This window comes from Coprobacillus sp. (assembly GCF_984815275.1).
Window position 1 is genome coordinate 1 of the sequence record NZ_CFJNYH010000003.1, and the last position, 57,671, is coordinate 57,671.

The following is a 57,671-nucleotide window of genomic DNA, read 5'->3' on the forward strand; positions in this document are numbered from 1 at the left end:
TTATCTAAAAAAAGATATGATGTTGTTATATTTGATATTCAAGATGAAAAAGCAGATGCTGTTATTGAATTATGTAAGGAATTTAAAGGAAATGTAGTTTACAAACATTGTGATTTATTTAAATCTAATGAAATAAAAGAAGGTTTTGATTTTATCCAAGAAAAATTTGGACGTTTAGATTGTGCTTTTAATAATGCAGGATTTGGAATTTTATCTAAACCATTTGGTGAGGTTACAGAAAAAGAAATTGATATGGAATTAGGTATTTTAGTTAAGGCACATATGATGTGTATGATACATGAGTTAAGAATGATGAAAGAAAATGGTTATGGTAGAATCGTGAATACAACTTCTGGAGCAGGTTTAGTCTCTAGTCAAGGAATGGCATTATACTCAGCTTGTAAACACGCTATTAGTGGTCTTACAAAAGGGGTGGCATTAGATTATGCTACACAAAATATTACTGTTAATGCTATTGCACCAGGAACAATTGAAACAGAATTGATCTTGCCATATAAGGAAACAAAGCCAGATGAATATGCAATGTGGGCAAAAGCTAATCCAAGTGAAAGATTTGGACAACCGTATGATATTGCTAGAGTGGTTGTTTTCTTATTTGAGGAAGATTCAGATTTTATTAATGGTACTATTATACCAGTAGATAGTGGTTGTGTCGCTGGAACAAGACAATAATTATAACTAAAATTGATGAAATGATTTTTAAATACGTGTAAAAATGTCATTGTATAAAGGAATATATGTTAAATATGAGTCTAATTCATTGATAAATGAAAATAGTTGAGGAAGAATTGTAACCATAAGCTGAGTTAGAACTTGTAATCATTATTCCTTTTTTATGTTTTTCATTCTTTTTTGACATAAAATTTCTATGAGATAAATATATAGCATGATAACAAAGAGCAAGAAATTATTTCTTGATAAAAAGCATTTTAATCAGATATATAATTTTATAGTTTCCCTCTCAGATAAAACACTGAGAGGTTTTCTTTTGCAAAAGATTAGAAGTCCTCCGTTTCGTAAGTTTAATAACAAAATTTACAGAAACGGAGAGATGAGAGTGAAAAATGATTATAGTAAAAATTATTTTTGGAAAATTAGAAATTCTAAAACTCAACAATATAAATTTTATTTAAGACCACATGGAAAACTTGTAGAAGTTGATGAAGATGTATTTAAAGTTTGTTATAACAGCTATAAAAAAATAATAAGAGATAATGTCAAAGATAATCAAGCTAGACTTATAAGTTTAGATGCCAATATACGTAATGATGTTACATATTTAGATGTTGTTTCGGATGATAAAAGTATGAATATAGAGAATCAGTATAAAGTTTCAATGGTACTTAATGAAATTGATAAGTTAAGCCCTGATGATAAAGAACTCATTACCAATCTTCTTGTACAGGAGAAGACAGAAAGAGAACTAGCAAAACAGTTACATGTATCTCAAAGTACTATTCATAAAAGAAAAAATAATATTTTAAAGAAATTAAGAAAAAAATTGAATGATTAGGGTGTCAAAGTTAAAAATAATGTCCCGTTTAATAGTGAAAGGGAAGTTTAGTCAGCTTGAATTTCATAAAGAACTTTGACAATTAAATAAGTAGAATGAAGATACGTTGGTGTAGATGGAGCAGTACGCCGAGACCTTTAGCTAATGGATATCATTATAATCATAAATTTGATCTATTAGAACAACTAAGCAGCGATTGATGATAGATGTGATATCTAACATTTGATGAATTGCCATGAAGTCTACATGTATGATACTTCGTCTCAGACTCAGTCGAGCAGATGACAACTGTCACAGCTGTGAGATGGCGTCCCTTTGATTGGAGGAGGGAAGGTAGTGACCTATGGACTCTTTATTGGAGCGTCTTCATTCTATAACGAAAACTTTAGTATTGTGAATACGAAACGGAATATAACTTATTAGTAGATATAGTGGCACTTAGGGAATCCTTTCCCCTAATTTCCTAGGTGCCATCAATGTGCTAATAAAAAATAGTACAGGGAAGAAGGAAGAATATGAGTAAAAGCACATTAATTTTAACATCTGAAACTGAAACCATATTAAATGGTGAAAGTGAAGAAAAATATATGAAGTATGCAAAAGAGCATAACTTGGATATCGGTGGAGAAATGCATTATCCACTAATTATGTCATTTATAGCTCCTGAACAGATCGTTGATGCAGTTATGAAAGTTCATCCAGAGATTGTTATAGCTGATGATGTGGATTTCATTGTTGCAAATGCTTATCATGATGGTCGATTCATAAAAATGTTTGAAGATAAAGGAATAAGTGTTGTTAATTCTAAAATGCCTATAAGTCTTTCAGATCTTAATAGAATGATAGATGATGATATGTTGGAAGAATTGAAAGAAGCTGTTTATTATGTTATTGAAGAAACATTCAAAGAAAGAAAAGACAGGATTGCGATTATAACGAATGATTCATCAAGAGATGAATTTATGGATTTTGTAAAGAGGTTATCTGAGGAAAGTGAAAAGGTTTGTATCATTGAGATGCCTGCATTTGATTCAAGTATGAGCAAACATGTTGATTTCTGCATAAAAGATTCAGATGTTAATAAAGTCATTGTTTATGATGATGAACTTAAGATCAAGTCTATGGAACAATATTTATTTAAACTTCAAACAAAGGATCATATAGAAATCAGCTTTATGGAAGATTATGATATGGCTAATAATCAACCATTAAAACTTCAAGAGATGGTACTTAATTAGATCATTGTAAAAATTGTTAATTATTTAATAGATAAAAGAGAATTTATGTGGTAGTGTTGGTTGCTGAAAAGAGCATAATAAATATTAAAAGGATTGGAGGTAATGAAAAGTGGATAGTTTACAAATGCTTACACAAGCTCAATTAATGAAATTGCTTAATTGTTCAGAAAGCCATGTGACTTTTCTAAGGGAGATGGGAATTATTCCTGCAATTCGCACTGGAAGAAATTATATGTTTTCTCCTAGGGCAGTCAGTAATTTTTATATGGATTATGAGGGATTGGATGTAAGCAGTAGAATCAAGGCTATTCAAAGCAAGCAAATTGTTAATGCTCGAAAGAAAATTTGAATAGAAAGAGGATTTTGAATATGGCAATATCAAAAATACAAAATAAAAAATATGGAAACACTTTTCAAGTAGATATTAGATACAAGAATACACTTGGCATATCAAAAAGACATATTAAAAGTGGGTTTAAAACTTTTAATGAAGCTAAAAAATATGAAAGAGATTTTAAAGAACAACTAGAAGTTTTAATAGAGCAGGGAAAAAGTACGAATAAAACATTTAATGATATTTATTATGAGTATATGGAAATAGAGGGAGAGGTCAAATATGCAAGATCAACAAAAGTATACTATAATGTAACTCATGAAATGTATGTGAAAGATACGATTGGAAATGAAAATATGGGTTCGTTAAAATACATGAATCTACAACAATTTTTTAATAAAATGTCGGAGAAATATAATCCACCAACACTTAAGAATATAAAAAAGTTGTTTGCAGTGACATTTAAGTATGCTTTACGAGTAGGATATATTAGAGAGAATCCAATACCATATATTCAAATTCCAAAGTTACAGAATGAAAGAAGAGTTAAGGTGGAAATCATAAGTGATGAGAATTTGTCAAAGATTATTGATGCTTTACAGACTGTTAAAAGAACAAATCCGTATTCATCAGGAAAGAATGCTGAATTTACCTTTAAGTCATATGCTATGGCTTTGATTATAGGGAGATATACAGGGTTAAGAATCAGTGAAACCCTAGCACTTAAAAGGCAAGACTTTGATCTTGAAAATTGCTGTATGACAGTGAGAAGAAAGATTGAATATTCTGGTTTAAAAGCTAAAGATATACATACAACTCATCAGTTAAAATCAGCAAAAAGCAAAGGAACAGTAGAAATAAGCAAACTGTTATGTAGCTATCTTAAAAAATGGTTTGAAATAAATCCATTTGAATTTGTGATATGTGATGGGAAAGGTAATTTTATCAAACCAGAAACCTTAAATCATAGATTACGTGAGGTCTGTAAAGAACTTAATATTAATTTTCATTATCATATGTTAAGACATACTTATGCAACAGAATTAGTCATGTCAGGAGTTAATCCTGTTGTTGTAAAAGATTTAATGAGGCATAGTGATATCAGTACAACTTGGAGCATATATACACATCCTCAAAATGAGGATCAAAGAAAGGCATTAGATAATCTTTATATGGAGATGAAATGATGCTTTTTTATTTTTTTATGGTGGTAAAAGCTGATACACAGATGGAGGTAATATATGTCTATTAGAAAATTAAAAAGCAAAAAGTATGGATATATATATCAAGTAGATATGAGATATAAAGATCCATATGGAGTTACACAGCGTCATACAAAAAGTGGATTTAGAACGAAAAAAGAAGCTAGAAATTATGAAGCGAGTATTATTGAAAAATCAAATGCAAAGGTATTAATTCCTGAATCAAGGAAAAGGACATTAAATGATGTCTTTGATGAATATGTAGAAATTGAAGGTAAAATCAAATGGGCTCCAGCTACATTATATTATTATATTAAAACACATCAAACGTATGTAAAAGGCAATTTTGGGAATGTGCCAATTGAGTCAGTGAGTTATGTTTCACTTCAGGCACATATTAATGAATTATCACAAAGATACAACTATCCAACAGTCAAGAACATAAAAAAGGTTTATTCAGTCATATTTAAGCATGGAGTTAGAGCAGGGTATATATCAATAAATCCCGTTCCAAACATTCTTCTTCCTAATAAGCCAGAAAAGAAAGAGGGTGTAGAGATTATAAGTGATGATGATTTGAAACGGTTAATAGAAGAAATTATAAAAGCAAGTCCTAATCGATGCTTTGCGAAAAAAGCTCAATATAAATATAAATCATATGGTATTGCTTTGCTAATTGGTAGGTATACTGGTTTAAGGATAAGTGAAGTTATGGCACTAAAGAAGGAAGATTTTGATTTAGAAAGAAACCAACTAACAATACGCAGAAGAATAGAACATGCTGGATTAAAAAGAAAAGAAATATATCTAACAGAAAGATTGAAAACAAAAAGCAGTAAAGCTAGAGTAGAAATTTGTTCAATATTAAGTGAGTATTTAAAAAGCTGGTTTGTGGAAAATCCATATGATTTCGTTATTTGTGATGAACATGGAGATTTCATTTCGCCAGTAAATTTTCAAGAAAGGATAAGAGATACAGCAAAAAAGTTAGATATTAAATTTCATTATCATATGCTTAGGCATACTTATGCTACTGAGTTGATGGTGGCAGGAGTTAATCCAATAGTTGTAAGAGATTTATTAAGACATAGTACAGTAAATACAACATGGAATGTATATACACATCCTAGCCGTGATGATCAGAGAAAAGTATTGGATGATTTATATGATGATAATGTTGAGTTTATGGATAATGACATGAAAATTAGGTTTTGACATGTTTTGAAGAACATAAGCAGGAAAAATAAGAGATCGTTCTGTAATTTATCACTAAAATTGAGTAAGAGACTTATACTCCATTCTATGAAATTAATGGAATAACAAAGCTCTATTAAAATACAAACTATTTCTTTTTATTATATAAAATGATAAAATATCATATATAGACTAAAATAACATTGGTGAGGAGAATTTTATGGTCAATTTTAGAAATATAATGAATGAAAATCAATTAGAGAAAAAAATAAATCCTATTGAAGTATATGAAACGTTAGATAGAAAAAGTATTGCGGGTCCACTTAGAGTAGCTCAGGAATATATATTGAAGAAATGGTTTGAAAGCTATAAGGACAATAAGGATGTAATAATCAAATTACATACAGGGGGAGGGGAAAACATTAATAGGCTTGCTGATATTACAATCAAAAATTAATATGGGCAAAGGACCATGTCTATATGTTTGCCCAAACAAATATTTAGTCAATCAAGTTCATAGAGAGGCTGAAAAATTCGGAATACAACATGAAGTATTACTAGATGAAAGAGAGTTGCCTTCTTCTTTTCAATCAAGTGAAAAAATTTTAATAACTCATGCTCATAAAGTGTTTAATGGTAAATCTATTTTTGGAATAGGAAATCGATCATGTAAAGTTGGAACTATTATTTTGGATGATGCACATACATGCATAGATGTGATAAAAGATTCTTTTACAATTAAAATTTCAAGAAAAACTTATAATAAGCTATTTGATGATATTATTAATTTATTTGAAGAGGATTTGAGAGAGCAAGGAAAAGGAAGCTTTTTGGATTTGAAGGAGGAAGATTATAGTACTTTAATGGTGGTTCCTTATTGGGCATGGTATGATAAAAAATCAGAAGTATTATCTATTTTATCACAATATAAAGATGATTCGTGTATAAAATATAGCTGGGATTTAATTAAAGATTCTTTAGAAAAATATATTTGTTTTATAACTGGAAACAGAATAGAAATATCTCCATATAGTATTGATACAAAAAAGTTTGGATTATTTACTAATTCTAGCCATAGAATATTAATGTCAGCAACAACACAAGATGATGCCTTTTTTATTAAAGGATTAGATTTTAGTGTTGATGCAGTGAAAAATCCATTAATCAATAATAATCAAATTTGGTCAGGAGAAAAAATGTTGATTTTACCACAATTGGTTGATGATTCCTTAGATCAGAAGTTAGTGGTTACTAGGTTAATGAGAGCAAAACATGATGGATTTGGGATTGTTTCAATTGTTCCAAATACAAAAAAAGCAGATTATTATAGTAAACAAGGAGGTATTATTACTAATTCAAATAATATTTTTAAAGAAATTGATAAATTAAAAAAAGGAGAATTTAATAAAATATTAGTTGTAAATAATAGATATGATGGAATAGATCTTCCAGATGAAACTTGTAGAATCTTAATAATAGATTCTAAACCCTATTTTGAAAACTTATGTGATCGATATGAAGAATTATGTAGACCAGATAGTGATATTATTAATAAAAAAATTGCACAGCAAATAGAACAAGGATTAGGAAGAGGGGTGAGAGGCGAGAAAGATTTTTGTGTTATTCTTATTATTGGAAATGATATAGTTAAATTTATGAGGAGCATAGAAACAAGAAAATATTTCTCAGAGCAGACTAGGAAACAAATTGATATCGGATTGGATATTTCTGAATTAGCAAAGGATGATGTTAAAAATGGCGAAGAACCATTTAAGTCACTTGTTGGGCTAATCAATCAATGCTTAGGTAGAGTTGATGATTGGAAAATGTTTTATACAAGTAAAATGAATGGACTAAGTAAAAATGAACAATCATTAATAGATTATACAGTATTAGAAAAAGAAAGAAATATTGAGAAGTATTTTTTACAAGAGGAGTATGAAAAAGCATATGCTCTAACACAAGAATTTATTGATGAGAATACTGAAATGAATGATTGTGATAAAGGATGGTATTTACAACAGTTAGCTCGCTATTCTTATTATATTGATAAATCAAAATTTAATGATTTACAAAAAGCTGCATTTAAATTGAATAACGAATTATTGAAACCAAAGGTTGGTATATCTTATTCAAAAGTTTCTTATATAAACATTAATAGGACAACGAAGATTAAAGAATTTCTTAATGGCTTTAAGAGTTATGGTGAACTAGTTCTAACAATAAATGAGTTATTGGATAATTTATCTTTTGGTGTAAATAGTGATAAATTTGAAGCTTCATTACAGAAGATAGGTGAATTTATTGGCTTTATAAGCGAGAGACCAGATAAACAGATAAAAAAAGGTCCTGATAATTTATGGTGTTGTTCAAATAACGAATATATGATTTTTGAGTGTAAAAATGAGATTGAAGATAAAAGGTCTTCAATTAAAAAAAGTGAAGCAAGTCAAATGAATAGCCATTGTGGATGGTTTGATTCAGTTTACGGAAAAGATGTGAATGTATATAGGTTTATGATTATTCCAACAAAAAACCTTGAATATGCTGGTGATTTTACTCATAAAGTTAGAATAATTAGAAAAGGTAAGCTAAAAAAATTTAAGGGAGCAATTAAGGAATTTTTAAAGGAATTATCGCCATTTGAATTACATAATATAACTGATGAAAAAATACAAGAGCTAATAGATAATAATCAATTATATCCCCAAAATATTGAACAACTTTATTCTGATGATGTGTATCAAGAAATTAAATAAAAATGGATTAAAAATATAAAAATTGTATCTTTGAAAATATATTTGAATTTAGAGATGATTCATTTATAGATGCTAGATGACTTATCCTATTTTTTGAGGTATGTAAAACTGTTTCTATAGCCTTATATAAAATTCATTTAGTTAGTATATAACATTATATAAATATCGTATATTCTTCCGTGAAAACATAGCTATATGTATTTATAATTTGAAAAAAAATACCATAAAATCAAAGTGTTTTAAATTGATAGGTAATTAATTACTCACACCTCACATGAAGAATAAATAAAAACGTTGGTTTAATTATTGATTTTTTATAAAGTATTATTTATGTAAAGAAGGATATCGCATGGATATCCTTCTTGTGATTTAAAAGTTAATTTTCATGAATAATAGTTTAATTATATAACCAATTTTTTTCTAAAATCAGATGCACTATATAGAACCCTTACAATATTTACTACATCATTATCAATGATAAATATAACAACATATTTGTCAACTTGTAATGCCCTAAATCCTAAACTATGTTCAGGCTCAGAATCCAAAATTTTAATACGTGTTGGATAAACATCTAGTTTCTCTATTGCACCAGCAATTCTATTGTATTGCTGTAAAGCATTTTCAGGTGAACCGAGATTATTAGAAATATATTTATAAATCTCAGTCATATCATCAAAAGCTCGATCTGTTATTTTAATTTGATACTTCTTCATATTATAAAGATTCTCTAAATTTTGCAAATGCTTCTGAAGCGTCTTGGACTTTCCCAGCGTTAATATCATCTAAACCTTCTTGTAGTAATGCTCGAATTTCTTTTGCAGTCATTTCATCTGTATTCATAGATTTTGGTGCATTAGGAATTGCTATTGTAAATGGAATTCCTTGATTTAATGATATTTGTCTTAAATAAATATCAATCGCTGTTGACATAGACATTCCTAATTGAGAAAGAACTTCCTCAGCATTTTTCTTAACTTCAGGATTCACCCTTAAATTTAATGTCATTGTTTTTTCCATAATTATCATCTCCTTTAAGTAATTATAACGCATATGTCGTTACATTGCAATTGTATTCAAGCGACATTTATACTATACATGAATTACTTTATCAAACTGCATTCTCAAATAAGTATAGCCTTAATTAAATACAATAATTCCAATTTATATTATTCTGATGAATTTCATTCCCTTATATACTCTTATAGAATTACCTCTTTCGATCTGATTATGCTTTTGCCAATTCAAATAATGAATACTTTTATTAATAGATGAACTTGTTTCATCTATTTTTTCTAATAATCTAAGATATGCAATCTTTTTATTTTGCAACTGACTTCTTTGATCCATAGATACAGTAACAAGTCCTGTTGGAACATGAATGGCTCTTATAGCTGTAGATACCTTATTGACATTTTGTCCACCTTTTCCTGAACTTCTAAACACCTCATATCTGATATCATTAGTATTGTCAATTTTGATATCTTCTTTGATTATTGACACATCAATAAACCAGTTCTTTCTTTTATGATGAGGTCGATATGGACTTTGACATATCCATTGAACTGTTCCTTCTAAAAAAGATAAATCTTCTTCTGTATAGAAGATTGCACTCTTTAAACATTCTTCATTACTGTAATGGGTAGATACAACCTCTAATGATGAAAACTCCTTTAATAACTCTTTATACAACAAACAACAGACATATTCACACTCTTTAATTCCTTTGCCATGACCAGATGATATTTGTATTAACATTTATAAGTCACCAATGGCTTTAATCTTGCAACCAATTCAATTGTTTTATATTCTAAGAGTGTGTCAATGACATCTTCAATATCTTTATATGCTTCAGTTGCCTCTTCATAAAGAAGCTGATTATCACAGATAACCTGACTTTTTAGTTTTGTTGTTTTGAGTTCATCTTTTTTATATTTTGTTTCTAACCGTCCCTTACAGAGATTTCTAGCCCATTTACGCCCTGATCCATGCGAGATACTGAATAGTGTTTCTTGGGTTGGTATGCACTTCACAACGTAAGAATAAGAACCTCTTGATCCTGCTATAACAGCGTATTCACTTCTTGCACTAATTGATCCCTTATGATGATAAAAATATCCATCATCAAAGCCTAAATAATTATGCATACAATCAATAATCAGCTGATTATCATATTTAACTTCTATTTTGTCCATTAAAGCATTTGCAACACCAATTCTATTTTCTCTAGCATATTCCACTGCTTTTTGATGTAAAAAAAGATATTTTTTAAATTCTCTACTGCCTACAGTTAAACCCTCTAAAGAAGCATATTCTCGATAGATATTATCAGCTAATTTCCTTGATCCTGAATGTACCAACATAAAAAGATGATTTTGATTAAGATTAATCTTCTTAGCTTCTTCTTCTTTGTTGAATATCTTTTCAATTTTTTGATACTCTGCAAAATGATTACCCCCACCTATTGAGTACTTTCCAATGAGTTTAGTGTTAGATAATTTTTTCACATATTTCTCTGTATTAAACTTTTTAAGTTTAATGTTTGTATCAAACAGAGACATACCACAGCCTATATCATTACCAATTAAAAACGGATATATTACATCCTTTGATTTTACAGTCATACCAACAGGTACTTTGCTTTCATGCAAGTCTGGAAGTCCAACAACGTCTTCAACGCCATCAAAATGAGCTATCTTTTCAAGGTGTAGTATAGCTTCTTCTTCCATCCATAACTTGTTATTTCTTATTATTTTTATTCCCATTTTTCCTCCTGTGTCAATGATCACAAGAGTATAAGAAAACACAGTAGCTATTTACTGTGCCTATATTTAATCTTTACACTTGTGATTGACTACTTTTAATTTATTTATTCTGTTTTTATGATTATTGATTCTTTCCATAGCAATCACACCCTTTCTTGATGATTATACATTATCATATTTTATTTTTATCTACAAGATATATTTTTTCTTTCATATATCTATTGATAATATTGATATTATATAATTTAATATATAATGTCAATGATGGGTGGGTATAAGTAAAATATATTGTGTATTTTAATTTTTTAGTTAACATCAATCTTTTTAGGCTAACATTCTAGAAAAAGTACTAGGGAGTTATGTGCATAAAATATGCAATTATAAATATAATAAAATTATATTAACTACAACTTGATTATAGTGAAATGAACTGCTAAATATGATATAACATTAATAGAAAATGATCTTGAAAGAAGTGTCTTTGTATGAGTGAAGAAACGAGTAAAATCATAGATGAAGTCAATGCGACAATGCGCCTTGAGGGGATGCCTTTGACGGCTGATGACATGGAAATGCTTAGAAGGAGAATCAACTTTTGATTTTGAAAGACAACGTATTTTAAGGAGATTACTCTTTTAAATGGATAAATATATATATAGCTATGAGTACAGTTCTAATTATTGCTATCCAGGTTCTGATGTCTTAATTAATAAATTAAATATTAGAGATGAAATCTTGCTTAATAAGTATAAAAAGGAATTGTTTGCGATTCGTCAAGCTGAAATTACTATTAGCCCAATTAAAGGCGATTTAGATTGATAACATTTAAGAAGTATTCATAAATATTTTACATCAATTTCATGAGGGAATAGTCAATCACAAAGGCAGTTTTATTTGAAAAGAATATTCATAAAGTAGATTCTAGCAAGCAAAAAGATTATAATCATAAGTATGTAAAATATAGAATATAAAAAAACAACTTTTGACACTAGCTTCAAAGTTATAGATTGATTTGATGTCCTAAAGAACACCAGTAATAGTGACATTAAAAATGGGTAAGTATATTATCAACAAAAAAAATGAAAGAAGCACAATTAGTAGTTTACTTTTAGAATTTATGTCAATTTCAATTGTGGGTTGATTGTAAATATAGTAACATAGGGTAAGGATGTTGATTTCTTAAAGAATCATGAAGAGGGGCTATTATGGATGAACAGAAAATAGATTTTGAATATGATGTATCTGATGAGGTATGGAATGTTTATAAAAAAGTCTATACTAAAGAGAAATGGGATTTTTGGGGAAAGGTAGATCTTTATCATCCAAAATATGCAAAGAAGAGACGTTATGCTTATATAGATACTACGATAAATGATTATATTGAGTTTAATGAACATAGAACTTTTTCAATGAGTGGTGAAACTGATTTTAATTTTCATGAAAATGCAAATGGTCAAGCACAATATAATATATATCTAAAATACTTAATAAGAGACTTTAAAGATAAAGAACTTCTTAAATATACTCATGCTTTAAATAGATGCAAAAACAATCACCATTCTATTCAGAATTGTTCACTCATACCCTCTAAAGGAAATCTGCAAGGTGTCAAAGGCTCTATAGGCAAAGACAGATTAGATACATTTGTATATATATTAAGTTTATATTATAGTAAGGAAAAAATAGAAATTGTACTTAATAAATCAACTTATGAGAATTGTGAATCTTTAAGGCTCTATCTCAATCAATTTAAAAGTATTTATGATTATTGTAATAAAATCTATTTAATCTCAGAATCATTAACTCATAAATTAATAGAAAATGGTAAAAAAGCTATTACTTCTGGTAAAGATGTTGTAACGTATATGGAACTGGCAAATCAATTTTGGCAGGAAAAAGCAGAGTATTATGAAAATATGGGAGTCAATATAGATGTGATTGATATATATGAGAGGGAGAGATAAAATGATAAAGCAAGCTGAATTGAAACAATTAGAATTAGTTAAGTTTATAACTCTAAAGACAATAATAGATATTTATCCTCATTATTACCCTAAAGGTGCAGTTGACTTTTTTATTGAACATCATAATGAGAGTCATATATCTAAAGATATTGAATCTGGTCAAGTCTATATAGTTTTTGATGAACAAGATGATGCAGTTGGTACAGTAACAATTCATAAAAATGAAATCTGTCGCTTATTTGTCTTACCACAATATCAAAAGAGAGGGTTTGGGAGCCAACTGTTAAATTTCTCTGAAAATATGATATTGAAACAATATAATACGATTGTATTAGATGCATCATTACCAGCAAAAAGTATTTATTTAAAAAGACGATACACCATAGTTGAAACTTATTCTATTCGTACTTATAATAATGATTATTTATGTTATGATGTTATGATTAAAGAAATTGATAAATAAATTATTTAGGTGAAGTATCTTGGATAAAAGTCTTAATTTAAAACAATTGAAAGTTAAAAGCAGTCTTAACAAACATATGAAAACTTTCTTCAATTCATTGAGGTTTCCTTTAATGCTAAGTATATCCAAACAACATTTTAGGCATGTGATTTGTTATGATGCACTATTTATTCTTTTACATGCTGAAAGTTGATGTATGGTGAGAAAGTCAAAAAGAAGCACAATGACCTGATAGTATTATTAAGCAATTGACATGATCAGTAGAAAATATGAATTCAAATACTATATTTCCAACTTAGATAAAGAAGAATCAATTTAAAGATATCAAAAAACCGTGCAAACAAATATATAACTGAACTTGAATTAGAGATTATAAAAAATTCAACACGTCTTCTTTCTTTTAGTAAGCCTGTATATGTAAATGATAGAATTTTATGTTTTCTATCATCTAAAGACATGTAAAAAACTTTTGACATGTGAATAAGATGGGAATGTCAAAGACCTTTGATAGCAGGAAACCCTCTCATAGTTTAGAATAAAGTCAGGAGGAATACCATTATGAAAATTAGCAGCCAAATAAAAAAATACAGACTTGAGTCAAGTTTATCACAAGAAGAATTAGCTGATAAAATATTTGTGACAAGACAAACAATATCAAATTGGGAAAATGGAAAAAACTATCCTGACATTAATAGTATTGTTTTGTTGAGTACATTGTTTGGTATTTCTCTAGATATTCTAGTCAAAGGAGATTTAGAGGAAATGAAAGAACACATTAGAAATGAAGACATTCAAAGGTTTCATAAAGATGGCATTATTTTTACAATATTGCTCATTGTTACAATACTATCTGTTGTACCATTATTTTTCATGGTTAATAGTTATATTGGTATTGTATTATGGGTTATACTCTTTGCTGTAGCGATGTATTATGCATTGCGTGTTGAAAAGCAAAAGAAAGTATATGATATCCAAACTTATAAAGAAATTGTTGCTTTTGCAGATGGAAAACGTCTTGATGAAATCGAAAGAAATCGTGAATATGGCAAAAGACCATATCAGAAAGTGTTGTATGTTATAGCATCAGGTGTTATAGGATTTGTTATGACAATTGTATTGTTAATATTATTTGGCTATCTTTAATTCAAAAGGGCATTTCAAAATATGACTCTTGATTGATAATGAGTAAATGATTGAGCTATAAAAAATGAAGATAAAAATAAAGTTCCTAAATGTGTGGGAGATTTACATCTTCTTTTTTTATTATTTATACTTGTACACTCAACTGGATGATATCCTACTGATATTAGCCATTTTCACAAAGAATTCTATATTCCATTTGACTTGTTTTCTAGTTGTTGTATGTTTGTGTATCATGCAATTTCTTAATTGTTGCCTTGTATAACAATACAGCGATTGTTATTTTCTTACTTTCAATGATTGTTTATATTGTCTTTAAAGTGACAACTGGAGGAACATTTATTGAATGGATTTATTCAGCATTACAAGTTCCATTACAAGGTTTATCAGATTCATTACCAGGAGCTATTGGAACCGCATTGTTTATCTCACTTTTATGGTGGTTTGGTGTGCATGGACAAAGTGTTGTCAATGGGGTTGTGACATCTTTATTGACTGCGAATGCTCTTGCTAATAGTGAATTACTTCGTTCTTCAGGAGAACTTGTTGTTGGTCAGGGTGCACATATTGTCACACAACAATTTTTAGACAGTTTCTTGATTTTGTCAGGCTCAGGAATTACATTTGGTATTGTGGCAGCCATGTTATTTACAGCTAAGTCACAACAATATAAATCACTTGGAAAAGTTTCAATATTTCCAGCATTGTTCAATATTAATGAACCTGTTGTCTTTGGATTTCCAATAGTTATGAATCCAATTATGTTTATCCCATTTATTGTTGTCCCTGTTTTGGCAGCACTTATTGTCTATGGAGCAATTGCTATTGGATTCTTACAACCATTCTCAGGTGTTTTACTGCCATGGAGTACACCAATGGTTATTTCGGGATTACTTGTTGGAGGATGGCAAGGCGCAGTCGTTCAAATCGTTATCCTTGCAGTATCAGTTGCTGTATACTATCCATTTTTTAAGAAACAAGATAGTATGGCTTACCAAAAAGAACAAGCTGTTATTGAATAGATTGTTGTAAAGAACTAAGAGGCGCTCTTAGTTCTTTACTGTTTTAAAATAAAAGAGATATTTGTTTCATTTTGTGATGTATTCAGATAAAACGAAAGTGCTTTTTATTGTAAATGAAAGTCTTATGTGCTATTCTAATAGAAGAAAAGAGTGATAAAATGAATAAAAGACATTCAAAAATATTAGAATTATTAACAGAACATAAGAAAATGGAAGTCACAAAATTATCTGAATTGCTAGATGTTTCGCAGGTTACGATTAGGAAAGATTTGGTCTCATTAGAAAATAGTGGCATTATTATTAGAGAACATGGCTATGCGACATTAAATGATAGTGATGATATCAATAATCGTTTGGCATATCATTATGATAGTAAGCAAAGAATTGCACAAAAAGCAGTAGAAAGCATTCAAAATGGTGAAACTGTGATGATTGAATCTGGATCATGCTGCGCACTGGTGGCTTTAGAAATTGCGCAAACAAAAAAAGACGTCACTTTAATTACCAATTCTGCATTTATTGCTGATTATATTAGAAAGATAGGGACAGTTAAGATTATTTTACTTGGTGGGGAATACCAAAATGAATCACAAGTCATGGTTGGACCCATTACAAGAAAATGTGCTGAAGCGTTCTATGTTGATAAACTCTTTATAGGAACTGATGGATTTACGAAGGAAACTGGCTTTACAGGAAATGATTATATGAGAAGTGAAGCTGTCAGAGATATGGCAAAACAGGCTGATAAGGTTATTATTGTGACTGATTCAGTGAAATTCCATCAAAAAGGTGTTGTCAATTTATTAAGAACAGAAGATGTTGACTGTATTTATACAGATTCAGATGTTCCTAGTGAAGTTGAAGAATACCTCCTTGGAAAGAATATTGAAGTTTGTAAGGTGAATTCATGAGTTGTTTGTTCTGTGAAAGAAAAGAATTTGTTTTAGAAAATGATGCTGGCTATGCGATTTACGATGAAAATCCTGTAAGTCTTGGACATATGCTGATTATTCCAAAAAAACATGTGACTCATTTCTTTGAAGCAGATGAAAATTTGCGTATAAAATTATTTGAATTGGTTGACATTGCAAAACGTATGCTAGATAACCAATATCATCCTGATGGCTATAACATTGGAATGAACTGTGGTGAAATGGCTGGTCAATCTATCATGCATTTACATATTCATTTGATTCCAAGATATCAGGGGGATACAACTGATCCTAAAGGTGGTATTCGTGGTGTCATTCCAGAAAAAATGCACTATTAAAAAAGGAGCACTGCTCCTAGAAAAAACAATCAAGACCTTGTTCAAGAAAGATATTCTGGTAGTCTTGTAAGTCCTCCTTATGGAGGGCTTTTTTATTTTTAAGATGATAATCACGATTTAATAACTCATATTTCTTTTCACCAAATTGATGGAAAGGTAAAAGCTGAACACGTTTAGCACCAACAGACTGCAATAATTTGGCAAGTCCTTTGGCATCTTCTAATGAAGCATTGAAATCAGGAATGACAGGAATTCTTGGTAAAACTTCAATACCTTGATCAATTGCCCATTGAAGATTTTGTATAATTAATTCATTGTGCACGGCAGTACCTAAGAAATGCTGCTCACTATCATAGTGTTTGACATCAAATAATAAAAGATCAAAGAGCAAAGCTAAGTCCTGAAAGATTTGTGGTTGAATATATCCTGTTGTTTCAATTGCAACATGAATATCTTCATCCTTGAGCTTATTGACAAGGGCTTTGACAAAATCTGGCTGACTCATTCCTTCACCACCAGAAATTGTTACACCTCCATCTGATTCTTCATAAAAATCTTTATCTTGTAAACATGTTTTTACAATCTCATCAATTTCCTTATATTCGCCTTCATGTGTGAGAGCATCCTGAGGACAGGCATGGACACATGTTAAACAACCAACACATTTTTTAGCATCAACGAGAATACGATTATTTTGATGAGTGAGGGCACCATGTGGACAGACATGAACACATTGCTGACAATGAATACATTTGTCATAATCATATAAAATTTGAATATGGTCTAATTGTGATTCGGGGTTGGAACACCATTGACATTTTAATGGGCAGCCCTTTAAAAAAACAGTTGTCCTAATGCCAGGACCATCATGAATGCTAAACTTTTGTATATTGAAAATCATTCCTTTGTTCATAATTATAGCTCCTTTACCATAGTTATCATACCATTTTCATTTCATATTGTAAATAATATATTTCAAATGAAACTAAAATATAATTTCATTGAAATATATATTGACTTTAAAGTGAAAAGTGTTATGATATATGTGTAAATGAAATTAACGAAAGTTTCAAATGAAATAATGGAGGAAAAAGCTATGAAAAACGTAGAACATTTTGGTGATTTGACACCAAGGATGAATGAGTTTAGAGAGAAGGTCTTAGAAAAGAAGCCATATATTTGTGCTGAAAGAGCTTTATTAGTTACTGAAACTTATAAAGAACATCAAAATCAACCTGCTGTCATGAAACGTGCATTGATGTTAAAGAATATCTTAGAAAAGATGTCTATCTATATTGAGGATGAAACATTAATTGTAGGGAATCAAGCAGCTTCTAACAAAGATGCTCCAATCTTTCCTGAATATACATTGGAATTCGTTATCAATGAATTGGATTTGTTTGAAAAACGTGATGGAGATGTTTTCTATATCACTGAAAAAACAAAAGAAGATCTTCGTTCTATTGCTCCATTTTGGGAAAATAATAATTTAAGATCAAGAGGGGATGCCTTACTTCCTGATGAAGTCAAGGACATCATGTCTACTGGATTACTGGGAATGGAAGGAAAGCTCAATTCTGGAGATGCCCATTTGGCAGTTGATTACCAAACAGTATTACAGATTGGTTTGAAAGGGTATGAAGAAAGAGTTTTAAAACTAAAATCTGAATTAGATTTATGTAAACCTGAAAATATTGATAAATATGTTTTTTATAAAGCTGTCTTAATTGTTATTGAAGCAGTGAAAACATATGCTCATAGATTTAGCGTATTGGCAAAAGAATTGGCTGACAAGGCAGAAGGAACGAGAAAAGATGAATTGTTAGAGATTTCTAGAATCTGTGATAAGGTCCCTTATGAACCAGCTGAAACATTCTATGAAGCGATTCAATCGACTTGGTTTATTCAATTGATTTTACAAATTGAATCTAATGGTCATTCCTTATCATATGGTCGTTTTGATCAATATGTTTACCCATTTTTACAACATGATTTAGATAAAGGAATAATTACAGAAGATCAAGCAGTTGAATTATTAACAAACCTTTGGATTAAAACACTAACAATTAATAAAGTCCGTTCACAAGCTCATACATTCAGTAGTGCAGGAAGCCCAATGTATCAGAATGTCACAATTGGTGGACAGACATCTGATAAAAAATGTGCAGTGAATAAGTTATCATATCTGGTTTTGAGATCAGTTGCACAGACAAGACTTCCTCAACCAAACTTAACAGTCAGATATTATAATGGAATGCCTCAGGAATTCTTAGATGAAGCAGTTGAAGTCATGAAACTTGGAACAGGAATGCCGGCATTCAATAACGATGAAATTATTATTCCTTCATTTATTGATTTAGGTGTTAAAGAAGAAGATGCTTATAATTACTCTGCTATTGGATGCGTAGAAACAGCCGTTCCTGGGAAATGGGGATATCGTTGTACAGGTATGTCATACTTGAACTTTCCAAGAATCTTATTATGTGTGATGAATGATGGTATTGACTTAACAACAGGAAAGCGATTTGTTGAAGGTAGTGGACATTTTAAAGATATGAAATCTTTTGAAGAATTACAGGCAGCCTGGGATAAAGCAATTAAGGAATTAACAAGAGTTTCTGTGATTGTTGAGAATGCTGTTGACTTGGCAGGTGAAAGAGAAATTCCAGATATCTTATGTTCAGCTTTAACACAGGATTGTATTGGACGAGGAAAGACTATCAAAGAAGGTGGAGCAATCTACGATTTCATTTCTGGTTTACAGATTGGAATTGCCAATATGGCAGACAGTCTAGCAGCTATTAAGAAATTGGTTTATGAAGAAAAGAAAATAACACCTGAACAGTTATGGAATGCTATGCAAGATGATTTTGAAGGTGAAGACAATCAAAGAATTCAAAAAATGCTGATCAATGATGTTCCTAAATACGGAAATGATGATGATTATGTTGACCAGTTGGTTGTTGATGCTTATAACTCATATATAGAAGAAATGAAGAAATATCCAAATACAAGATATCAAAGAGGACCTATTGGGGGTATCCGTTATGCGGGAACATCTTCAATATCTGCTAATGTAGGACAAGGATTAGGCACAATGGCAACACCAGATGGTCGTAAAGCCCGTACTCCACTTGCAGAAGGATGTTCACCAGCTCATGCAATGGATAAGAGTGGACCAACAGCGGTCTTTAAATCAGTATCAAAATTACCAACACATGAAATCACTGGTGGTGTCTTATTAAATCAAAAGGTGACACCTCAGATGTTATCAACAGATGAAAATAAAATGAAATTAGAGATGATGCTGAAAACATTCTTTAATCGTTTACATGGCTATCATGTACAATATAATGTTGTAGATAGAGAAACATTATTGGATGCTCAAGCTCATCCAGAAAAACATCGTGATTTAATTGTCAGAGTTGCTGGATATTCAGCATTCTTCAATGTGTTATCAAAAGCAACACAGGATGATATCATTGAAAGAACTGAACAAACTTTATAAGAGGAGAAAAAGAAAATGGAATTTATTATTGATACAGTTGATTTGGAAGAAATTAAGGATGCAGTCGAACATATGCCAATTGTTGGAGTCACAAGCAATCCTTCCATCGTGAAAAGAACAAGTCCAGAAAACTTCTTTGATCATATGCGAGCAATCAGAAGCATTATTGGAAAAGAAAGAAGTTTACATGTGCAGGTGATTTCTAAGGATTGTGAAACAATCGTGAAAGAAGCTCATCGTATCTTACAAGAAATTGATGATCAGGTATATGTAAAGGTACCAGTTTCTTATGAAGGTATTAAAGCCATCAAACTTTTAAAAGCAGAAGGTATCCATGTGACAGCAACTGCTGTGTATGATTTGATGCAGGCTTATATGGCATTAGCAGCTGGAGCAGATTATATTGCGCCATATGTGAATCGTATTGGAAATTTAGGAAGTGATCCTATGGAACTGATCAATGAATTATCAAGTCGTATTGTCATGGATGGATACAAAACAAAGATTGTCGCAGCCAGCTTTAAAGGTGTTCAACAAGTGCGTGACTCATTTAATTATGGAGCCCATGCGATTACTGCACCGGTTGATGTTTTAAAAACAATCTTCAAGAATCCAAGTATTGAAAAAGCAGTAGATGATTTTAATAGTGACTGGTATGCCATGTATGGTGAAGGTACAGGAATTTGTGATTTATAGGAGAATGAGAAAATGACAAAAATAATAGGAAGTCCCACAAGATATATTCAAGGTAAGGGTGAATTAAAGAAACTTGCTGCTCATGCATCAAGTTTAGGGAAAAAGTTGTTTGTAATTGTAGATAAAAATATTCAGGATATTGTTAAACCTGATATTGAACTCAGTGTTAAAGCTCAGGATGTGGATATTCTCTTTGAAAGTTTTCAAGGTGAATGCTGCATGAGTGAAATCAATCGTATTATTGATATTGTGAAGACGAATGGTTGTGATGTAATTGTTGGTGTTGGTGGTGGAAAAACACATGATACATCTAAGGCTGTTGCTCATTATACAAAAAAACCAGTCGTGATTGTTCCTACCATTGCTTCAACAGATGCACCATGTTCTTCTTTATCTGTTATTTATAGTGATGAAGGAGTCTTTGATAAGTATTTATTCTTACCAACAAGTCCAAATATAGTCTTGGTTGACACAGAAGTTGTTTCTAAAGCTCCAGCTAGATTATTAATTGCTGGAATTGGTGATGCGATGGCAACATATTTTGAAGCGAGAGCCTGTTATCAAAGTGAAGCAGATAACTGTTTAGGTGGAAAATGTACAAAGGCTGCCATGTCACTTGCTCGTTTGTGTTATGAAACATTATTAGAAGATGGGAAAGCCGCAACTTTAGCAGTACAAGCCAAAGTCTGTACAAAGGCTGTTGAAAATATTATTGAAGCCAACACCTATTTAAGTGGAATAGGATTTGAATCTGGTGGTTTGGCTGGCGCTCATGCAGTGCACAATGGTTTGACCGCTATTGCAGCAACACATCAGTTATATCATGGTGAAAAAGTTGCATTTGGAACATTGGTTCAATTGGTATTAGAAAATGCTCCAAGACAAGAAATTGAAGAAGTCCTAAAGTTATGTCATGAAGTTGGATTACCAACAACACTTGCTGACTTAAAAATTACTGAAGTGAAACCAGAAGAAATTATGGCAGTCGCTAAGTTAGTCTGTGCTCCTGGTGATACAATTGGGAATATGCCATTTGATGTGACACCAGAGGATGTTTATGCAGCGATTCTTGGCGCTGATGAATTAGGCAAATCATATCAATAGAGATCATAATGATCTCTATTTTTGCACATATGTGCAATCTGTTTTGAATATCAATATTTCATGAAGAAATATTGACTTATTATTCTGATTTTATTAATATAAAATTGCAAATGAAACATAATATAATTTCATACATAATATGTTTCTTGGCAACTACATTATGAAATATTTAAAAATATTCTACACAAACAATTTAAAGAGGCTTTTTATTGCCATAAACTCCAATCACAATATAAAAGCAAACTCTATATAAAATTCTTCTCTAGTTTTTACATAATGTAGTGTTTTATAAATGGAATGAAATAGTGATACATGATAAATGTATTCATGGTTTCATTCTTTTATTTTTGTAATAGACTAATTCTTTAAATGATTATTAGGAGGAGGTGAAAATATTTTGATAGTATAATTGAAATAATTTATTTAGAATGGAGTGAGAAAGGATATTATAATGATGTTTGAATGAGTATTTTTTAATAAGTATATCTTTTGAAATATATAATATTTATACTTTTTCTTTTATTTATGAGAAGAGTTGACTATGTTAAAGAAATCGCATATCTATGATTGTAAAATAAAAAATGATATAGCGTTTATTAATAATAAGATATATAGCTAGATAATATAATCTGATAGAATTAATAAAAACGATATCTTAAGACAGCATGATGTACTCAGTATTTAAATCCTTGTGGTTGTTGATGAATTGCTAAAAACAACTAACTTTCCTAATGTTTTCTGAAACCTTTGAGGAATAATATCTTTTGGAAAGAGATTTTTTAAGAGTAAAACAAAAATAATGAAGAATATTGAGAGAATAAAATCATAAAATAAATATGTTCATCTTGTATTCAAAAAATAAGCGTTTAATATATATAATAGAAAGAAAAGGAGGCAAACAAATGCTTCAAATAAAAAATATACACAAGGAATATAAAACTGGCAGTCTTGTTCAAAAAGCTCTTGATGGTGTAAGTTTAAACTTACGAGATAATGAGTTTGTAGCAATCCTAGGTCCAAGTGGATCAGGTAAGACAACACTTTTGAATATAATTGGTGGGCTTGATCGATATGATCAGGGAGATTTGGTTATTAATGGTATTTCAACAAAGAGATATAGAGATCGTGATTGGGATTCTTATCGTAATCATACGATAGGATTTGTTTTTCAGAGTTATAATTTAATCCCGCATCAAACTGTTTTGGCTAATGTTGAATTGGCTTTAACTATATCAGGTATTTCTAAGACAGAAAGAAAACAAAGAGCTGAAAAAGCTCTTGAACAAGTTGGGTTAGGAAATCAGGGTCATAAGAAGCCTAATCAGATGTCTGGTGGACAGATGCAGCGTGTAGCAATTGCTCGTGCTCTAGTGAATGATCCTGATATTTTACTCGCTGATGAACCTACAGGAGCATTAGATAGTGATACTAGTGTTCAAGTTATCGAGTTACTTAAGGAAGTTGCAAAAGATCGTTTGGTCGTTATGGTAACGCATAATCCTGAATTGGCTGAAACTTATGCAACCCGTATTGTAGAGTTATGTGATGGAACAATGCGTAGTGATACTGATCCTTATGAAGTAAGTGAACATGATTTAGAGAAGCCTAGACATGAGAATATGGGAAAATCTTCAATGTCTTTTTTGACTTCATTATTGCTTAGCTTTAACAATCTTCGTACAAAAAAAGCACGAACAATTTTAACTTCTTTTGCTGGCTCAATTGGGATTATTGGTATTGCATTGATACTTTCTTTATCTAATGGAGTCAATCAATATATTCAGTCTATTGAAGAAGAAACATTATCAGAATATCCCTTACAGATACAAAGTTCAGGTTTTGATATTACTTCAATGATGACAGATGGTCATCCTAAACAAAATAAAGACAAAGATGAAAACAAGATATATGTTTCACAAATGATTACCAATATGTTCTCAAAGATTGGGTCAAACGATTTAACATCATTAAAAGAATATCTTGATAGTGGAAAAAGTGATATTGAGAAAAACACAAATTCTATAGAATATAGTTATAATGTCTCTCCACAAATATATAGTAGTGATACAAAAAAAGTGAGACAGGTACACCCTGATAAATCATTCACCTCTTTAGGTCTTGGTTCATCAACAAGCTCAAATAGTTTAATGTCTTCTATGATGAGTACTGATACTTTTTATCAAATGCCAGGTAACAGTAATCTTTATGAAGATCAATACGATATAAAAGCAGGAAGATGGCCAAAAGCGTATAATGAATGTGTTTTGGTTTTATCAAAAAACGGAAATATAAACGATTTTATGTTATATACTTTAGGATTACGTGACTTTGAGGAATTAGATAAAATGATTCAACAGTTTTCAAAGGAAGAAGACGTAACAGTACCGGATAATGCACAGTCTTATTCTTATAATGATATACTGGGAGTTCAATTTAAACTTGTGAATGCAACTGATTATTATCAATATGATCAAAAATATAATGTTTATAAAGATAAAACTGAAGATCAAAAGTATATGAAAAACTTAGTTGAAAATGGAGAAGATATAAAAATTGTTGGAGTTGTTCAACCAACTGAATCGGCCTCTGCAACTATGCTTCAAACAGGAATAGGATATCCTGCAGCACTGACAACACATGTTATTGAACAGGCAAAATCAAGTGATATTGTCAAAAAACAATTGTCCAATCCTCATGTTGATGTTTTTACTGGTAAAGATTTTAGCAGTAAAGAAAACAATAAGCTAGATATGAATTCTTTATTTACAGTAGATGCCAATATGTTAAAGAAAGCATTTACTTTTGATCAAAGTAAATTATCTATGAATATGGATGATTTGGATTTAAGCCAAATAAAGATTGATACATCTTCATTACCTGCAATAGACGTGAATAGTATTTTTAAAGATATGAAGATTAACATTTCTCAAGAACAATTAGAAAGTTTAAGTCAAACTCTTATGGTGCAGTTTCAACAATATGCAAAAGAGAATGGACTCATTGATCCAACAAAAATGAATGAATATTTTATGGCGTATTTGCAAACTGAACAAGCTCAATCATTATTACAAGGTGAAATGGTTAAGATTTTCCAAGAAAGTGGATTAACACAACAATTTCAGACTCAGCTTGAAAAACAGATGCAAACAATTATGATCCAATATACTGCCACTTTGACAAAATCATTACAACAACAGATAAGTATTCAAATGAATAAACAAATGGGAAATCTTGCTAAGAATATGCAGGATGCAATAAATATTGATGCAAGTGTCTTTGCTAAGGCTATAAAAATGAATATGAATGAAGAAGAACTTTCAGAATTAATGATGTCATTAATGACAACTGAGGTTTCATCTTATGATGGAAATCTTAAGAATCTTGGATATGCAGATTTTAATAAACCAAGTGGAATCAATATTTATCCAAAGGATTTTGAAAGTAAACAAAAAGTCATTGATGCATTAGATCAGTATAATGAAGATATGAAGAAAGTCGATGAAGATAAAGTTATTTCTTATACAGATTATGTTGGAACACTTATGTCTTCTGTTACAGATATTATTAATGTCATTAGTTATGTTTTAATTGCCTTTGTTGCTATTTCACTTGTTGTATCTTCTATTATGATAGGTGTTATTACTTATATCAGTGTTCTTGAACGTAAAAAAGAAATTGGTATATTGCGTGCAATCGGAGCATCAAAGAAAAACATCTCACAAGTCTTTAATGCTGAAACATTTATCATTGGATTATTATCTGGCGTTCTAGGGATTGTGATTACTTTATTGTTGTTAATACCAAGTAATATGCTGATTCATGAAATTGCTGGTAATGTCAGTGTGAGTGCTTCTTTACCAATTGCTGGAGCTATTATTCTGATTGTCTTAAGTGTCATTCTAACACTTATAGGTGGATTAATACCAGCGAAAAAGGCTGCTTTAGAAGATCCTGTAACGGCATTACGTACTGAATAGAATAGAGATTATAAAACTTGTTTGATATTATTCAAATAAGTTTTTTCTATTATGAATTTTTCTTTACATGAATTCGGTTGTCGGTTTCATTGAGGTGTATTATAATAAGAAAGAAAGGAAAGATAAGAATGAAGAAAATCTGTTGTTTAAGTTCATTACTTTGTATCTTATTATTAAATGGGTGTATTCAGCCGAGTTTTAATGGTAGTCGTACTGGTAATCAAGATCAATTGATTATGGAATATAGTATTATGAATACTGAGGATTCTCAATTATTGACATTACAAGAAAATGATATTGTGGATGTACAAATAGTTAGTGATGCTGGTAAACTTTCTATCATCTTTCAAAAGAATGATGAGACTCCTATATATGAAGATAACGAAATATCTTCTTCTCAATCATTTCAAATTTTAATTAAAGAAGATGGAGACTATAAGGTAACTGTTAAAGGTTATAGAGCAAAAGGAAGTGTAAGTTTTATAAAAAGCTAAAGACGGAGGAAGTATGAAATGATATATACAGCACATTATAAATCTCCTATTGGAGAAATTTTACTAGCAAGTGATGGATATTCTTTGATTGGTTTATGGTTAGAAAATCAAAAATATTTTTTAGCAACTATCAAAGAAGAAACGATTGATAAGCCTGATTTAGAAGTTTTTATTCAAACACAGCTATGGCTAGATGATTATTTCGATAGAAGAAAACCTTCTATAAAAGAGTTGCCATTAGCACCTAGAGGGACACCATTTAGACAAGAGGTCTGGCAGATATTATGTCAAATCCCATATGGACAAGTTATTACATATGGACAGATTGCAAAGAAAATAGCAGAACGTCATCATAAACAAACAATGTCTGCACAAGCCATAGGCGGAGCTGTCGGACACAATCCTATTTCTATTATTATTCCTTGTCACCGTGTCGTTGGGACCAATGGAAGTTTAACTGGCTATGCAGGTGGCATTGATAAAAAAATAAAACTCCTAGAATTAGAAGGAGTAGATATGCATCATTTCTTTGTTCCTGGTGATGGAACAGCATTATAGTAAAGGTGGTCATTTAACATGTCAGAAAAATTAAATGAAGAATTTATCTTTCAAATTTTATCAATTGTTGAAGAAATACCTGAAGGATATGTTGCAACTTATGGTCAAATTGCCAAATTATCAGGCTATGATAAAAATGCTCGTCTGGTTGGAAAGGTTTTAAGTCTATCAGGATATTATGGGAAATATCCTTGTCATCGTGTTGTCAATAGTAGTGGCAGATGTGCCCCTTATTGGTTAGAACAAAAAGATTTACTGATGGATGAAGGTGTTACATTGAAATCCAATGGTTGTGTTGATCTAAAGAAACATCAATGGAGACTTAATGACTAAAGACACAATTGTGCCTTTTAAATAAAATATAAATCCTGACTAAGTCCTTGAAGTTTATGTAAATCTATAATACGAAATTGTCCTCTTTTTATTTTCGTTATATAACCTATTTGTATAAAGTCATTAAGAGTTCTTTGTAATTGTCGATAACTGCATCCTATCATTTCTGCAACTTGCACAAAGTTTTCCTCAATAATCATATCATGTTCACAACTGACGAGATATGATGCTAACCTATTTTCAACTGGATAGTTTATAGATATTGAAGAATTTTGATTAGAATTATAAAGTTTATGTGCAATAGTTTCAGCTAAATAACGCATAAAGATGAAATCATTTAAGATGAAATCTTGATAAAGTGATATTGATATACCTAAACATACACATTCTTCCATAGCATAAACATCATTAATAACATCACGATGATTAATTGATTTGGTTTCAGCTGGAACTGGTGAAATGAGTAAACGCTATGGTTTTATTTATGTTGATAGAGACGATTTAGGAAATGGTACATTAAAAAGAAGCAAAAAGAAATCTTTTGACTGGTATAAACAAGTTATTGCAAGTCAAGGTGAGGATTTATGAGAATAGCTGTCTTTGATGTAGGTGGTACTTTTATTAAGCATGCATTGATGATTGATGATGTGATGACTTCCCAAGATAAAGTATCTACACCATGTGATACACAAAAACATTTCTTAGAGACCATAAAAAGTGTTCTTCAGGAAATGGGGGAGGTAGAAGGCATTGCCTTCTCCTTACCTGGCGTTATTGATGTTGAAAGAAAGTATATTCATGCTGGTGGTAGTTTGACTTATAATAATCATACTGATATTCATGAGTGGGAGGATTATTTTCAATTACCTATTACAGTAGAAAATGATGCCAGATGTGCTGCTATTGCAGAATTAGAGTGTGGACATATGCAAGGCATTCAGCAAGGTTTGGTTTTAACATTTGGAACAGGTGTTGGTGGTGGGATTATCCTTAATGGTGAAATCTATAAAGGTCATCATTTGATTGCTGGAGAAGTCAGTGTGATTTATTCTAAAGATCCTAAACAATATCAGTCCAAAGGTTTATTTGGAGCGATTGGTAGTATTTATAATTTAGTTGACAAAATCGCAAAAGCAAAAAACAGTGAAACCCATGATGGAAAAGAAGTGTTTAACTGGATTGGAGCAGGTGACAAGATGAGTCAACAGATCTTTAAAGATTATTGTGATGAAGTTGTTTTAGAACTTCATAATATCCAATGTCTATTAGATCCTGAGCGTATTTGCATTGGTGGTGGCATTAGTGAAAATCCTTTATTCATTGCAGGCTTACAAAGAGCTTCAGATGAATTTTATCAAAGATTCCCTATTGCTTTTCCTCATGCTGAAATTGTCAAATGTCAATATTGTAATGATGCAAATATGTTAGGTGCATATTATCACTATAAGAAAACAACGATGAAAGTTTAATCTTTCATCGTTTAAGTATTTTTATATTGAGTAGGAGTTTTGCCTGTTCGCTCCTTAAAAACTTTATTGAAATGACTTTGACTTGAAAACTGTAAAATATCAGAAATTTCAGCTAATGTATAAGAAGAATTTTTAATTAAAAACTGTGCTTCTTGAACTTTCTTTTCATTGATATATTGTTTAATAGATTGACCAGTCACTTTTTTAAACTGTGTTGAGAGATAACTTGGATTCATGCCTGTTAATTGACTTAAATCATTTAATGTCATATTTTCATGAAGATGTTGAGAAATATAATTTTTACAAGACTTCACCCAATAAGGATTTTGAATATGTTTATATCGTTTGACTAAGTTTGTAAAATCAACAATAGCATCACTTATCATCTTATGGAGTTCCTGACCAGTACGACATTGATCTAGTTTATTAATATAAACATCACTTAATGTATATGCTTTAGCAATTGGAACACCAACATCAATAACACAGCGAGTAAACAAAGTCACAGCTGCAACTAATTTATATTTCATAGAGACAAGATGATTAGGTGCTAGTTCACGTCCATCTTTCATTTGCATTAATTCATTCATTAAAATACGAGCTTGTGTACTATTCTCCTGCTGAATAGAATTCATAATCTTCTTTTCATAAGAATAACTAAAATCATGTAAAGGATTTTCTCTAATCACAAAGATTTCATTTTGCATAGATTCCTCTTGTTTTAAAGGTAATGAACTTGATTTTTTATAATTCTTTTTAAGCACATTAGCATCTAATATTTCACCAGTAATGATCTGATAAACAAAAAGCAGGAAATCAACAGTTTTATAATGAACATAAGGTAAGCTAAAAAAATCATCAATAGTATATTGGGAAATCACATGATTTAAAAATGGATATTCTGATGGTTTGTCTTGAGGTGTAAGCTTCTTATTAAAGATTGGTCCAATACAAATATATGATATGTTTTCTAAAGAATAAGGAAAGAAAAGAAATGATGCATCATGATAAAAATGCATATATGTTTGATAGTCATTAATATGATTTTCTTGAATCATATCCTGAAAATAATGCTCTTCTAATTTTAGGAATGAATGAGGAGATTCTATAATCAAAAGTTCTTTTGATAATAAAAAGATGGGTAATTGAAAATGGTTATAGATAGGATTGAGTAATTGAATAAGTTCATGTTTTGTTTGTATCATAGAAATCATCCTTTCATTATTATTTTATAATGAAAAGATAGAAAAAGAAAATAAATTTTAGAAAAGAGGTAGAAATATGTTAAAAAAAGATTTTTTATGGGGTGGTGCAACTGCTGCCAATCAATTTGAAGGTGGTTATCAAGAAGGTGGTAGAGGATTGGCCACTTCTGATACAAAAACAAATGGCTCTTTAACGTGTAAGAGAAAACATAGTTTTCTTAATGAAAATAATGAGATTATTTATTTGCATGAAAGTGAATTGATTTCTCATCAGTATCAGGCAGCATTGGATCCGAATATGTATTATCCTAGTCATAAGGCAGTTGATTTTTATCACCATTATCAACAAGACATCGCACTCATGGCAGAAATGGGATTCAAATGTTATAGAATGTCAATATCTTGGACAAGAATTTTTCCTAATGGGAATGAATTCATACCAAATGAAGAGGGATTAAAATTCTATGATGATGTCTTTAATGAATGTTTAAAGTATGGAATACAACCAGTTGTGACTCTTAATCATTTTGATATGCCTGTATATTTGGCACAACATCAAGATGGATGGTTATCTAGAAATACAGTTGATTGTTTTTTGAGATATTGTCAAACAGTTTTTGAACGTTATAAAGGCAAGGTTAAATATTGGATGACATTTAATGAAATCAATTTACTCCGTGGATATGCAACATTAGGAATCCATGAAATGAATACACAAAAATATTATCAGGCTCTTCATCATCTTTTTATTGCCAGTGCAAAAGCTGTTCAATTAGGTCATCAAATTGATTCTGATAACCAAATTGGCATGATGTTAGCGAATATATTAACATATCCTGAAACTTGTAATCCCGCTGATATCGCTTTGGAATTAAATGTTTCACGTCGCTTGAAATATTTCTTTTCAGATGTCCAATGTCGAGGCTATTATCCATCATATATTCTTAAACAATGGGAAAAAGAAAATATTGAGATTATTAAGGAGTCACAAGATGATCAGATTTTAAAAGATGGCTGTGTTGATTATATTGGATTTAGTTATTATAATTCTGGTGTTGTGACAACGAGAGAAGATGCTGGAATGTCACTAGGAAATGGTGTCAATATGGCACAGAATCCTTATCTTAAAGAGAGTGAATGGAAATGGCCTATTGATCCCATTGGACTTCGTATTTCATTAAATATATTATGGGATCGCTATCAAAAACCATTGTTTATTGTTGAAAATGGGCTTGGAGCTCAAGATACAATAGATGAAGATGGATGTATTCATGATGAATATCGCATTCATTATATGCGTGATCATATAAGAGAAATGAAAAAGGCGGTTGAAGAAGATGGCGTTGATCTCATGGGTTATACGCCTTGGGGCTGTATTGATCTGGTTTCAGCTGGAACAGGTGAAATGAAAAAGAGATATGGTATGGTGTATGTTGATATGGATGATGAGGGAAAAGGAAGTTTAAAAAGAATTAGAAAAGATTCATTCTATTGGTATCAAAAAGTTATTCAAAGTCATGGTGAATGTTTGTAAAGAAGAGGGCACTCTTCTTTTTGTATAATTGTGATTTGTAAAATGGAATGATTTGTTTTAAAATATAAATAACTGAAATGATATAAGGAGATGATGTTATGAGACTTGCTATTGTATTGACTCCATGCAGAGTTAATAAGGAATAGAATGCATGGAGTAGAAATCTATCATATTAACTTTGCATCCAGGAAAATGAAACAATAAGGAGACAAGTAATATGAAAATAAATAAACAGATAGAAACAGTTTTATTAGGTTATGCAGAAGTTGATATCACACCAAACCATCCAGTTGAAATGGTTGGATTTGGTCGATTAGATGAAACTTCAAAAGGAATTCAGAGTCATCTTTATGCACAGGTTATGCTTTGGAATTATCAGGAAGATGTATGTTGCCTTATAACAATAGACCATATTGGATTTTCTAAGCATAATATCAGTGTTTTAAGAAAGAAAATAAGTCATCGATTTGGTTTTGCAGAAGAAAAAATTATGCTTTGTTTTTCACATACACATGGAGGACCTAATGATAGTCTTGAAGAAGAGTGGTCGTTGGATGTTCATTATCAAATTTGTCAAGCTATCCATCAGGCACAGACTGAATGGACTCCTGTCTATGGTGGGTGGGCTAACGCTTATAGTGATATTGGTTTGAATAGACGTAAGGATTCAAATTTTTTGGATCGACGTATTGGTATATTCAAAGTACAAGATACAGAGAAACACCATAATAAACTTATTTTATTAAGAGTGACAGCACATGCCAATGTATTGAAAGCAGATAATTATTTTATATCATCAGACTATTTTGGAGCAGTAAGAGAAACATTAAGTCAAAAGTATAAATGTCCAGTTGTGTTGATACAGGGTGCTGCTGGGAATGTTGCACCACGATATTTCTGTTCACAACTCAATCCACCTGATGCTTGTGATGATAGATTTATTCGTTCTGAAACTGCATTGCAAGATATGGCTAATGAGATATTAACTTGTGTTAAGCCAATGATTGCTCAAATATCAGTGCAGCCGATACAGCAAATTGGGATGTATACGCGTAGTATACTTCTGCATTCTGATGTACCCTCATTGAAGGAGGCTCAAAGTGTTGCACAAGAGGCTCAACAATATGCTGGTATTGATGGTCGATATTGGCTAGAAGAAGTGCAAAGGCTTAATAATGCTCATATTCATTACCAATCTGAAATGATAGAAGTTCAATATTTCTATCTAAATGAAGGATGTTTAAGCGGAGTTGCTAATGAAGTGATGTGCGAGTTCGCTTTAGAATGTATGCAAAAACTTCATAACGAATATTTTTACTTTAATGGTTATACAAATGGTTGTCTAGGTTATTTCCCTACAGAGGAAGAATTTGATCAGGGTGGATATGAGGTTTATTGGTCAATGCTCATCTTTTATATTTATCATGGTAGAGTTTATCCATTACAACGTGATTCAGCAACACAACTTATTCATTTTGTTATTAAAAATGCTTAAATCTGAAGGCTTTCATAGCCTTCTTTTTTGAAGATAAAAAAACCACCTATAAACTCAATATAAGTGGTTAATATATTATATTCTTTTATAGTTTTCTGGATTAATGAGGCTCGCTGCTTCTTGATCACAAATTACTGTAAAGTTTGGATGTAATTTTAAGATAGTAGCAGGAAGATCTTGATGAATAGGTTCATCTAAGAATCTTTTAAAAATCTCTGCTTTTTCTTTTCCATTAACAATCATAATCAAGTGGTGAACACGCATTAAACTTTTTGGTCCCATTGTTAGGGTAAATGGCTGACGAGGACGGTCTTTATATGACGGATTAACAGCTTGTTTTTCTTTGAAATCAATGCAATATGTATAACTGTCAAAAGGTGTACAACGAGGACAATTCCCACAGAAGTGGCCATCATAACCTAATCCTATAATCATAACATCTATCCCTCCAGCATGACGAATATCATTATCAAAATCTTGCCAATTATCTTGGTTCATAATATGAATACGTTCATTAGGAATGTGTGCTTCTTTAAAAAACAAATCCTGCATTTCATTCCAATTTGGACCATGTTCTTCATCTATATATGGATTTTCATCAAAGAGATAATACTGTATATCTTTAAACTTTTCTTGATCTTTAACATGAGGAATCATCATTTCATATAATATTTTTGGTGAGCGTCCAGATGTTAAAAAGATATTCACTCGTTTATCTTGCATCATGGCACCGAGTAAAATAAACATAGCACTTTCACTCATTTTCTGTTCATTTTCTTCAATAATTAATTTCATAAATAGTATTCTCCTTTATCTCGTTAATTTTAGTATACTAACTTTCTAATATGTTTTCAAGAAACTCCCATATCTCTTTGAAATAACCATCTTATCTTATTTTATATGGCTGGTTGACAAGAGAAAATATATAGATACATTTTTCATTATAAGTTATCTGTTTCTTATTGCAAATATACATACTGTTTGTTATAATAAAACCAGATGATGACTTTGAGCATGATATGGACGTTACAAGGTGTAAAAATTGGCATGACTGGAATAAACCAGTGTCTATAAAATGTTAGTGAGGTAAGGATTAGGGGGCCAATTCTTACTTTTTTGTTTATAAAGGAGGTATTTATATGGGATGCTATATTTATGTTGGAATTGCAACAAAAATCATTGTTGAAAAAAGAAGAGGTGGATATCGGGAAAGAATATTCTCAACAGATGAAATTCTTGATAAACTAGCAGGTCAGTTTAATTTAGATTTATATAATATTGCTGAAAATAGTCAAGTTGTTGGACTGGCATTAAAAGATAAGGTTATAGAGAGTTATTTATATGATTTTTTGTATGAACAGTCTTATGATTTGGAATGTGGAAAAGAAATAAGAGAGGAAATAGAAAAACTAAAAAATAAAGATGCTCATCAAATATTACAAATGTTTAAAGATTATGTCTTAGAGTATATCTATTATAATGATCAAGATTATACTCGAGAAACATATTTGGATTCAGATTTAAAGTTATACATAGAAGGTATTACTTATTTAAGTGATGGTAAGATTATGATAGAGTGTTATCAGGAGTTCTTGAGATACATCCATAGATTGATAAGAAAAGCAACAGATAATCCTATAAAAGATGCGACATATTTGACTATTGTATAATAGTCAAATATAGATAATATTCATCGTTTTTTGACATGGTTCTTACAAAGTTTAAGAACCATTTTTTTATATAATAGGAAAATAATGGTAAAAAGTTTGAAAAAATGCTTATCACAGAGAATTATTATCTGTATTTATGCTATAATGATGATACTCGTATAATGAAGGAGGGAAAAGCTGAATGGGGAAGAGTCATCTATTGATAGCAGGAAAAAACAAGGAATTATTAAAAGAGTTAGGTGATGCTTTAACAGATGATTTCTTAGTTCTTTATTGTGACCAGATTAAGAAAGCTAAAGAGATATTAAAAACAACATTATCATTATCTTTTATGATTGTGGATATAGACGATTTTGATGAAACTTTTGAGATTGCCCATTATGTAAAAAAATACCCTCGTTTAGCAACTTTACCTGTTTTTGTATTAGGCAAGGCAGATGCAAACTTAGAATCTAAATGCTTTCAATTAGGTGGAACTGATTATATCAAAAAACCTTATCAAATAGAGAAAATAGTGAACAGAGTCAAAAGCGTTTATCACATTTATGCTCATAATATTTATCGTGATTATTTTGAAAAAGATATTCTAACAAATGTTTATAATAAAGAATACTTTTTAAGTGAGGTTGAATATATTTTACAGGAAAATCCTGATAAAAAATATGATTTGATATGCTTTGATATCGATCGCTTTAAGTTAATTAATGATTTATATGGGACGGCTGGAGGAGATCGCCTATTACAGTATATAGCAAAAGTGTATTCTGATATATGTATGCAATATCACTGGATTATAGGGCGTTTGCATAATGATGTTTTTGTTATTTTGATGGAAAGAGGTTCAATGTCATATGAAGAACTTACAACCGCTGTTTCAAGGCAATTAGAATCAGTGTCAGTTAACGTTAAAATTGTTTTGAGCTTTGGAATATATCCAATTACAGATTGTCATTTATCCGCTAGTGTTATGTGTGATCGTGCACTTATGACCTCAAAAAGCATCAAGGGAAATTATGAAACAACATATAAAATATATCAGGATGTTTTAAGACAAAACATTATGGATGAACAGACGATTATTAATGAAATGGAGAATGCTTTGGTCAACCATGAGTTTGTGCCTTATTATCAACCTAAGTATAATATAGAAACAGGTAGTATTATTGGCTTTGAAGCATTAGTCAGATGGATTCATCCACAAAAAGGTATTATACCACCTAATCAATTTATACCTTTATTTGAATCTAACGGATTTATATCTCAAGTAGATTTTTGTATATGGGAACAGGTCTGTCAGGATTTACGTCGATTATTAGATAAAGGTTATTATGTTATGCCGATTTCTGTTAATGTATCAAGAATTGAATTGTATTTGAACATTAAGGAAAAACTTCTCTATTTATTAGATAAGTATAATGTCCCTATTGAACTTTTAAGACTTGAAATTACTGAGACAGCTTATACAAATAATCCAGAACAGTTGATTGAAGTTGTAGATAAGTTAAGAAAGCAAGGATTTAGCATTCTGATGGATGATTTTGGAAGTGGATACTCTTCTTTGAATATGTTAAAAGAAGTCCCTGTAGATGTTCTTAAAATAGATTTAAATTTTTTACAAGACCTTCAAACATCAGGGAAAAGTGAAAAAATACTGGAATCTGTTTTAATTATGTCTAGAAAATTAAGTTTATCCGTTATTGCTGAAGGTGTTGAAACAAAAGAACAAATAGATTTCCTGCGTTCAATAGGATGTTTAAGAGCACAAGGATATTATTACAGTCGTCCTGTCACACGACAAATGATGTTTGAGATTTATGAAGATCAATCTATAGCTAAAGGTGATACAAAAGATGAAATTGAAAGATTAATTAATATTGATGATGTCTTAAATAATATTCACAAAGTTGATGATATAGAGTGGTATAGAAGTGCAATTTTAAGGTTAGATGCCCAAATTTTTGAATTTGATTTTATTACAGGAAGCATGAGATACTATGATTCACGGCTTTCACCACAAACCGGTGAACTAAGCAAGATAGAAGTTCCTAATTATCTACAGCGTATACAAGATGGATACCATATTCATCCTGATGATGTTGAGAAAGTCATGTATATACTTTCAGGTCACAGTGATACAAAAGAAAGTATTCGAGCAAAACCATATTTTTCAGATGAAAGTTATCAATGGTATAGTGTTATTACCCATACTATTTATAATGATTATAACCAACCCATTATTGCAGTAGGGGTTATGCGTAATATATCAGAATATAAGTTAAATGAAGTTTCTTTGTTTGCTTTATCGCATATGGATACACATGACAAGCCACAAATAAGTATTAATGAAGTTTGGCAACATATCGGACAAGAAATGTTCTTTGATAGGATTTATTCAACAATACGCTATGAACAACCAACACATTTATATATGCATTACCAGCATGATTATCAATTAGAGACACCAACCTATCACCCATTGACTACTCAACAACAGCAGCAGTTAATGAGTTGTTATCAACAAAATGGTGGTATTATTATTTTACAAAAAGATGAAATTGAACAAAATCAAGAATGTTCTGCACTCAAAGAATATTTTTTGAATGGCTCTTATACAATTGTTTGTCTTCCTATTTTAAGACAGGGAGAATATGTTGGTGAGACTGTTTTGGTTTGTCATGAGAAAAGAAACTTAACCGAAAGTGAAAGAAATGTGCTTATAGAAATTGGTAAATATATAAATAGTTATATGGACTCCTATTTCTTTTCAATTCAATTGCAAGAAAAAAACGCATTATATAATGCGGTTGTAGAGAATATGTATAGTTCCATTCTGATGTTAGAGGTCACTCCAGATATGCAAACTCTTATTTATGCAAATAAGGCGTTTTATCAGTTATATGGATATGACGATGACTTACATATTCCTGATTTGGATGTCATGGAATTGCTTGTTGCAGAAGATAGACAAAAAGTCATTGATGCTTTGTTAGATTCTATCCATACAAAGGAAATTCGTACTTGTCTATATAGAGGAACTCATAGAGATGGACATATATTGAGTCTGGAAATGAGGACAAAGCATCTTGAGCAATCCTTAGAAGGTAAACATGTTGTTTTGGTTATTATTGATGATCGTTCTGCTCAAATTCATCATCAACAGGAAACAAGATTATCAGAGATGAAGTATAAGTTAGCATTTGAACAGACACATAGACGCTTATGGGATTATAATATAAAGACAAAGCAATTATATCGTTCTAAAGCAGTTCAAGAGGATACAGGGACACCTGAACTAATTGAAAATGTTCCTGAATATTTTGTTGAAAATAATTATATTCATCCTGATTATCATCAAGGATATCTAGATTTTTATAGAAAAATATCTCAAGGTGAAGATTGTGATTATTTATTTAAAGCATTGCATAAAGATGGTGTTTATAAATGGATGCATATTACTTATCATGTTCTTTTTGATGAATATGGGCAACCAGACCATGCGATTGGATTTGGTGAAGATGTTAATGAAGTTTATGCAAATAAAATCCGCATACAACAAGAACAATATTATGAAGCAATCATGTATGGGTCTAGATTGTATTATGATATTAATCTGAGTGAAAATAGCATTGTCTATAATGATCATAGAAACCTATTAGAGGATGTTAATGAATTTACATATACCCACTTTCTGGAATATATTACAGAAAAGGTTGTTTCTCCAAATGATCATCAAAAATTCTTACATGAATTTTCTAGAAAACAGTTGATGCATCTTTTTAAAGAAGGAAAAACTCTTTTATCAAGAGAATATGAATTAGGAACTGAGGAGAAACGTTGGTATGAAATCGATATTAATTTATACACACCAATAGATTCTACTGATATATGTGCTTTTATAACAACACGAGATATTGATGAAAGAAAACGTTATGAATTATCACTTGAATTCAATGTTAAACATGATGACCTGACAGGTGTTTATACTAGAAATGCAATTCAAAAATATGTTGAATCTATTATTAAGCAGAAACCAATTGCTGTAATGATGATTGATGTTAATGAATTCAAACTTATCAATGATACATTTGGACATACTTATGGTGATGATACTTTACGAAATATTGCTGATGTCTTATTACAAGTTGTCAATAATAGAGGTGTTGTTGGAAGAATGGGTGGAGATGAATTTATTGTTGTTATTGATGATTTCAAAGATCGTCAAGAAATTATTAATATGGCTAAACGTATTAATGATTCTATTCATCTCACGTATGTGGTGAATCAAGAAAAGCATACATTATCATGTTCAATTGGAATTGCCTGCTCAGATGATATCAATAACTCATTTAAAAGATTATATCGTCAAGCAGATGAAAATCTTTATAATATGAAAAAAAGAGTGAAAATATAACCAGATAGTTAAGTTTATCTGGTTATTTTGTATTTCATTGACGAGATAGAAGTTGTATAAGCAAATTGACTGCTAATTGAATATCATTTAGAGAGAGACCAGAATAATTAACAACTAATGTTTGAGATTCAAAAGGTTGTTCATAAAATTGGGAAAGGGTTGCAATATTTAAACCAATATTATGTGCTTTTTCAATAATTGCTACATCTGATAAAGAAGAATGATAGTGTAAAAGAAAATGAAGACCAGCATTTTCTTCAGTAATATTAATGTCTTGATGAATGACACTTTGTTGGAGTTGAGTTAAGAGCTCGTCTCTTATCATTTTATAAGAATTGCGCATACGATTAATATGTTTCTCAAAATAACCTTGCTTCATAAATTCAGCTAAAATTATTTGTTCAAAACTTGAGACACTACACGCTGAAAATGCAAATTTATTATGATAGAGTTGTACTAAATGTGGTGGTAATACCATATAACTCATACGAAATGATGGAGCAAGCGTTTTAGAAAATGTATTTAAATAAATGACTCGTTCATTTTGATCAATTTGATAAAGTGTTGATAAGGGTTTTCCACGTAATCGAAATTCACTATCATAATCATCTTCAATAATATAAGTATGTTGTTGAGTTGCCCATTTCAAGATTTCTAAACGTCTTTGAATAGGCATTGAAATGCCTGTAGGATAATGATGAGCAGGAGATATGTGAACAATTTGAGCTTGGCTTTTTTTGAGTTCATCAATATTTAAACCATCATGATCTAAAGAAATATACTGATAGTGAACATTATTTAATTGATAAACCTTAGCAATACTTCGATGGCCTGGATTTTCTAAAGCATAATGTTGGTCTCGTCCTAGCAATTGAATGACAATATTATATAAATATTCTGTACCTGCTCCAATGACAATTTGCGATGGCGAAACATTCATACCTGAAAATGCATGAAGATGTTCACAGATGGCTTCTCTAAGTTCAAGGCAACCTTGCTGATGTGCACGTATTAAGAGTTCAGAGTTCTGTGAATTTAAAACTTGTCTTGTTAATTTTGACCAGACTGAAAATGGAAAATTAGAGAGGGATATAGAATTCGTTCTCAAATCAATAAAATACTGAATTTGTGGTTTTTCCAAGATAGTTGGAACTGTTTGGGTTGGAATTTCAGGATATTCTATTGAATTCACAAAGTATCCTTTTTTTTCTATTGAATAAATATAACCTTCTATAAGCAATTGATTATAAGCATTTTCAATTGTAATGAGACTAACTTGTAGATGTTTTGCAAATACTCGTTTAGATGGCAATTTTTCATTTGCCTGTAATTTTTGTTGAATGATATCATTTTTAATACATTGGTAGAGATATTCATACATTGGAATACCTAATTCATGATTAAAATGGTAAGTTAGCATAATATCACCTCCAATTGATTATAACATAATCTGGTTATATAAAAAAATACAAAACTGAATATTTTCATATAACCAATAAAGGAGTATACTCAATTTCAAGAAGAGGGGGGGATTCAAAATGAATCATAAAGTATTAAAAATATTAATTATTGGTTTAATGGCAGCATTGTCATATATTGCATTTACATTTATGCAAATTAAAATTCCAACACCTGCGGGGATGACTTCATTTCATTTGGGTAATACATTTTGTGTTTTAGCTGCTTTATTACTTGGTGGATTGCCAGGAGGAGCGGCTGGTGCAATTGGTATGGGAATTGGCGATTTACTTGACCCAACATATGTTATTGTAGCACCAAAAACGATTATTTTAAAATTAGGGATTGGGATAATCACTGGATTGGTAGCGCATAAGGTTATGCATATTCAAAATAAAGAAGGAAAGGAGTTAAGAAGAGCTGTCTTCATTTCTGCTTTTTCTGGTATGTTATTTAATGTTATTGGTGAACCTATTTTTTCTTATTTCTATACAACAGTTATATTAGGAGCTCCTGATAAAGCAGCGAAAGCATTGGCATCATGGAATGCAATAACAACAGGGACGAATGCTATTATAGCAGTTATTGTTTCATCACTTGTTTATCTTGCAATTGCACCAAGACTTAAGAATAATGGAGTATTAAAAAAACTTTCACCTAAGGAATAGTGGTAATCTATTCCTTTTTATCATATAATATGTATATGCCGACATAGCTCTAACTGGTAGAGCAGGCCACTCGTAATGGTCAGGTTGCAGGTTCAAGTCCTGTTGTCGGCACCAGTTTCTAAATTGTTTTAAAGTTCCCATCGTTGAGGATTTTAAAACTTTTTTTGTTGACTGGATTGTATTTCAAACGTTAAAAGATTATACTAGAGCATAAGCACATATATAAATGAAACAGAAATATGAAGGAGAATTAATATGTTATTAATCATGGAATGCATAGTTGCCTGCATAATATTTACAATTATAATATTACCAGCACAATATCATAATCCGTTATCCCAATTTGCTTCTTATCCGACTGCAATAAAAAAAGAGTCTATAAATTACCTGAATATAAAGATTTTATGAGTCAAGTAGAGCATAAAAATTAGATACGTAAATTTATAGGTGCAATTCTCATATCTATCCTTTTATTTATAGTAGCATATCTTTCTGGAAATAAGACTTTTATTTCTGTATATAGACATGTTTTTATATTGTTTTTGACAGTGAATATATATGATTTAATTGTATTTGACTTAATTATATTTTGTCATAGTCAAAAACTAATGATTCCAGGTACTGAGGATATGATTAAAGAATACAGAAGTCCATGGCATCATATCAAAGGTGCAATAAAGGGAATAGTCATAGGGGCTTTTGTTGCACTATTATCAGCTAGCATAATTCAAATTTTATTATATTTAAGGTAGATAATAATGATATTGTAAAACAACAATATATGGAAATCATATTATTTACAGATAATTATTATATAAAAATAGTCTCATTTTAGAGTTTATCTGTTATGAAATGACTTATTCTTACAATCTTATTTTTATGAGAGTAGGTATAATTATAGAAACATAGATAAACAGTTAGGAGGAGTTACAAATGGCATCAAGTTTAGATTTTGTACATTATATTTGTCAGCAGATAGATGGTGCTGGAATGATTTCATATAGAAAAATGTTTGGAGAGTATGCAATATATTGTGATGGAAAGGTTATTGGTTTAATTTGTGATAATCAGTTCTTTGTTAAGAAGACGACTGCAGGAGAATTGATTTTCCCAAACTGTCAGGAGGCTTCACCCTATACAAATGCAAAGCCACATTTGGTTATTGATAGTATAGACAATAAAGAATTAATGACAACATTGATTAGAGTAACTTGTGATGAACTGCCTAATCCAAGGCCTAGAAAGAAGAAATAAGAGTCTTATTGTGAATTTTTACAATAGTAAGTGAATGTAATTTATTAACATTCAATTCATGTTTAAGGACTATAATGGACATGGTGATAAAAAATGGAAAGAATTGAGAAAAGAATTGTTGTTTTGTATCGATTACGTAAAGAACGTATCAATGAACTGTTAAAAGAGTATCATTTGTCTTATGAAGATTATGAGATAGTTTTAGCATTGCATTATGCTGAAGGTCTATCAATTGAAGACATAAAAAAAGAGACAAAAATTGATGAAAGATTAATAGAGAGTATTATTGATCATCTACAGAAAAAAAATTATCTTTATATAGAAAATAATCGTATTTATCTCACAGAAGCAACAAAAAAATTATATCCTCAATTAAAAAGAGTTGTCAAAAAAGGCAATGAAGAAATGATCCGTCAAATGAGTACAGATGAATACCATGAAATTATTGAAACATTAGATAAGATTATAGAAGTTTATGAGTAAAGTAGAAATACTTTACTTTTTATTTATGAAAATGAATACTAAATAAAATCATGATGAATATATTGAGAATAAGTGAGGTGGTATATCATGCATATAGATAAGAAGATATTTTTTATTTGTGTTTTTTTCTTTTTTTATTTAATTATTTTTTTGTTAAAATATCAAAAGAAACAAATATGCCATCACAATCAATATGACATGTTAGAACAATTTGATGATGTTATTATTGCTGAATATGATATATTGCAAGATAAACTCACCTTTTTGCCACAATCACAAAGAATGTTATTACTTGATCAATTAAGTTATTGTCATTTTTCTCAAAATTATAAAGAGACAAATATTGTGCTCCCCGATGATTGGAGGGTAATTGAAAATTTATTTGTCAATTTATCTGATGAGGAAGTTTATAAATGTGAAGTGAGAATGCAATTTCATGATGGTGTTTACAAGTGGTGTATGTTAGATATGCTTGTTAAACAACGTTATCATCAACCATATAAAATTATTTGTAAAATTACAGATATATCACAGCATAAAGCAAAATTAGAATCATTGGAAGCAAAGGCTATCAGAGATGCAATGACAGGACTATATCAAAAAAATACCTTCCAAGAAAAAGTATCAAAATTAATAGAATACAATGTAAAGGGTTGTTTTTTAATATTAGATTTAGATAATTTTAAAGAAATTAATGACACTTATGGACACGATGTTGGTGATCAGTGTCTTGTTGAGTTTGGTAGAATTTTAAAATCATGTTTTAGAAAAGAGGATATTATTAGCCGTTATGGTGGTGATGAGTTCGAAGTTTTTATGATGAATATTATCGATGCAGGTATTGTAGAAAAGAAAGCCTGTCAGATTATGCAAGCATTACAGTTATCAAAAGTTTTTGAAGATTTAAATATTACACTCACATGTAGCATTGGTGCTTTCATAGTTGATAGGTATACACCTTATTTAGAAGCTTTTGAAAGAGCGGATCTAGCACTATATTGTTCGAAATATCAAGGGAAGAATCAATGCAGAATAGATTGTTCTCCAAATAAAAAGCTATATCAATAATTGATTTAGCATACGACTTTATACAATGACTTGATTTGACATCCAAATGGCTTTACTGAATTTTCAATATAATTATCCATTGTTGAAGAGATAAGATAGTTGTCTTGATTATCTGCTTCTTTTTTATGTTTTTATACTATTTAATAAATAATTAAAGTCTAATAAAATAGATTCATAAATATCTTGTAACGAAACAGCAACCATTAAAGTTTCCTGAATTTGATTATGCTCTAAAAATTCTTGCATAAAAGCCAATGGTGATCCATCAATTATAAGTATGTTTTCAGCAATAGTTTGATTCATAGAGTTATAATATTCTTCTCATTTTGCATGAACATTAAAGAAATCTTTTCTTTTCACATACCAATGATAATTTTGTGATTTGTGATATTTAACAGCAAAGTCTGTTAATATTTAATTTAATTGTTTTCTATATTAGTTCTCCTTTGTTAGCTTTTACTCACTACATGTGGTATAATTTATACTCATTATATTAGCAAATTATTTGCTTAAAACTACTCAAAGATATGAATATTCTTTTCTTTTGTAATCAATTCATTTATACTTGATGAAGAGGTGAAAATATGGAACAAAAAATTGTGTTTTTAGATGTAGATGGAACTCTAACATTACCTAATGGTGAAGTGAGTGACAATGTCAAAAAATCTATTCAACAGGTACGCCAAAATGGTCATTATGTTTTTTTGTGCACAGGCAGAAATAAGGCAGGAGTTCAATCCTTAATGCCTATCGGCTTTGATGGTATTATCTGTAGTGCAGGTGGTTATATTGAGTATAATGGTAAGAAAATATATGAATCATGTTTGAAGGAAGAGGATGTTAAGGAAGCTAGAGAGGTCTTTGATAGAAATGGGATTATGTATAATTTAGAGACAACTCATATGACTTTTCAAAATGATGATATGAATGAAGCTTTTATCAAAATACATTTGAAAGATGATGATATGAATTCAGAGTTAACAAGACTATTGAACGAACAAAAAGATCGTTTTAATATTCATTCAATAGAAGAATATGAGGCGCATCCATTACCAGTTCAAAAGTTATGTTTTATGACATATAGTGAAGAAAGTTTGAAAGAACCAAGAACAATCTTATCTAAAAAGTATAATTTCATTGTTCATGAGTTTTTATCAACGCATATCATCAATGGTGAAATTATTATTAAAGGAACAAATAAAGGAAATGCAGTACGCTTTGTTGTTGAACATCTTGGCTTGTCAATGAAAAATACGATTTGCTTTGGTGACAGTATGAATGACTTAGAAATGATTGAGGTATGTGAACATAGTGTTGTTATGGGAAATGGTTCAGAAGTCTTAAAATCATTTGCAACAACAGTTTGTGAAAGTGTTCATGATGATGGTGTTTATCATGAAATGAAAAGATTAGGTTTATGTTCGTAAATATAAAAAAGAGTCTTTCGTTTAGAGAGACTCTTTGTATATATCAAATGAGCTTGCTATTAAGAGATAAAGAAAACCAGTTTGAACAAAGAAAATTGTATAGTCTAACATACCATGAACAAAAATCATAACTGTAAATGAGATAATTAATGCAACTAATGTCTTATCAATCTGTGTTTTCCATAATCGATATAAACGCTTAATATTTTCTATAATAAATGGCAGAATTGTGAGAATTCCAATAATTCCAAAACAAAGCAAAGGATCTAAATAGATACTATGGGCATGTTCAGTAGGATGACCATTATAAGCTTTGTATATATGCCAGTAAGTCATAGGCCCTTCACCAAAGAGAGGATGAGTTTTTATATTTGCTATAGCAACATCCCATATTCCCTGTCTTGTTCCAAAATAAGCAATAATGTTATCAACTCTAGGGAACTTTGAAGGGTTAAATACAAAATATACACAAGCTAAAATGACACCAGCCATTATAGCTAAACAAGCTTTATATTGTTTATCAATAATTAATATCACAAGAACACCAGCTGCAAGTGCAGGCCAAGCTGTACGACAGGCCGTTAAAAGTAACATAAATAAATTAATAGCAATGACTGCTAAATAATAACAAAACTTTTTATAGTTAACTTTAATATCTTTGATTTTTAATATTTTATAGAAAGTAATACAAACAAAAAATTCTATCATCATAGCATAATAGTTTGCATTAAAGAAAACAGAATTGATACGGTCTTGAGGTCGATTAAAAATAATAATTTCTAATTGATCTATATCAAACTTATTCAGGATTCCAATATACTCTATTAAACCATAAAGTGCTGCAAAAACACTTAAGACAATAATACAATTCATAATGAATTCAAATAATTCACCTGTAATATGCTGTCGGTAGTATAAAACAAAAGATAAAATAGCAAGGATTCCAAGACTGCAACCAGCCCCATAATAGTTTTGATAAAACAGCGATACAACAAAACTCAACCCACAAAAGTAAAGAATATATTGACTCTTTGCTGTTTTTCTATATGCGTCTTGTATTTCCCCTTTTAATAAAAGACGTATTGTTAAAAAGATGAGAACTGTTGCACACATATAAAAAGGTAAGAACATCGATAAAATCGCAACAATGATATATCTTTGATTATGTGTAAAATGTTCTTTTAAATAATCAATTCCAAAAATAAGCCACACCTCCCAAAACGCAACTCTATTTTACAACAAATAAGAAATTATGTATACTATAAAAAGCAAACATAACAAAAATGTAAGAAATGGAAAGAGGAAAAACATGTACAAATACCTATATATTTACAATTATTCACCCCATGAGCAACAATTATGTGAGATGGAATTTAGACGTCTGTTTAAAGAAAATATGACGTCTAAATATTATTTATCAAATACTTATTTTGATTATACAAGAAGTGTTTTTATCAAGGGGAGATTGAATATTATGTATTCATCTGATAACTTTGATAAAATTGTTGAATTCATTGAGGAAAGCCAAATGTGTTATTATGAATTCAAAGTTATTTATTTAAAGAATGATATAACACATGTTGATTATCAGGAATCTTTAGAAAAATGTAGACAGATTGCTCACCCTATTGATGGTTCAGTGAATATGCAAGAACCTAAGGTTATTTTTGCAATTACAAAATTACACAATCAATGGTATTTTGGGACATATGATGATGAACTTGTTTGGTCACATTGTTATGAAAAACCTCATTCTTATTCACATTCTTTAAATATTAGAGATGCAAGGACATTAGTTAATATTGCTGTTGGGCAAGAAACATCATTAAAACTGATAGATCCATGTTGTGGAGTTGGTACAGTTGTTTTAGAAGCTTTGAGTATGGGCATTGATATTGAGGGATATGATATTAATCGTGAAGTTTCTTATCAGGCAAGATGCAATTTGGAGCATTTTGGATATGATCCATCTGTTATTCAAAGAAAAGATATGAGAATAATTGAGAAACAATATGATGTTGTGATTATGGATATTCCTTATGGTGTTTATAGTCCTTTTTCATATGAACAACAATTAGATTTACTAAAAGGAGCATTTTCATTAGCACCATCACTTCTTTTGGTTTCTCATATACCAATGAATAAAGAATTAGAGACATTGGGCTATGAAATCTTAGATTGTGCAACAATTATAAAAGGAAGTTTTCAAAGATATATGACACTTTGTTGGAAAAAATAACAGATTTCGTTATAATGAAGATGAGGTGAGGGGAAATGAAACATATCTTTATGATGAAATATACAAAAAAACATCATGACTTTGAAAAAAGTATTCATGATATTATGAAGGACTATGACTATGAAATCGTTTATCGTAACTGTTTAGCAGATAGTCAAAAGTACATAAAAGAGTTTCCATGTCTAGCCCGCTTTTATATTGTTGGAGGAGATGGAACAGTTCATGGTTTTATCCAAGATTTAGTGGATAGTCAACATGAAGTTGTTGTGATTCCTCTAGGGACAGGGAATGATTTCTGTAGAACATTAACCACACAAAAGAATCCACAAGAACTGCTTAAAGAATCTTTAAAGTATAGTGCTCAAAAAATTGATGTTATTCAATTGAATGATTCTTACTTTATTAATGCTGCTTGCTTTGGACTTGATAGTGTGATCGCAAATCATGTTCATGATACACCACATATACCTTTTATCCCTGATTCAAAAAGTTATATTATCTCTATACTACAAAATACATTAAAATATGGCAATCATTCTGTGACTATATTTAGTGATAATCATTTGATTTATCAAGGAGAAATGATTCTTTGCACAGTTAATAATGCACAGTATTATGGTGGTGGGTTTCAAATTATACCTCACGCTGATATTCAAGATGGATATATGGATATTTGTGTTGTGGATAAGGTTCCTAAATGGAAAATTCCATATATGGTTGAAAGGTTAGTGAGACGTAAATTAGCTGGTCGTAAAGATGTTCATTATTTTCGTGTTAAGAATGCTAATGTTATATGTTCATATAACTGTAATGTTGATGGTGAAGAAGTCAGTTATGGACATTATCATTTTCTTATAAAACCAAGATCTTTAAATGTTGTGACATTTCAATAATAAAAACCAAGCCTAAGCTTGGTTTTCATATTCTTCTGAGAAGAAAACTTGGTGCCATAATGAGAAACAATAAACAGTCCAAATCTTCTTATAATAATCATGTTTTTGATTTTTGTGATCTTCTAACATAGAAATCAGTTTTTGATCATCAAAAAGTTCTTTAATAATTGGTGTTTGTAAACCATTAAAAACTTTTTGATAAAGATCTTCTTCTCTCATCCATTCTCTTAAAGGAACTGGGAAACCAAGTTTCTTTTTCTTATATGCTTCATTAGGAATAACTTTTTTAGCAGCTTGTCTTAATAAGACTTTTGTATTTTCCTTTGTAACCTTCTGATTATCTTTTAATTGACTTGCAACATGAAAGACTTCTTTATCTGTAAAAGGAACACGACTTTCAATGGAATGAGCCATTGTCATTTTATCACCTTTTTGTAAGATATCTTTAATAAACCATGTTTGCAAATCAACATTTTGTCTCTTTTGAATATTGGTTGCTTTTCCTAAGTTCTTGAATAAAGGAGCAACAATATCATCATGAGTATGTAGATGAGAAGTATCTCTTAATAAGTGTTTGCAATCCTGCTCAGAAAAAACAGGGTTGACACCAACATAATAATCTTCAATACGTTCACCATTTCTGATTAAGAAAGGGACACCTTTGATTGTTGGCAAATGTTTACAAATACGTGAAATGAAATGTCTAATAAAGAATGGAATCTTTCCATAAATACCACTATCAATATCACCACGATATGTATTATATCCACCAAAGAATTCATCTGCACCTTCTCCTGATAAGACAACCTTAACATCCTGGCTCGCAAGTTCACTTACAAAATAAAGCGCAACAGCAGCTGGATCAGCAGTTGGTTCATCCAGATGATACATCATCTTAGGTAAAATATTTAAATATTCTTCTTTATTAATAATTTTGCTTTTATTTTCAATACCTAATTGTTGTGCTAGATCTTGAGCATAACTAATCTCGTTATATCTTTCATCATTATATCCAACTGTGTATGTATGTTGAGGTCTTGCTAATGAAACAAGATATGATGAATCTATTCCACTACTAAGAAATGATCCTACTTCAACATCAGCAATTAAATGATGTTTTACTGAATCTTTCATAATCTGATCAATTGCCTGAATCATTTCTTGATCACTCTTATATTGATCTTTGAATTGTATAGAATAATAACGCTTTATTTCAACTTGTTTATCTTTATAAACTAAGTAATGACCTGGCAATAATTGTTTCACATTCTTAAAGAATGTTTGTTCACCAGCCACAAAGTTCATCTTTAGATAAATATCTAAAACATCTCTATTTAATTCTTTTTTAAAATCAGGATGATCTAAGAATCCCTTGATTTCACTGGCAAAAAGAAAATGTTCTTGATCAAAATAATAATAAAAAGGTTTAATACCAAAATGATCTCTTGCACAAAATAATTCATGAGTTGTTGTATCATATAAAGCAAAAGAGAACATTCCTCTTAAATGATTAACAATTTCATAATGATATTCTTCATAACCATGTAAAAGAACCTCAGTATCACTATTTGTTTTAAAGTGATGCCCTTTATTTTCTAGTTCTTTTTTTAGTTCTAAATAATTATATATTTCCCCATTAAAAACGACTACCAAATGTTCAGTCGCCATAGGTTGTGTTCCACCAGCTAAATCAATAATAGATAAACGACGATGACCTAAAGCAACATATTCATCAACAAATTGACCTTCGCCATCAGGTCCTCTATGTGCAATACGATCCATCATTTGTTTTAAAATTTCTGCTCCGTTTTCCTTCACAGGTGCAAATCCAACGATTCCACACATATATATCACATCCTTTGCTAAAGCATTATAACATTATTTTTTCTATTGGTGTTAATAAAATCGTAAAATAAATGAAAAAGAGTAGTCTTCTACCCTTTATCTAAATCCACATACATTTCTACATAGCCGCATGTCTTACAGAGTGATACTTTTAAAGGATATTCTATCTTTTTTAGATCTTCATTTTTTTGAACAACAACATAGTCACTAATAGGTTGTGCAGAATCCTTTAAATAACACTCTTCAGTCATTTCTTTATGACATCTTGGACATTTTCTCATCGCTAATCACCTCTATCTATTATTATACAGAAAAATATGTTCTAAAACAAATATCAATAACATATAATATAAATATTATTGTTGTGAGTTGATTTGTGATATTGTAAAATAAAAAGCATAAAACACTAATTTGGAGTTGAAGTTATGAAATTCATGATGATATATTTGATTATGATTAATATTCTTGCTTTCTTGATGATGAAACTGGATAAATATAAAGCAAGGAAACACGCATGGCGAGTTCCAGAGAAATCATTTTTTCTCTTAAGTATCATTGGGGGAAGTCTTGGGACATGGATAGGTATGTATATATGTCATCATAAAACAAGACAATGGTATTTTGTTGTTGGGATACCAATTATATTATTGCTTCAAATTTTATTGATTTTAAAAGTAAAAGGTGGTAGTCTTTAAGTAGTTATATGACTGACGGAAGTGGAATTGACCACAGGAAATATAATGCGAAGAGCCGACCGTCTGGGCAAAGAGTCCAGAGGTGTGGCTCTTTTCAATTTCATATGTTCAGGAGGAAAATAAAATGAGAGAATTAGAATTAAAGTATGGATGTAATCCCAATCAAAAACCAGCAAAGATTTATAACAAAAATGGTGAATTACCTATTCAAGTGTTAAATGGAAAAGCAGGATATATCAATTTACTAGATGCTTTTAATAGTTGGCAATTGGTTAAAGAGTTAAAAGAAGCAACTGGGTTGCCAAGTGCTGCAAGCTTTAAACATGTTTCACCAGCAGGAGCTGCTGTGTATGTTCCATTAGATGAAACATTAAAACAAATTTATTTTACTGATGGATTGGATTTGTCGCCAATTGCCACAGCATATGTACGAGCTCGAGGAAGTGATCGTATGTCTAGTTATGGTGATTTTGCAGCATTAAGTGATGAATGCGATGAGTCATGTGCTAGATATCTTTCTAGAGAAGTGAGTGACGGGGTTATTGCACCTTCATATACACCTGAAGCATTAGCTATCTTGAGTAAAAAGAAAAAGGGAAATTATCTGGTTATCCAAATAGATACTGATTATATCCCAGCAGATATTGAAACAAAAGATGTATATGGCATCACATTTGAACAAGGAAGAAATCATGTTCAAATAACTGAAGATTTATTTAATGATAGACCGACTCAAAACAAGGAATTATCTCAAGGTGCTATACGTGACTTACTGATTTCTATGATTACATTAAAATATACTCAATCGAATTCAGTATGTTATGTCAAAGATGGACAAGCTATTGGGATTGGAGCAGGACAGCAATCACGTATTCATTGTACAAGATTAGCAGGTAATAAGGCAGACAATTGGTATTTGCGCCAACATAAAAAGGTTTTAAGTCTGCCATTTCAAGAGAAAATTCGTAGAGCGGATCGTGACAACACCATCAATGTCTATATTTCAGATGATTATGAAGATGTATTGGCAGATGGAATTTGGCAAGAATTCTTTACCTGTCAGCCTGAACCATTGACAAAGGAAGAAAAGAAAATATGGTTAGCAACCTTAAAAGATGTTGCACTTGGATCAGATGCATTTTTCCCATTTGGAGACAATATTGAACGTGCTCATAAGAGTGGGGTCACATATGTTGCTCAAGCTGGTGGTAGTATCAGAGACGACCATGTCATTGCAACTTGTGATAAGTATAATATTGTTATGGCATTTACACATTTACGTTTATTTCATCATTAATTATATAAAGAGGATAACAGTTATATGTTATCTTTTCTTTAGCTTTCATAGTAGGAGAGAACTCAAAAAACAAATCACATGAAAAAACCTTTAATTTCCATTTTTTTAGACAAAATATGTGTTATAATGTTAAAAGGAGCGTGATAAGATGATAAAACTCGAAAATGTTACAAAAGTTTATAAAACCGGCGTAAGAGCTGTCAACAATATGAATGTTAATATTGGTCCAGGAGAATTTGTTTATGTCATTGGACCTACTGGTGCAGGAAAATCTACTTTTATTAAGTTATTATATAGAGAGGAAAAAGCTTCATCTGGTAAAGTTATTGTCGCAGGAGAAGATGTCTCTAAAATTAAAAATCGCAAGGTTCCTTATTTCAGAAGAAATATTGGAATTGTATTTCAAAACTTTAGACTTCTGCCTAAGAAAACAGTTTTTGAAAACATTGCCTTTACATTAGAAGTTACAGATACTCCTAGAGTGGAAATTAGAAAAAAGGTGAGAAGAACATTAGAACTTGTTGGACTAGAAGATAAAGCTAATGCTTTTCCTCATGAATTATCAGGTGGTCAGCAGCAGCGTGTAGCGATTGCAAGAGCAATTGTCAACAATCCCAAGGTTTTAATCGCTGACGAACCAACTGGAAACTTAGATCCAGATACATCTATAGAAATTATTGAATTATTAGAAAGAATTAATGAAGTCAATCATACAACAATCTTAGTTGTTACACATGATAAAGAAATTGTTCAAAAATATAAAAAGAGAACAATCTTAATTGAAGATGGATGTATTAAGACCGATACAAGTACAGGAGGTTATGCAAATGGAATTCATTAGTTGTGTGAAAAACTTCCCCAAACACTGTAAAACAGCATTTCAAAATATTTGGCGTAATGGTGTCATGTCTGTATCTTCTGTTTTTGCTGTGACAATTACTTTGGTCTTGATTGCAGTTATTGGTATTATTGCAATTAATATTCAAGATATGACTTTAAGTATTGAAGAAAGTCTTACAGTTTATGTGAAAATTGATCGTGAATTAAAAGATGAAGATGCTAAAAAAATACAACCAGCTATTGAAAAAATTGCTGGTGTCAAAAAGGCAACATTCTCATCTAAAGATAATGAATTAAATAAAATGTTGACGCAACAAAATGATACTGGAAAAGAGTTGCTTGAAACATATCGTAAAAATAATCCACTTGGAGCTGCCTATGTTGTTGAAGTAACAGATGCTAAACAAATTGATACAGTAGCAGATCAGATCAGGACTCTTAATAATGTCAATGAGGTCAACTCTGGTGGTGAATCGACGTCATCATTAGTAGATAGTTTAGAAGCTGTTAGAAATGGTGGAGCAATCTTTGTTGTTGGATTAACTGTTATAGCTCTCTTTATGATTGCAAATACAATCAAAATTACAATTACATCTCGACAAACTGAAATTAGTATTATGCGTATGGTAGGAGCAAGTAACTGGTATATTCGTTTACCATACATGTTAGAAGGAATCTTTATTGGAATTTTAGGATCAATTATTCCAGTTCTGGTTATGTATTTTGGATATACAATGGTTTATAATGGAGCTGTTGGATTGTTACCTTCAATGTTAGCTTTGCGTGAACCTTTCCCATTTATTTGGCAATGTTCAGGTTTATTAGTTGCTCTTGGAAGTGGTGTTGGTTTAATTGGAAGTTTTGTTTCAGTTAGAAAATTCTTAAAATTTTAGATAAGTTTTAGATGAGTTATTTTAATGCTCATCTTTTTTTTACAATGAATTTCAAATTGTGACTTTCATGTGACTGTTTCTCCATATAATGGAAATAGAGTAGGGAGATGAACATTAATGAAAGTTATCAAGAAAGTATTTACATTCCTATTCATAGGAATAATTATTTTAGGAGAGTTTACTGATATAAAGGCTTATCAGATTGAACCTGTAACTTATCATATAAAGATGTATGGAACAATCTATAATGCGAAAGGTAAAGTTGTTGAAAAAAATGCTATGTTTGAAAGAAGTTATACTTTTAGTGAAAGTGTAAATTCGTATTTATATGGTGGTCAAAAGGATGATCCTACACGTTTTGACTTAGGTAAAAAACAAACAATTATTCTAAATTATGTTGAAGTAAATGGCAGATAAACAGAAGTGAAAATACATCCTGATAATCCATTACGTGCAAATCTAATTTATGATGATCTCTATTTTGATTATAATTCAAGTAATGCTTTGGCACCTGAAAATCTTTTTACAATTAGTTTGTTTAGGAAAATCCCAATTGTTGTGACTGCAAAGAGTATGACAGTCACATATGATGGTACTGAAAAAAAATTATCTGGTTTTGACATAACTGCTGGGAGTCTAAAAACTGGTCATAATGTTGTTGTACAACATGAATCGATTTTAGCAACTGAGTCTGGTAAATATATCTTGAATCTTGAAGAAGCAAAAGTTTATGATAAAACTGGAAATGATGTGAGTTATTTTTACAGTCTTTATTTGGAATCAGGATCATTAACTATTCATCCAGCACCTATGACAATAACAATAGATGATGTAGAAAAAAACATAGGAACAGATGATCCAGATTTCACAGCAACGGTTGAAGGAGAGATTGAGGGGCAACCTTTAAATTACACATTAACAAGAGAATCTGGTGAAGAATTAGGTGAATATCCCATTACTGCTCATTATGTTGAAAATAAAAATTACATAGTTAATATAGTAGAAGGAAAATTATCTATTATAGAAGCGATTGTTAATCAACCTGATGATGAGGAACCACCCTTATCTAATAATGAAGAGCCAGCAACTCCCGAAATCACTGGACCTATTGAAGTACCTGAAGCAGGAATTTCAGCAAACCTATCTCCAAATATAGAAGATTCTACAAGAGTGCCAGCCAATATAGTAACTCCTGTAGTTAATACGCCAGTACAAAATAATAACCAACAACAAGAAGAGAATAATGAAACAGAAGTTATCACGGTTAATGATAACAAGACACCTTTAGCAGGTATTGAAAATTCTTGGGCATTGATTAATTTGATTGCTGCAATGACAACTGTAATCTTAGGAATTGTTATTATTTTCTTGAAGAAAAATATGGAATCAAATCAAGAAGAAGGTCTAACATATCAAAAGCGTTATATATGGATGAAGTTATTAGGAATTGCTATTGCAATCATATCTGTTGTGATTTTTATACTTACAGAAGATATAGCTTTACCAATGGTTATGTTAGATAAATATACTGTTGTTATGGTTGTTATAGCAATCATTCAGTTTGTTGTTTTCTTTACGCATACAATTGTTAAGAAAAAAGTGAATAAACAAATCTCACAAGCATAGATAGACTGTCAGTTTGGCAGTCTTTTTATTGGATATATGTTTACATATTGTCATTATATTTAAAAATGATTTTACTTGAAATTTATTGAGAGATATACTGTATATAGTAGAAATGGAGGTTTTTTGATGAAAAAATTAATTCTTATAGGTGGAACAATGGGGGTTGGTAAAACAGCTACATCTTCATTGCTTAAACAAAAATTGAATCAAAGTGTCTTTTTAGATGGTGATTGGTGTTGGGATATGCATCCATTTGTTGTTAATAGAGAAACTAAAGCTATGGTTATGAATAATATTGTTTATCAATTAAATCAATTTATAAGTTGTAGTGAAATAGAAAATATTATATTCTGTTGGGTTATGCATGAACAATCAATTATTGATGAAATTCTTTCAAGAGTTGATATTAACCATTGTCATGTTTATACGTTTTCACTTATTTGTTCAGATGATACTTTAAAAGCACATCTTCAGACAGATATAGATGCAGGCATTCGTAGTCAGGATATAATAGAAAGAAGTTTAGAAAGGATGAAACTTTATAAACAACTGAATACAATTAAAATTGATATTTCTCATTCTACAATTGATGAGACTGCTGAAAAGATTTATAAAATTCTAAATGCAAAGTAAATAACTAATATTCCCTTTATTACTGTAATAACTGAGATTATAGGAATTTCATTCAAATAATAGGTCTTCATAATTTTCTTAGTAAGCAGATAATAATAAATATAATGAAGATAGAGCACATTAAGATAATGGTTTGACTTCAACATCTATTTTCCTTATAATAAGGGATATATAAAGGCAGGGAATAAACATGTTTACAAAAAAAGAGATTTTTAGTATTCCAAATATATTGTGTTATTTTAGAATTGGACTAGTTCCTATTTTTCTATATACATATTTTACAGCAGAAGGTAGTGAAGGTCATATGATATCAGCTGGAATACTTATTTTATCAAGTTTAAGTGATTTCTTTGATGGCTTTATAGCAAGAAAATATGATATGATTACTGAACTTGGAAAACTGATTGATCCTGTTGCCGATAAACTTACTCAATTTGTTGTTGCATGTACATTGATGTATACCTATCCTGCATATTCATGGCTTGTTGCTATTATTGTATTGAAGGATGGTATGTTGCTTTTTGTTGGTTGGTTTATTTATCGAAAAAAGGGAAAACATCTCGCTCAAGCTGAAATGCCAGGTAAAATTGCTACAGCAGTCTTCTTTGTCGTATCTATTCTATTAATTGCTTTCTATATTCCAGGAACAATGATTTCAACTGTTATGATTTATTCTACAGTTGTATTAATGATTATTGCTATGATTTATTATAGTCAGGGACTCTATCGTTTATATAAAGAAAATTAAGCAAGTTAAGACTTGCTTTTTTATTTCATATAAAATCTAAGAAAATAGATGATAAACATATATTTCTTTTTTTATTTCTTGTATAATGAATAGAGGTGATATTATGAGTAAACGTGATTTAAAACAATTATGTTATTTAGAAGCATTAGAAGATAATGTTGTTTCTGTTGAGATGATTTTGAATCGACTCAATCAGATTGAAAGTAAAAAGGGCGTTTTTGATGCTTATATTTTACAACATGATCGCTCAAGGACAATTCTAGAT

Annotated in this window: 56 protein-coding genes, 1 tRNA gene, 1 pseudogene and 1 riboswitch (1 of these 59 running past the window's edge); of the genes and pseudogenes, 45 read left to right on the forward strand and 13 right to left on the reverse strand. The window is 30.4% G+C overall.

Annotated elements, in window-relative coordinates; all coding sequences use genetic code 11:
* The 8 genes from AC5M21_RS01820 to AC5M21_RS01855 all read left to right on the forward strand — a co-directional run.
* A partial coding sequence (locus AC5M21_RS01820) for an SDR family NAD(P)-dependent oxidoreductase (protein ID WP_493531470.1) occupies positions 1–693 on the forward strand: 693 nt, incomplete at its 5' end.
* Between the two features lie 379 nt (positions 694–1,072).
* Positions 1,073–1,534: a sigma-70 family RNA polymerase sigma factor gene (locus AC5M21_RS01825; protein WP_008789409.1), complete on the forward strand. Its 462-nt coding sequence runs from the start codon at positions 1,073–1,075 to the stop codon at positions 1,532–1,534.
* A gap of 515 nt (positions 1,535–2,049) precedes the next feature.
* On the forward strand, positions 2,050–2,772 hold the full coding sequence (locus AC5M21_RS01830) for a hypothetical protein (RefSeq protein WP_008789410.1): 723 nt from the start codon (positions 2,050–2,052) through the stop codon (positions 2,770–2,772).
* A 109-nt stretch (positions 2,773–2,881) separates the two neighbouring features.
* Entirely contained in the window at positions 2,882–3,121 is a 240-nt protein-coding gene (locus AC5M21_RS01835; RefSeq protein WP_008789411.1) for a helix-turn-helix domain-containing protein, read from the forward strand.
* 20 nt (positions 3,122–3,141) lie between these two features.
* A complete protein-coding gene (locus AC5M21_RS01840) occupies positions 3,142–4,293 on the forward strand; it encodes a site-specific integrase (protein ID WP_008789412.1) in 1,152 nt (383 codons plus the stop codon).
* Positions 4,294–4,347: 54 nt separating this feature from the next.
* Complete coding sequence (locus AC5M21_RS01845; RefSeq protein WP_008789413.1) at positions 4,348–5,523, forward strand: site-specific integrase; 1,176 nt, start codon at positions 4,348–4,350, stop codon at positions 5,521–5,523.
* A gap of 199 nt (positions 5,524–5,722) precedes the next feature.
* Positions 5,723–5,959, forward strand: a complete 237-nt coding sequence (locus tag AC5M21_RS01850; RefSeq protein WP_044927275.1) for a hypothetical protein — start codon at positions 5,723–5,725, stop codon at positions 5,957–5,959.
* Positions 5,934–8,261, forward strand: a complete 2,328-nt coding sequence (locus tag AC5M21_RS01855) for a DEAD/DEAH box helicase (protein WP_199805903.1) — start codon at positions 5,934–5,936, stop codon at positions 8,259–8,261. The genes AC5M21_RS01850 and AC5M21_RS01855 overlap by 26 nt, the downstream gene beginning before the upstream one ends.
* Positions 8,262–8,662: 401 nt before the next feature.
* Here the strand turns inward: AC5M21_RS01855 and AC5M21_RS01860 are convergent, their stop codons facing one another.
* The 4 genes from AC5M21_RS01860 to AC5M21_RS01875 all read right to left on the reverse strand — a co-directional run bounded on the left by AC5M21_RS01860 (position 8,663) and on the right by AC5M21_RS01875 (position 11,026).
* Positions 8,663–8,977, reverse strand: a complete 315-nt coding sequence (locus AC5M21_RS01860) for a type II toxin-antitoxin system RelE/ParE family toxin (RefSeq protein WP_054689448.1) — start codon at positions 8,975–8,977, stop codon at positions 8,663–8,665.
* A gap of 1 nt (position 8,978) precedes the next feature.
* Positions 8,979–9,281 (reverse strand): type II toxin-antitoxin system RelB/DinJ family antitoxin, encoded by a 303-nt coding sequence (locus AC5M21_RS01865; RefSeq protein ID WP_008789416.1) that lies wholly within the window; start codon positions 9,279–9,281, stop codon positions 8,979–8,981.
* 144 nt (positions 9,282–9,425) lie between these two features.
* Positions 9,426–10,019, reverse strand: a complete 594-nt coding sequence (gene prfH, locus AC5M21_RS01870; protein ID WP_054689447.1) for a peptide chain release factor H — start codon at positions 10,017–10,019, stop codon at positions 9,426–9,428.
* A complete protein-coding gene (locus tag AC5M21_RS01875) occupies positions 10,013–11,026 on the reverse strand; it encodes an RtcB family protein (protein WP_054689445.1) in 1,014 nt (337 codons plus the stop codon). Before AC5M21_RS01875 ends, prfH begins: the two co-directional genes overlap by 7 nt.
* 639 nt (positions 11,027–11,665) lie before the next feature.
* Here AC5M21_RS01875 and AC5M21_RS01880 point away from each other — a divergent pair.
* The 7 genes from AC5M21_RS01880 (at position 11,666) to AC5M21_RS01910 (ending at position 16,885) form a co-directional block, all read left to right on the forward strand.
* On the forward strand, positions 11,666–11,845 hold the full coding sequence (locus tag AC5M21_RS01880; protein ID WP_054689443.1) for a hypothetical protein: 180 nt from the start codon (positions 11,666–11,668) through the stop codon (positions 11,843–11,845).
* Between the two features lie 386 nt (positions 11,846–12,231).
* Complete coding sequence (locus AC5M21_RS01885) at positions 12,232–12,990, forward strand: hypothetical protein (RefSeq protein WP_236916395.1); 759 nt, start codon at positions 12,232–12,234, stop codon at positions 12,988–12,990.
* Between the two features lies 1 nt (position 12,991).
* Complete coding sequence (locus tag AC5M21_RS01890; protein ID WP_054689442.1) at positions 12,992–13,453, forward strand: GNAT family N-acetyltransferase; 462 nt, start codon at positions 12,992–12,994, stop codon at positions 13,451–13,453.
* A 558-nt stretch (positions 13,454–14,011) separates the two neighbouring features.
* Positions 14,012–14,596: a helix-turn-helix domain-containing protein gene (locus AC5M21_RS01895; RefSeq protein WP_008790164.1), complete on the forward strand. Its 585-nt coding sequence runs from the start codon at positions 14,012–14,014 to the stop codon at positions 14,594–14,596.
* A 254-nt stretch (positions 14,597–14,850) separates the two neighbouring features.
* Positions 14,851–15,615 (forward strand): PTS sugar transporter subunit IIC, encoded by a 765-nt coding sequence (locus AC5M21_RS01900; protein WP_236916393.1) that lies wholly within the window; start codon positions 14,851–14,853, stop codon positions 15,613–15,615.
* Between the two features lie 158 nt (positions 15,616–15,773).
* Positions 15,774–16,526: a DeoR/GlpR family DNA-binding transcription regulator gene (locus AC5M21_RS01905; protein ID WP_202086279.1), complete on the forward strand. Its 753-nt coding sequence runs from the start codon at positions 15,774–15,776 to the stop codon at positions 16,524–16,526.
* Positions 16,523–16,885, forward strand: coding sequence for an HIT family protein (locus AC5M21_RS01910; protein WP_160340747.1), 363 nt, complete (start codon positions 16,523–16,525; stop codon positions 16,883–16,885). Before AC5M21_RS01905 ends, AC5M21_RS01910 begins: the two co-directional genes overlap by 4 nt.
* Before the next feature lie 16 nt (positions 16,886–16,901).
* On the opposite strand, the gene AC5M21_RS01915 is transcribed toward AC5M21_RS01910, so the two are convergent.
* On the reverse strand, positions 16,902–17,798 hold the full coding sequence (locus tag AC5M21_RS01915; protein WP_160340746.1) for a glycyl-radical enzyme activating protein: 897 nt from the start codon (positions 17,796–17,798) through the stop codon (positions 16,902–16,904).
* 183 nt (positions 17,799–17,981) lie between these two features.
* Here AC5M21_RS01915 and AC5M21_RS01920 point away from each other — a divergent pair, with 183 nt between their 5' ends.
* The 7 genes from AC5M21_RS01920 (at position 17,982) to AC5M21_RS01950 (ending at position 27,555) form a co-directional block, all read left to right on the forward strand.
* Entirely contained in the window at positions 17,982–20,393 is a 2,412-nt protein-coding gene (locus AC5M21_RS01920) for a glycyl radical protein (RefSeq protein WP_008790154.1), read from the forward strand.
* Positions 20,394–20,408: 15 nt separating this feature from the next.
* Entirely contained in the window at positions 20,409–21,089 is a 681-nt protein-coding gene (locus tag AC5M21_RS01925) for a fructose-6-phosphate aldolase (protein WP_008790153.1), read from the forward strand.
* A gap of 12 nt (positions 21,090–21,101) precedes the next feature.
* Positions 21,102–22,193, forward strand: a complete 1,092-nt coding sequence (locus AC5M21_RS01930) for a glycerol dehydrogenase (protein ID WP_008790152.1) — start codon at positions 21,102–21,104, stop codon at positions 22,191–22,193.
* 902 nt (positions 22,194–23,095) lie between these two features.
* A complete protein-coding gene (locus AC5M21_RS01935; protein ID WP_302280498.1) occupies positions 23,096–26,170 on the forward strand; it encodes an ABC transporter ATP-binding protein/permease in 3,075 nt (1,024 codons plus the stop codon).
* A gap of 128 nt (positions 26,171–26,298) precedes the next feature.
* On the forward strand, positions 26,299–26,664 hold the full coding sequence (locus tag AC5M21_RS01940) for a hypothetical protein (RefSeq protein WP_008790150.1): 366 nt from the start codon (positions 26,299–26,301) through the stop codon (positions 26,662–26,664).
* 18 nt (positions 26,665–26,682) lie between these two features.
* The gene (locus tag AC5M21_RS01945) at positions 26,683–27,222 is read left to right on the forward strand and encodes a methylated-DNA--[protein]-cysteine S-methyltransferase (protein WP_054689239.1); all 540 of its coding nucleotides are present in this window, start codon (positions 26,683–26,685) and stop codon (positions 27,220–27,222) included.
* Between the two features lie 18 nt (positions 27,223–27,240).
* The gene (locus AC5M21_RS01950; protein ID WP_008790148.1) at positions 27,241–27,555 is read left to right on the forward strand and encodes an MGMT family protein; all 315 of its coding nucleotides are present in this window, start codon (positions 27,241–27,243) and stop codon (positions 27,553–27,555) included.
* Positions 27,556–27,572: 17 nt separating this feature from the next.
* Here the strand turns inward: AC5M21_RS01950 and AC5M21_RS01955 are convergent, their stop codons facing one another.
* Positions 27,573–27,950, reverse strand: a complete 378-nt coding sequence (locus AC5M21_RS01955) for a helix-turn-helix domain-containing protein (RefSeq protein ID WP_008790147.1) — start codon at positions 27,948–27,950, stop codon at positions 27,573–27,575.
* A gap of 34 nt (positions 27,951–27,984) precedes the next feature.
* Here AC5M21_RS01955 and AC5M21_RS01960 point away from each other — a divergent pair.
* Both AC5M21_RS01960 and AC5M21_RS01965 read left to right on the forward strand, forming a co-directional pair.
* Positions 27,985–28,143, forward strand: a pseudogene (locus AC5M21_RS01960) (family 1 glycosylhydrolase); the annotation flags it as partial.
* On the forward strand, positions 28,140–29,024 hold the full coding sequence (locus AC5M21_RS01965; RefSeq protein ID WP_008790145.1) for an ROK family protein: 885 nt from the start codon (positions 28,140–28,142) through the stop codon (positions 29,022–29,024). The pseudogene AC5M21_RS01960 and the gene AC5M21_RS01965, both read left to right, overlap by 4 nt.
* Before the next feature lie 11 nt (positions 29,025–29,035).
* On the opposite strand, the gene AC5M21_RS01970 is transcribed toward AC5M21_RS01965, so the two are convergent.
* Positions 29,036–30,229 carry an AraC family transcriptional regulator gene (locus AC5M21_RS01970; protein WP_008790144.1) on the reverse strand — a complete coding sequence of 398 codons (1,194 nt, stop codon included), beginning with the start codon at positions 30,227–30,229 and terminating at the stop codon, positions 29,036–29,038.
* A gap of 76 nt (positions 30,230–30,305) precedes the next feature.
* Between AC5M21_RS01970 and AC5M21_RS01975 the strand changes: the two genes are divergently transcribed.
* Together AC5M21_RS01975 and AC5M21_RS01980 are read left to right on the forward strand one after the other, a co-directional pair.
* Positions 30,306–31,763 (forward strand): glycoside hydrolase family 1 protein, encoded by a 1,458-nt coding sequence (locus AC5M21_RS01975; protein ID WP_054689229.1) that lies wholly within the window; start codon positions 30,306–30,308, stop codon positions 31,761–31,763.
* Between the two features lie 217 nt (positions 31,764–31,980).
* Positions 31,981–33,258: a hypothetical protein gene (locus tag AC5M21_RS01980; protein ID WP_008790142.1), complete on the forward strand. Its 1,278-nt coding sequence runs from the start codon at positions 31,981–31,983 to the stop codon at positions 33,256–33,258.
* Positions 33,259–33,333: 75 nt separating this feature from the next.
* Here the strand turns inward: AC5M21_RS01980 and AC5M21_RS01985 are convergent, their stop codons facing one another.
* Entirely contained in the window at positions 33,334–34,053 is a 720-nt protein-coding gene (locus tag AC5M21_RS01985; protein WP_008790141.1) for a 6-phosphogluconolactonase, read from the reverse strand.
* Positions 34,054–34,397: 344 nt separating this feature from the next.
* On the opposite strand from AC5M21_RS01985, the gene AC5M21_RS01990 reads away from it, so the two are divergent.
* On the forward strand, positions 34,398–34,928 hold the full coding sequence (locus AC5M21_RS01990) for a hypothetical protein (RefSeq protein WP_008790140.1): 531 nt from the start codon (positions 34,398–34,400) through the stop codon (positions 34,926–34,928).
* 181 nt (positions 34,929–35,109) lie between these two features.
* A complete protein-coding gene (locus AC5M21_RS01995; protein WP_008790139.1) occupies positions 35,110–39,339 on the forward strand; it encodes an EAL domain-containing protein in 4,230 nt (1,409 codons plus the stop codon).
* Between the two features lie 34 nt (positions 39,340–39,373).
* Here the strand turns inward: AC5M21_RS01995 and pdxR are convergent, their stop codons facing one another.
* Positions 39,374–40,759, reverse strand: coding sequence for a MocR-like pyridoxine biosynthesis transcription factor PdxR (pdxR, locus tag AC5M21_RS02000; protein WP_008790138.1), 1,386 nt, complete (start codon positions 40,757–40,759; stop codon positions 39,374–39,376).
* Positions 40,760–40,877: 118 nt separating this feature from the next.
* Between pdxR and AC5M21_RS02005 the strand changes: the two genes are divergently transcribed.
* From AC5M21_RS02005 to AC5M21_RS02025, 5 genes are all read left to right on the forward strand, one after another.
* Complete coding sequence (locus AC5M21_RS02005) at positions 40,878–41,465, forward strand: ECF transporter S component (protein WP_008790137.1); 588 nt, start codon at positions 40,878–40,880, stop codon at positions 41,463–41,465.
* 37 nt (positions 41,466–41,502) lie between these two features.
* A tRNA-Thr gene (locus AC5M21_RS02010) sits at positions 41,503–41,579 on the forward strand.
* An 819-nt stretch (positions 41,580–42,398) separates the two neighbouring features.
* Complete coding sequence (locus AC5M21_RS02015) at positions 42,399–42,719, forward strand: TfoX/Sxy family protein (protein ID WP_008790136.1); 321 nt, start codon at positions 42,399–42,401, stop codon at positions 42,717–42,719.
* A gap of 93 nt (positions 42,720–42,812) precedes the next feature.
* Positions 42,813–43,202, forward strand: a complete 390-nt coding sequence (locus tag AC5M21_RS02020; protein ID WP_017144084.1) for a MarR family winged helix-turn-helix transcriptional regulator — start codon at positions 42,813–42,815, stop codon at positions 43,200–43,202.
* 87 nt (positions 43,203–43,289) lie between these two features.
* Positions 43,290–44,270, forward strand: coding sequence for a GGDEF domain-containing protein (locus AC5M21_RS02025; RefSeq protein WP_117599019.1), 981 nt, complete (start codon positions 43,290–43,292; stop codon positions 44,268–44,270).
* A gap of 123 nt (positions 44,271–44,393) precedes the next feature.
* On the opposite strand, the gene AC5M21_RS02030 is transcribed toward AC5M21_RS02025, so the two are convergent.
* Positions 44,394–44,573: a ferritin family protein gene (locus tag AC5M21_RS02030; protein WP_008790129.1), complete on the reverse strand. Its 180-nt coding sequence runs from the start codon at positions 44,571–44,573 to the stop codon at positions 44,394–44,396.
* Positions 44,574–44,854: 281 nt separating this feature from the next.
* Here AC5M21_RS02030 and AC5M21_RS02035 point away from each other — a divergent pair, with 281 nt between their 5' ends.
* Positions 44,855–45,697 (forward strand): HAD family hydrolase, encoded by an 843-nt coding sequence (locus AC5M21_RS02035; RefSeq protein WP_008790128.1) that lies wholly within the window; start codon positions 44,855–44,857, stop codon positions 45,695–45,697.
* A 21-nt stretch (positions 45,698–45,718) separates the two neighbouring features.
* Here AC5M21_RS02035 and AC5M21_RS02040 read toward each other — a convergent pair whose 3' ends face one another.
* Positions 45,719–46,909, reverse strand: coding sequence for an O-antigen ligase family protein (locus tag AC5M21_RS02040; protein WP_008790127.1), 1,191 nt, complete (start codon positions 46,907–46,909; stop codon positions 45,719–45,721).
* 97 nt (positions 46,910–47,006) lie between these two features.
* Here AC5M21_RS02040 and AC5M21_RS02045 point away from each other — a divergent pair, with 97 nt between their 5' ends.
* Entirely contained in the window at positions 47,007–47,936 is a 930-nt protein-coding gene (locus AC5M21_RS02045) for a TRM11 family SAM-dependent methyltransferase (protein WP_017144087.1), read from the forward strand.
* 35 nt (positions 47,937–47,971) lie between these two features.
* On the forward strand, positions 47,972–48,829 hold the full coding sequence (locus AC5M21_RS02050) for a diacylglycerol/lipid kinase family protein (RefSeq protein ID WP_008790125.1): 858 nt from the start codon (positions 47,972–47,974) through the stop codon (positions 48,827–48,829).
* Positions 48,830–48,841: 12 nt separating this feature from the next.
* Here the strand turns inward: AC5M21_RS02050 and asnB are convergent, their stop codons facing one another.
* Both asnB and AC5M21_RS02060 read right to left on the reverse strand, forming a co-directional pair.
* Entirely contained in the window at positions 48,842–50,674 is a 1,833-nt protein-coding gene (asnB, locus tag AC5M21_RS02055; RefSeq protein WP_017144088.1) for an asparagine synthase (glutamine-hydrolyzing), read from the reverse strand.
* Between the two features lie 89 nt (positions 50,675–50,763).
* A complete protein-coding gene (locus AC5M21_RS02060) occupies positions 50,764–50,955 on the reverse strand; it encodes a hypothetical protein (RefSeq protein ID WP_008790123.1) in 192 nt (63 codons plus the stop codon).
* A 144-nt stretch (positions 50,956–51,099) separates the two neighbouring features.
* On the opposite strand from AC5M21_RS02060, the gene AC5M21_RS02065 reads away from it, so the two are divergent.
* The 9 genes from AC5M21_RS02065 to AC5M21_RS02105 all read left to right on the forward strand — a co-directional run.
* Positions 51,100–51,369: a DUF1294 domain-containing protein gene (locus AC5M21_RS02065; RefSeq protein ID WP_008790122.1), complete on the forward strand. Its 270-nt coding sequence runs from the start codon at positions 51,100–51,102 to the stop codon at positions 51,367–51,369.
* A riboswitch (ZMP/ZTP riboswitch) is annotated at positions 51,368–51,445 on the forward strand. (Overlaps the previous gene by 2 nt.)
* A gap of 48 nt (positions 51,446–51,493) precedes the next feature.
* Positions 51,494–52,666, forward strand: coding sequence for a phosphoribosylaminoimidazolecarboxamide formyltransferase (locus tag AC5M21_RS02070; protein WP_008790121.1), 1,173 nt, complete (start codon positions 51,494–51,496; stop codon positions 52,664–52,666).
* Between the two features lie 148 nt (positions 52,667–52,814).
* Positions 52,815–53,507 carry a cell division ATP-binding protein FtsE gene (ftsE, locus tag AC5M21_RS02075; RefSeq protein ID WP_008790120.1) on the forward strand — a complete coding sequence of 231 codons (693 nt, stop codon included), beginning with the start codon at positions 52,815–52,817 and terminating at the stop codon, positions 53,505–53,507.
* Entirely contained in the window at positions 53,494–54,399 is a 906-nt protein-coding gene (ftsX, locus tag AC5M21_RS02080; protein WP_054325548.1) for a permease-like cell division protein FtsX, read from the forward strand. Before ftsE ends, ftsX begins: the two co-directional genes overlap by 14 nt.
* 117 nt (positions 54,400–54,516) lie before the next feature.
* The gene (locus AC5M21_RS02085; RefSeq protein ID WP_008790118.1) at positions 54,517–54,816 is read left to right on the forward strand and encodes a hypothetical protein; all 300 of its coding nucleotides are present in this window, start codon (positions 54,517–54,519) and stop codon (positions 54,814–54,816) included.
* Positions 54,817–54,822: 6 nt separating this feature from the next.
* Positions 54,823–56,025: an FILTED domain-containing surface protein gene (locus AC5M21_RS02090; RefSeq protein ID WP_008790117.1), complete on the forward strand. Its 1,203-nt coding sequence runs from the start codon at positions 54,823–54,825 to the stop codon at positions 56,023–56,025.
* 126 nt (positions 56,026–56,151) lie between these two features.
* Positions 56,152–56,658 carry an AAA family ATPase gene (locus tag AC5M21_RS02095; protein ID WP_008790116.1) on the forward strand — a complete coding sequence of 169 codons (507 nt, stop codon included), beginning with the start codon at positions 56,152–56,154 and terminating at the stop codon, positions 56,656–56,658.
* A 190-nt stretch (positions 56,659–56,848) separates the two neighbouring features.
* Positions 56,849–57,406: a CDP-alcohol phosphatidyltransferase family protein gene (locus tag AC5M21_RS02100; protein ID WP_008790115.1), complete on the forward strand. Its 558-nt coding sequence runs from the start codon at positions 56,849–56,851 to the stop codon at positions 57,404–57,406.
* A 103-nt stretch (positions 57,407–57,509) separates the two neighbouring features.
* On the forward strand, positions 57,510–57,671 hold the 5' end (the start) of the coding sequence (locus tag AC5M21_RS02105; protein WP_008790114.1) for a hypothetical protein. It continues 240 nt past the right edge of the window; 162 of the gene's 402 nt are visible here — the first part of the coding sequence; its start codon is at positions 57,510–57,512; its stop codon lies off the right edge, out of view.

Coding starts and splice junctions, on each gene's coding strand:
- AC5M21_RS01825 (WP_008789409.1), top strand. CDS start 1,073: ATGAGAGTGAAAAATGATTATAGTAAAAATTATTTTTGGAAAATTAGA.
- AC5M21_RS01830 (WP_008789410.1), top strand. CDS start 2,050: ATGAGTAAAAGCACATTAATTTTAACATCTGAAACTGAAACCATATTA.
- AC5M21_RS01840 (WP_008789412.1), top strand. CDS start 3,142: ATGGCAATATCAAAAATACAAAATAAAAAATATGGAAACACTTTTCAA.
- AC5M21_RS01845 (WP_008789413.1), top strand. CDS start 4,348: ATGTCTATTAGAAAATTAAAAAGCAAAAAGTATGGATATATATATCAA.
- AC5M21_RS01850 (WP_044927275.1), top strand. CDS start 5,723: ATGGTCAATTTTAGAAATATAATGAATGAAAATCAATTAGAGAAAAAA.
- AC5M21_RS01860 (WP_054689448.1), bottom strand. CDS start 8,977: ATGAAGAAGTATCAAATTAAAATAACAGATCGAGCTTTTGATGATATG.
- AC5M21_RS01865 (WP_008789416.1), bottom strand. CDS start 9,281: ATGGAAAAAACAATGACATTAAATTTAAGGGTGAATCCTGAAGTTAAG.
- prfH (WP_054689447.1), bottom strand. CDS start 10,019: ATGTTAATACAAATATCATCTGGTCATGGCAAAGGAATTAAAGAGTGT.
- AC5M21_RS01875 (WP_054689445.1), bottom strand. CDS start 11,026: ATGGGAATAAAAATAATAAGAAATAACAAGTTATGGATGGAAGAAGAA.
- AC5M21_RS01880 (WP_054689443.1), top strand. CDS start 11,666: ATGGATAAATATATATATAGCTATGAGTACAGTTCTAATTATTGCTAT.
- AC5M21_RS01885 (WP_236916395.1), top strand. CDS start 12,232: ATGGATGAACAGAAAATAGATTTTGAATATGATGTATCTGATGAGGTA.
- AC5M21_RS01890 (WP_054689442.1), top strand. CDS start 12,992: ATGATAAAGCAAGCTGAATTGAAACAATTAGAATTAGTTAAGTTTATA.
- AC5M21_RS01895 (WP_008790164.1), top strand. CDS start 14,012: ATGAAAATTAGCAGCCAAATAAAAAAATACAGACTTGAGTCAAGTTTA.
- AC5M21_RS01905 (WP_202086279.1), top strand. CDS start 15,774: ATGAATAAAAGACATTCAAAAATATTAGAATTATTAACAGAACATAAG.
- AC5M21_RS01910 (WP_160340747.1), top strand. CDS start 16,523: ATGAGTTGTTTGTTCTGTGAAAGAAAAGAATTTGTTTTAGAAAATGAT.
- AC5M21_RS01915 (WP_160340746.1), bottom strand. CDS start 17,798: ATGAACAAAGGAATGATTTTCAATATACAAAAGTTTAGCATTCATGAT.
- AC5M21_RS01920 (WP_008790154.1), top strand. CDS start 17,982: ATGAAAAACGTAGAACATTTTGGTGATTTGACACCAAGGATGAATGAG.
- AC5M21_RS01925 (WP_008790153.1), top strand. CDS start 20,409: ATGGAATTTATTATTGATACAGTTGATTTGGAAGAAATTAAGGATGCA.
- AC5M21_RS01930 (WP_008790152.1), top strand. CDS start 21,102: ATGACAAAAATAATAGGAAGTCCCACAAGATATATTCAAGGTAAGGGT.
- AC5M21_RS01935 (WP_302280498.1), top strand. CDS start 23,096: ATGCTTCAAATAAAAAATATACACAAGGAATATAAAACTGGCAGTCTT.
- AC5M21_RS01940 (WP_008790150.1), top strand. CDS start 26,299: ATGAAGAAAATCTGTTGTTTAAGTTCATTACTTTGTATCTTATTATTA.
- AC5M21_RS01945 (WP_054689239.1), top strand. CDS start 26,683: ATGATATATACAGCACATTATAAATCTCCTATTGGAGAAATTTTACTA.
- AC5M21_RS01950 (WP_008790148.1), top strand. CDS start 27,241: ATGTCAGAAAAATTAAATGAAGAATTTATCTTTCAAATTTTATCAATT.
- AC5M21_RS01955 (WP_008790147.1), bottom strand. CDS start 27,950: ATGGAAGAATGTGTATGTTTAGGTATATCAATATCACTTTATCAAGAT.
- AC5M21_RS01965 (WP_008790145.1), top strand. CDS start 28,140: ATGAGAATAGCTGTCTTTGATGTAGGTGGTACTTTTATTAAGCATGCA.
- AC5M21_RS01970 (WP_008790144.1), bottom strand. CDS start 30,229: ATGATACAAACAAAACATGAACTTATTCAATTACTCAATCCTATCTAT.
- AC5M21_RS01975 (WP_054689229.1), top strand. CDS start 30,306: ATGTTAAAAAAAGATTTTTTATGGGGTGGTGCAACTGCTGCCAATCAA.
- AC5M21_RS01980 (WP_008790142.1), top strand. CDS start 31,981: ATGAAAATAAATAAACAGATAGAAACAGTTTTATTAGGTTATGCAGAA.
- AC5M21_RS01985 (WP_008790141.1), bottom strand. CDS start 34,053: ATGAAATTAATTATTGAAGAAAATGAACAGAAAATGAGTGAAAGTGCT.
- AC5M21_RS01990 (WP_008790140.1), top strand. CDS start 34,398: ATGGGATGCTATATTTATGTTGGAATTGCAACAAAAATCATTGTTGAA.
- AC5M21_RS01995 (WP_008790139.1), top strand. CDS start 35,110: ATGGGGAAGAGTCATCTATTGATAGCAGGAAAAAACAAGGAATTATTA.
- pdxR (WP_008790138.1), bottom strand. CDS start 40,759: ATGCTAACTTACCATTTTAATCATGAATTAGGTATTCCAATGTATGAA.
- AC5M21_RS02005 (WP_008790137.1), top strand. CDS start 40,878: ATGAATCATAAAGTATTAAAAATATTAATTATTGGTTTAATGGCAGCA.
- AC5M21_RS02015 (WP_008790136.1), top strand. CDS start 42,399: ATGGCATCAAGTTTAGATTTTGTACATTATATTTGTCAGCAGATAGAT.
- AC5M21_RS02020 (WP_017144084.1), top strand. CDS start 42,813: ATGGAAAGAATTGAGAAAAGAATTGTTGTTTTGTATCGATTACGTAAA.
- AC5M21_RS02025 (WP_117599019.1), top strand. CDS start 43,290: ATGCATATAGATAAGAAGATATTTTTTATTTGTGTTTTTTTCTTTTTT.
- AC5M21_RS02030 (WP_008790129.1), bottom strand. CDS start 44,573: ATGAATCAAACTATTGCTGAAAACATACTTATAATTGATGGATCACCA.
- AC5M21_RS02035 (WP_008790128.1), top strand. CDS start 44,855: ATGGAACAAAAAATTGTGTTTTTAGATGTAGATGGAACTCTAACATTA.
- AC5M21_RS02045 (WP_017144087.1), top strand. CDS start 47,007: ATGTACAAATACCTATATATTTACAATTATTCACCCCATGAGCAACAA.
- AC5M21_RS02050 (WP_008790125.1), top strand. CDS start 47,972: ATGAAACATATCTTTATGATGAAATATACAAAAAAACATCATGACTTT.
- asnB (WP_017144088.1), bottom strand. CDS start 50,674: ATGTGTGGAATCGTTGGATTTGCACCTGTGAAGGAAAACGGAGCAGAA.
- AC5M21_RS02060 (WP_008790123.1), bottom strand. CDS start 50,955: ATGAGAAAATGTCCAAGATGTCATAAAGAAATGACTGAAGAGTGTTAT.
- AC5M21_RS02065 (WP_008790122.1), top strand. CDS start 51,100: ATGAAATTCATGATGATATATTTGATTATGATTAATATTCTTGCTTTC.
- AC5M21_RS02070 (WP_008790121.1), top strand. CDS start 51,494: ATGAGAGAATTAGAATTAAAGTATGGATGTAATCCCAATCAAAAACCA.
- ftsE (WP_008790120.1), top strand. CDS start 52,815: ATGATAAAACTCGAAAATGTTACAAAAGTTTATAAAACCGGCGTAAGA.
- ftsX (WP_054325548.1), top strand. CDS start 53,494: ATGGAATTCATTAGTTGTGTGAAAAACTTCCCCAAACACTGTAAAACA.
- AC5M21_RS02085 (WP_008790118.1), top strand. CDS start 54,517: ATGAAAGTTATCAAGAAAGTATTTACATTCCTATTCATAGGAATAATT.
- AC5M21_RS02095 (WP_008790116.1), top strand. CDS start 56,152: ATGAAAAAATTAATTCTTATAGGTGGAACAATGGGGGTTGGTAAAACA.
- AC5M21_RS02100 (WP_008790115.1), top strand. CDS start 56,849: ATGTTTACAAAAAAAGAGATTTTTAGTATTCCAAATATATTGTGTTAT.